The organism is Pseudomonas sp. D3 (assembly GCF_029320995.1).
GTDB classification, from domain to species: Bacteria; Pseudomonadota; Gammaproteobacteria; order Pseudomonadales; family Pseudomonadaceae; genus Aquipseudomonas; species Aquipseudomonas paraveronii.
The window spans coordinates 5,482,353-5,537,570 of the sequence record NZ_CP119772.1 but is presented as its reverse complement, the minus strand read 5'-3'; the positions used below and the strand labels follow the sequence as shown (position 1 = coordinate 5,537,570).

The following is a 55,218-nucleotide window of genomic DNA, read 5'->3' as shown; positions in this document are numbered from 1 at the left end:
CTCAGTGATCCGCAGGCGAGTTTCGTAATCGGCGTCTATGATTGCAGGCTTGCGGGTTGTAATCTCGAAGCGTCGCAATGCAAAGAACATGGGATATCTGGAGTTCGTCATGAGTGCTTTCCACGACCTGAAACTCAAAGCGTTGGACGGACAAGAGCTGCCACTGGCGCCCTTCAAGGGCAAAGTTGTGCTGGTGGTCAACGTGGCCTCCAAATGTGGCTTGACCCCGCAATACGCGGCGTTGGAAAACCTCTATCAGCACTACAAGGACCAGGGGTTTAGCGTACTCGGCCTGCCGTGCAACCAGTTTGCAGGCCAGGAACCGGGTAGCGAAAAGGAAATCCAGGCGTTCTGCAGCCTCAACTACGGCGTGACCTTTCCGTTGGGCAGCAAACTCGAGGTCAACGGCCCTGAGCGTCATCAGTTGTACCGCTTGTTGGCGGGCGAGGGCGCCGAGTTTCCTGGGGACATCACCTGGAATTTCGAGAAATTCCTGTTGGGTAAAGACGGCCGAGTACTGGCGCGCTTCTCGCCGCGTACCCCACCGGAAGATCCGTCGATCGTCCAGGCCATCGAAAAAGCCCTGAGCTGATTCCCTAACCTGTAGGCGCGAGCGAGCTCGCTCCTACAGGTGTCCGGCATTTCTAAGCCTTAATCACTCCGATCAATAGTGCTACTCAGCGCGCTGCACTCGCCATATTATCGGCATCATAAAAACCGTCTTTCGTGGAGTGTTGCCATGCCTGTTCAAGCCTTGTTCAAACCGTTCCACCTCGGAGCACTGCAACTGTCGAGTCGTGTGGTCATGGCGCCGATGACCCGTTCGTTTTCCCCGGGCGGTGTACCCAATTCCAAGGTCATCGAGTACTACCGCCGCCGTGCCGCTGCCGGCGTGGGCCTGATCATCACCGAAGGCACCGTGGTCGATCACCCGGCGTCCAACGGCTATCCCAACGTCCCGCACTTCTACGGTGAAGCGGCGTTGGCCGGTTGGAAGAAAGTGGTCGATGCAGTGCATGCCGAAGGCGGCAAGATCGTCCCGCAGCTGTGGCATGTGGGCAGCGTGCGCCGTATCGGCACTGAGCCGGATGCCAGCGTACCGGCCTACGGCCCGATGGAAAAACTCAAGGATGGCAACGTGGTCGTCCACGGCATGACCCATCAGGACATCAAGGACGTGATTGCCGCCTTCGCCCAAGCGGCCAAGGACGCCCAGCGCATCGGCATGGACGGCGTGGAGATCCATGGCGCCCATGGCTATCTGGTGGACCAGTTCTTCTGGGAGGGCAGCAACCAGCGCACCGACGAATATGGCGGCAGCCTGGCCAACCGTTCGCGCTTTGCCATCCAACTGATCCAGGCCACCCGCGCCGCTGTAGGCCCGGATTTTCCGATCATCTTGCGTTTTTCCCAGTGGAAGCAACAGGACTACACCGCGCGCCTGGTGCAAACCCCCGAGGCCTTGGGTGAGTTTCTTAAGCCGCTGTCCGACGCCGGTGTGGATATTTTCCACTGTTCCACTCGCCGTTTCTGGGAGCCGGAGTTCGAAGGTTCCGACCTCAACCTGGCCGGCTGGACCCGCCAGCTCACCGGTAAACCGACCATCACCGTCGGCAGCGTCGGCCTGGATGGCGAGTTCCTGCAGTTTATGGTCAACACTGACAAGGTTGCGCAACCGGCCAGCCTGGAGAAGCTGCTGGAGCGCTTGAACAACGATGAGTTCGACCTGGTCGCCGTGGGCCGTGCTCTGCTGGTGGACCCGGATTGGGCGCTGAAGGTGCGCGAAGGTCGCGAGGGCGACATCCTGCCGTTCAGCCGTGAGGCGTTGACGACCCTGGTGTAACGGGCTGGGCTCCCGGCGGTTGTCACCGGGAGCTGTTTAGCTGGAGCGTTCAATACTCTACTGATTTACGCAGCGCTTGGCTGTGATCGGTCTTGTGCCCATCTTGACGCGCAGAGTGGTCATAGGTGGGCGGTTCTGCTCGAGACTGATCCAGCCACTGTTGCTGACGCGTCCACTCTGCCTTTTGTGTGTGTGTCCACAAGCAGACACCCCTTCTATGGCAGGTGTCATGTAGGTGGCGATAAATCGCACGACGTTCCGGAAATATCCTGTTGTGGCGTGCCGACTCCGATGGCTTTAGGTAAAAAATCCTAATGTTGAAGCCGTTATTCAGGGGGAAGGCTGGCAGGAAGGCGAACGAACTGACGTTACTCGCAGAGCGTTCAACGAGCGTAAGGCAGCGTTGGAGCGGCCAAAGGTTCCCCGCACACATCGCGTAACTGGTTCTCGAATTGCTCGATAATCGCTGGCCAGCCCTGGCGACTGGCATGCTGGCGCGCATTGAGGCGGGCTCTGCGCAAATGCTCACGGTCTTCGAGCAGCCAATTGGCTGCATCGCAGAACGCGTCCTCATCGCCGGGCATCGCCAGCACGCCGTTGTAGCCATGGCGGATATGCTGGGTCGCGGCCGCCTGGTCGTATGCCACCACCGCGAGCCCGGAGGCCATCGCTTCCAACACCACATTGCCGAAGGTTTCGGTCAGGCTGGGGAACAGGAACAGGTCTCCCGAGGCGTAATATCGCGCCAGTTCTTCGCCGCGCAGGGTGCCGCAGAATATGGCGTTCGGCAGGTCGTGCTCCAACAGCGCACGCTGTGGCCCGTCGCCGACGACGATCAGTTGCAGGCGACGCTGTGGATAAGTACTGCGCAGGGCATCGAAGCAACGCTTGAGCACGCCCAGGTTCTTTTCCTGAGCCAGACGCCCGACGTGCAGCACCGCAATATCGTCATTGCCCAGGCCCCAGCTCTCGCGCAACGCGTTATCGCGCTTGGCCGGGTGGAATAGCTGACTGTCCACCCCGCGCGACAACATCCCCAGGCGCTCGAAATTCCGGCGCTCCAGTTCCAGGCGCTGGCTGGCGCTGGGCACCAGGGTCAAGGTGGAGCGGTTATGAAACCAGCGCAGGTAGTGCGTGACCACGCGGCTCAACAGGCTCATACCGTACTGGTTCGAGTACTGCTGGAAATTGGTGTGAAAGCCGCTGACCACGCTGATCCCCAGGCGACGCGCTGCGCGTAGCGCCGACAACCCGAGCGGCCCTTCTGTGGCGATGTACAGCACATCCGGGCGCTGGCGTGTCCAGCGGCGCAGCAGCTTGTGCATCGACGACTGGCCCCATTGCAGGCCCGGATAACCCGGCAACGGCCAGCCGCGACACAGCAGCAATTCGTTGTCGCTGGGCCGGCTCTGGTCAACGCCCTGGCGCGGGCGCACCAGTTCGACCTGATGGCCGCGCGCGCGCAGACCCTCGCACAGGCGAGCCAGTGTATTGGCCACCCCGTTGATCTCTGGCGGGAAGGTTTCGGTAATTAGGGTGATATGAAGCGAGGCTGTCGTCATGACCCACAGTGTCGCTGTGGGCTGTGTCGTCGATGTGTCATACAGATGATGGATTTATGACTTGACCCCTTTGGACACCACCATCGCCTCGGCGCCTTGCTCGCGCACCCAGAACAACGTCGCCCCGGCCACCGCTGCAGGCATCATCAGCAGGTTGACCACCGGCACCAGCAGCACCAGATAGACGATGCCGCCGAAGCTCATGCTCTGCCAGCGTTTCTGGCGCAGCCAGGCGAGCATTTCATTCCAGCCCAGTTTGTGGTTGTCGGCTGGGTAGTCGATGTATTGGATCGCCATCATCCACACGCCAAAGAGCAGCCACAACGGCGCGGCGATCAGGTTGACCACCGGAATGAACGACAGGATAAACAAGCCGATGGCCCGTGGCAGGAAGTAGCCTAGCTTGCGCATCTCCCGCGCCAGGGTGCGTGGGACCATGGCCACCAGCTCGGCCCAACTGAACGATGGGAAATCATCGGTGCCACGCACCACCACTTCAACTTTCTCCGCGAGAAAACCGTTGAACGGTGCGGCGATGATATTGGCGAGCATGGTAAAGGTGAAAAACACCATCAACACCACCAGCACCACGAACAGCGGCCACAGGATATAGCTGAGGAAACTCAGCCAGCCGGGCAGCGTCGGCATCAAGGTGTCGACCCACAGGCTGAACTGATGGCCGGCGAAATAGATCAGACCGACGAACAGCACCAGGTTGATCGCCAGCGGCAGCAGCACAAACAGGCGCAAGCCGGGGCTCAACACCAGTTTGAGGCCTTCGCGCAGGTATTGCGGACCGGAAAGAACAGGGGCGGGCATGGAGAACTCCGAGCAGGATGACGAACGCGCCGACCTTACCGGCTTTGCATTCCAGGCGAAAGAGCGGCCAGTGGGACGACATCAACGGTAACAAAGGCGTCGATTAATGGGGGCGACTGCATAGAGACCGCCTATGAGCTGGATTGTTATTCCGTATTTCCTTAATCTTGCCCCCCTCTATACGCTGCACCCATTATTTTCAGGATCTGCGAGTTCAAGCCTTCCCCAAGTGCTTCGCGGTCCTTTTTTATTCCAGCCGCCTTGTAGTCCGGGCGGTCGACAGGAGTGAGTCATGTCTGATACCCGTCATTCGCGAGTGATTATTCTCGGTTCCGGCCCTGCCGGTTACAGCGCTGCCGTCTACGCTGCCCGAGCCAACCTCAAGCCACTGCTGATCACCGGCATGCAGGCGGGCGGTCAGTTGACCACCACCACCGAAGTCGACAACTGGCCGGGCGACGTCCACGGCCTGACCGGCCCGGTGCTGATGGAGCGTATGAAAGAGCACGCCGAGCGCTTCGAAACCGAGATCGTGTTTGACCACATCAACCAGGTCGACTTCTCGAAAAAGCCTTACAGCCTGACCGGCGACAGCGGCGTCTACACCTGTGACGCGCTGATCATCGCTACCGGCGCCAGCGCCCGTTACCTGGGCCTGCCGTCGGAAGAAGCGTTCATGGGCAAGGGCGTATCCGCCTGCGCGACGTGCGACGGTTTCTTCTACCGCAACAAGCCGGTCGCGGTGGTCGGTGGTGGCAACACGGCCGTGGAAGAGGCGCTGTACCTGGCCAACATCGCCAGCACCGTGACCTTGATTCACCGCCGCGAGACCTTCCGCGCCGAGAAGATCCTGATCGACAAGCTGCACGCGCGTGTGGCTGAAGGCAAGATCATCCTCAAGCTCAACGCCACCCTGGATGAAGTCCTCGGCGACAACATGGGCGTGACCGGTGCGCGCCTGAAAAACAACGACGGCAGTTTCGACGAGTTGACAGTCGACGGCGTGTTCATCGCCATTGGCCACACCCCGAACACCTCGCTGTTCGAAGGCGTGCTGGATGCCAAGGACGGTTACCTGGTGGTGCAGGGCGGTCGTGAAGGCAATGCTACGGCGACCAACATCGAAGGCATCTTCGCTGCCGGTGACGTGGCTGACCACGTGTACCGCCAGGCCATCACCTCGGCCGGTGCCGGTTGCATGGCGGCCCTGGATGCCGAGCGTTACCTGGACGGTTTGAAGGACGCTGCGCTCTAAACCGTTGAAATAAAAAAACCGGCGAAAGCCGGTTTTTTTATGCGCGGGATTTGATGATCCATCGCTATCTCAATTTGGTAATCCAATCCCTGTGGGAGCTGGCTTGCCTGCGATAGCGGTGTGTCAGCCAACGTCTATGCAGGATTTACCGCCGCCATCGCAGGCAAGCCAGCGCCCACATTAAATCGGGTTTGCACGTTGGATCAGCGGCGAGTCAGAGGTTGCTGGTCAAACTTCACACCCGCCAAGCCGTGCTCGATCAACGCTCGAATATTGCCATGGTCACTGCCCTCAGGCGTGGCCACCACCGAACGGTAGTGTTCGCCAAACGCGAGCAGTGCGTGCTGATCGCTCAAACCTTCCAGCAATGCCAGGCCCAGGGTCTTGCACGACCCTTCGTTCTGCCCTACGGCGTTTTCCACGGTGCCGTTGGTGAAGGCTTGTGGCTTATACGCGTAACCTGCGGCAACGAAAGCCAGGGTGTCGGCGAAGAGATGTTCGCCGCTGTCGAGGCTGGCGCGCAGGGTGTTCAGGTCAGTCATGGGGTTTTCCTTTGGCGAACGCCGCGTGTTGTACGGCGCTGGCTTCTTGCTGGTATTGGGTTTTCCACTCGGCATACGGCATGCCGTACACCACTTCACGGGCGGCATCGAGGCTCAGCTCGATCTGGCGCTCGTCGGCTTCGGCCTTGTACCACTTGGACAGGCAGTTGCGGCAGAAGCCGGCGAGGTTCATCAGGTCGATATTCTGCACATCCTTGCGGCTGTCCAGGTGTGCGACCAGCCGCCTAAAGGCGGCGGCTTCGAGTTCGAGGCGTTGTTGATCGGTCATAGGTTTCACGCAAATCCAGGGGTTAGCGGCTGGCCGCCAGGGTAATCGAAACCGATTCGGCAAAGCGCAGCGCGTGGGGCTTGTCCACTTCGACTTCGGCGTACAGCACTGACTCGTTGCTCATCACCAGGTCCAGCAGTTCCTGGGTCAGGCGCTCCAGCAGGGCGAAGCGGTTGCCTTCGACGTGGGCGATGATCGCCTTGGTGATGGTGCGGTAATTCAAGGCGTGGTCGATATCGTTGTCGCGCACGGCGTCCTGGGCGGCATAAAGGATGGTCAGATTAATCAGCACATCCTGCTTGTTGAGGATTTCATCCTCGTTGATACCGATATAGGTGCGCAGGCACAGGTCCTTGACCCGGATGCGCGCCATGCCTGGTTGAAGTTGTGGCATTGCTACTTGCTCCGTCCAATCAGTTGCAGGAACTCCATGCGCGTGGTGTTCGACTCGCGGAACGCGCCGAGCATCACCGAGGTGTTCATGGTTGAATTCTGTTTTTCCACGCCGCGCATCATCATGCACATGTGCTTGGCTTCGATCACCACCGCCACACCGGAAGCCTGGGTCACGTCCTGGATGGCGTCGGCGATTTGCCGCGTGAGGTTTTCCTGGATCTGCAGGCGCCGCGCAAACATGTCGACGATGCGCGCCAGCTTCGACAGGCCCAGGACCTTGCCGGTCGGAATATAGGCCACATGGGCCTTGCCGATAAAGGGCAGCAGGTGATGCTCGCACAGCGAGTACAGCTCGATGTCCTTGAGGATCACCATCTCGTCATTGTCGGAGGCGAACAGCGCCCCGTTGACGATTTCTTCGAGGTTTTGCGCGTAGCCATGACACAGGTATTGCATGGCTTTGGCGGCACGCTTAGGGGTGTCGAGCAGGCCTTCGCGTTCCGGGTCTTCACCCAGGCCTTTAAGGATCTCGCGATAGTGCTGGGGCAGGGATAAGGTCATACAACATCCTCACAAACGGCTTACTTGATATGCCGCCCACCGTTGACGGTCAGGGTGGTACCGGTGACGTAGGGGTTGTCCAGCAGGTAACGCAGACTCTGGTAAATCACTTCGGGCCCGGGCTCGATGCCCAGTGCCGACTTGGCCAGCACCTGGGTACGGTAGGCCGCGTCGTCGCCTTCGTTGAACATCACCATCGCCGGGGCGATGCCGTTGACTTTGATCAGCGGTGCAAACTGCGCGGCAAACGACAGCGTGAGACTGTCGAGCCCGGCCTTGGTGGCGCAGTAGGCGATGTGCTGGCGGCTGCCCTTGCGCACCACGTCATCGCTGATATGCACGATGTCGGCGGGTGAAGAGCGGTGCAGCAAGGGTGAACAATGCAGGTTGATCAGGTACGGCGCAAGCATGTGCACGCGGAACATGTCGGTAAATGCACGGCTTTCGTCGCCCGGGGTTTCGGCGATCCAGGCCGAGGCGTTATGGATGATCGCGCGCAGGCTTTGGGTGTGGCGCTGCAGCTCGGTGATAAACGCGAGAATCCCGGCTTCGCTGGAGAAGTCGGCAAACACGCCGATCGCGCCCCGCTCGCGCAGTGCCTGCACGCCGGGGCGTTCGCTGCGATAGCTGAAAATCACCGAGTGGCCGTCGTCCAGCAGGCGTTCGGCACAATGCAGGCCGACGCGCTGGCCGGCGCCGGTGATCAGGATCGGGGCGTTCGTTGCAGTCATGGGAGGCTCAAGTCGCTGGCAGGTTCAAATCATACCAGCGACGAGCCGCCCTGTACTCACGCCGCGGCTTCGGTAGCCTTGGCCCGTGGCGGCGAAGGGTGCAGCCAGTTGGCCAGCAGGTGGGTCGAGAGTGGAATGAACAGGTAGACCATCAGCGGTGTGAGCGCCAGGGTGCTGACCAGCACGCGGCTGAACAGGTCCAGTTCGCTGAGCAGTGGCCCCAGGCCGAAGTTGAACAGCAACGACACCGGGAAAAACGCCAGCCAGATCGCCACCGCCTGTTTCCAGCGCGGCGGCCGTGTACCTGCGGCACCGAACCAACCATCGATGCCACGCACGCGATGCTCCGACGGGTCGGCAAACAGTTCGCTGCCACGGCCCAGCCACGCGCTGCGCGACGCGGAAAATTCCCAGGCATGCAGGGTTTTTTCGTCGGCGAAGCGGAAAATGATCTGGAATTCATCATCAAGCGGCGGCGGTGCGAGGACGCCGGAGCCCAGGTAGCCGGGGAAGTCAGTGGCCAGTTGCTCGCCTTCGCGCAGCCAGGCCATCAACTCTTCGTAGCGGCCCTTGGCTACGCGGCGCGCAACCATCAGGGTGACGGGTGAGGTAGACATTGTGTATCTCCAAATAGACGGGTGCGCTGAACCGGGTAGGTGGCGCACAGACGACGCTGCGGGGGTGTTGCAGCGACGCTTGGTTCGTTGTTGCCAATATCGGTAAGCAAGGATTATTCCTGTTTTGTAAAAATACACCAGCGGCATCGGTCCGATAGGTACACACCTTGATATACATCGCGGTAAAAGCGTTAAATGGAACTCACTTTCATACGGACGTTCTTGACCTCTGATGCCCGAAATCATTGCGCCTATTGGCGAATCTTCCTTCGCCAGCCTTGCCGACTCCGATGAGTTGCTTCCGATTCGTGAAGTGTCGAGATTGACGGGCATCAACCCGGTCACCCTGCGTGCCTGGGAGCGGCGTTACGGCCTGATTCAACCCACGCGCACCGAAAGTGGGCATCGTCTGTACTCCAAAGCCGATATTCAAACGGTTCATCGCATTGTCGATTGGATCGAGCGCGGCGTGGCCGTGAGCAAAGTGGGCAAGATCCTCGCGCGTGACGATCAGCAGGCCGCAGCCGTGCGCGTCGAGCACGACACGGTCGAGGAGGGCGAATGGCCGCAGTGGCAGGCGCGCTTGGTGCTGGCCGTCAACGCGTTTGATGACCGTCAACTGGAGCATCTGTACAACCAGGTGATTGCCACCTACCCGCTCAACGTGGCGTTCCAGGACATCCTGATGCCTCTTTGGAACGACCTGTTGCGTCATCAGGGCGGATTCGGCCAGGCCAGTGAGTGGCTGTTCTTCGACAATTTCCTGCGGGTGCGGGCGTTGCAGCGTCTGCAACTGGGGTGTGCGTCGGCGGCGCCACGGGTGTTGCTCGCGGCCATTCCTGGCGAGTGCCGTAAATTGGAGTTGCTGGTGGCGGGGCTGTTGATCTGTCGAGACGATCTGGCCGTGAAGGTGCTGGGGATGGGCCAGCCTTTCGATGAATTGACGCTGGTGTGTGAAAAGACGCAACCCGAGGCGCTGGTGCTCTTCTCCAATCACTCACACAATCAGGCGCTGATCGGGCGCTTGAATCGACTGGCGTTGACCCTGGATTGCCCGTTGTTTCTTGCCGGTGCGGCGTCGGACCTGGCCGAGGAAGACCTGGCAGGCTCCACCGTCGGTTGCCTGGGCAATGAAGGGCGCTTGATGCAACGCCGCTTGCAGCAATTTCTCCGCGGTAACCTGGATACCTGAGGTCAGGTGTGCATCTGTGGATGCATCAAGCGGTGCTGGTGCAGGATGAATTGGCGCAGGCGCTCGGTTTCATTCGCATCGCCTTGGCCCAGGCGATAGGCAAACAAGCCCCGCGCGGTTTCCCGCTCCAGCGTGCCGCGTATCGCGATGCGTTCATAACCGGAAGGGCTGAACCACAGGGCAAAGGTTTTCGGCGCCTTGATCCGGCCACGAATTTCCACCAGCACGCCCTTGAACGACACTTCATGCACCCACAGCGCACTGGGATTGCCCCTGACATTTTCCAGCGCCACCGGCGCTTCAAGTGCCAGGCGCCAAGGACGAATCATCGGCCCGTCTTCAAAAATACTCGGTACGCCCAGGCGTAAATGCACGGCATGAAACTCGTCTTCCTCCAAGTGCAGCGGGAAGGTGAGTTGCTGGTTATCGAAGTGCGCCTGGAGGGTGACGTGATCGTGGGCAGCCAGCCGCGTGAGCAAGTCGCGAAGCTGGGAACCGCCGTTGACGGTCAGGCTAGACGAGGTATCCCGCAGGTTGAGCTGGGGGTTGTGCTGCATGTTACGAATGAAATCCAACTCGTCCTGAGTCAGAAGCGCGTCGCGTTGCATTGATCTTGCTCAATCGGGAGGGTGTTAAAACGCCATTATCCGCTCTAATGAGCGCATTTTCTAAGTTTTGTTAGATCCGCTCGTCGCCTTGACCGCTGCCAGCTCGGCCTTGACCTGCGCCAACTCCGCCTCCAATTGCGCGACGCGCTGCTGGGCCTTGACCTGCAAGGTCACGTCCTTTTGCACACCGACGAAATAGGTCTGCTTGTCGGCATGGTTGTAAACCGTTGAAAGCGACAGCTCGTTCCAGAAATGGCTGCCGTCCTTGCGATAGTTGCGCAGGATTTCCCGGCAGGTACCGCCGCTGTCCAGTGCTTCACGAATGGCCATCAGCGCCGGTTGATCACGGTCGCCGGACTGCAGAAAGCGGCAGTCCTGATACAGGACGTCGTCCAGGGTGTAGCCGGTCAGTCGCTCGAATGCCGGGTTGACGTAGATCAGCGGTTTGTCCTTGCCTTCCCGTTCGGCGACAACAATACCGTCGTTGGAAGCGTTGACGACCATTTGCAGCAGCTTGGCGTTAATCATAGCGCGGTCCCGGGCGTGTTCTTGAACTGGCAGTTTATGGCAAGTCTTGAATGTTGCACGGTGTGTGCCGAAATATTTGCCCCAACTGGTAATATCCCAGGCTTTCGCTCAATGACAGGATCAGATTGATGAAAGTCGCCATCCTTTCCGGCTCGGTGTACGGCACGGCTGAAGAAGTCGCCCACCACGCTGCCGACATCCTTAACGCGGCCGGCTTCGAGGCCAGGCACAACTCGCGCGCGAGCCTGGCGGACATGCTGGCCTTCGCCCCGCAGGCTTTACTGGCGGTGACCTCCACCACCGGCATGGGAGAGCTGCCGGACAACCTGCAACCGCTGTATTCGAGCATTCGCGACCAGTTGCCTGCAGCCTGGCGCGGTTTGCCGGGCGCGGTCATCGGCCTGGGCGACGCCAGCTACGGCGATACGTTCTGCGCCGGCGGTGAGCACATGCGTGAGTTGTTCAGCGAGTTGGGCGTGCATGAAGTGCTGCCGATGCTGCGCCTGGACGCCAGCGAAAGCGTCAACCCGGAAACCGACGCCGAACCCTGGTTGGCCGAGCTGGTCACTGCACTGCGCGGCTGACCGGGAACTCCCGCAGCAACGCCAGCCAGGCCTGGGCGGCTTTCGACAGATAGGCGCCCTCACGCCAGATAAATGCAATGTCCCAGCGCAGGTAGTCGGGCGCCTTCAGCGTGAGGCGTACCACCCCGGGCCGCACCAGCCCACGAGCGACCACGCTGGGCAACAGCACCACGCCTTGACCGGCCGCGACCAGGGCCGCGAGAAAATCCGCCTGGCCGCTGCGGCCTCCTTCTTTCGGCGTAAAGCCCACCCGCTGACACGCCTGTAGTAAGCGGTCGTTCAAGACAAAGCTGCGCTGATACATCAGGAACGGAGTGTCCGCCAACTCCTCCAGGCGCACCTGGGCGTTCTGCGCCAAGGGATGGTTCATCGGCAGCAAGGCATCCAGCGGTTCATCGCAGAAGGCTTGCCAGGCGAATGCCGGGTCGCTGGGCTTCAAGCTGCCACCGACTTCCAGCTCGCCGCTCAAAATCGCCTGCTCGATGCTGCGACTGCCGCCTTCCAGCAACTGGATGGTGACGTTCGGATAGCGCCGGCGGTACTCGGCGAACAGCTCGGCAAACAGCGTATCGCCGCCCAATTGCGGCAAGCCCAGGCGCAACTCGCCACGGGTCAGGTGCTGCATATCATCCAGCTCACTGAGCAACTCGTTCTGCAGGCGCAGCATGGCTTCGGCACGTTGCAGGACGACCTGGCCGGCGGCGGTCAGGCGGATCTGCGAGCCGATGCGGTCGAGCAACGGTGTGCCCAGGCTGTGTTCCAGCTGTGCGACCTGTTTGCTCACGGCGGACTGGCTGATGTGCAGGGTTTTCCCGGCCTGGGTAAAACCGCCGCGGTGGATGACTTCGACAAAACTGCGCAGCTGTTTGAATTCCATGGGCTCGATTCCAGTTTGGAATAGTTGGCAGTCTAACAATTCGCTGTGGGGATGGAAGGGGGCTCTCTAAAATGGAGGCTTACGAGGACCCAAAGCCCATGAAACGTTTCAGCTTCAAACACGTCAGCCGTCTGCTGACTGAATTGGTCGTGCTGCTGGCCATCTACCAGCTCGGTACTCAACTGGTGGCCTGGTTGGCGTGGCCCATCCCCGGTGGCGTGATGGGCCTGGGCCTGTTGCTGGCGACATTCGCCACCGGCCTGGTCAAGCCGGCTGCCCTGCAATTGGGGGCGGGTGTGTTGATGGCGGAAATGTTGTTGTTCTTTATTCCGGCCTTGATGAGCCTGTTGGACTACGGCGGCCTGGTGCGCAATGACGGTTGGCGCATTCTGCTGGTGATCGGCGTGAGCACCCTGGCGGTCATGCTGGTGACGGCCTTCACCGTGGAAATAGTATGTCGTTGGAAGGTGCGCCATGAAGCTTGAGCTGATGCCGGTGTTCTGGCTGGCCCTGACCCTGGGCGCCTATATCTTCAGCCGCTGGATCTACCGTCGGACCGGGCGCTACCTGCTGTCGCCGCTGATCCTGGTGCCCGCGCTGCTGCTCGCGGTGGCCGTGCCGATGCACACCGCCTATGCCGAATACGCCTGCGACACCCATTGGCTGATGCGGGTGCTGGGCCCGGTGACCGTGGCGTTTGCGGTGCCGATCTGGCAGCAGCGACGTTTGCTGGCGCGGTATTGGTCGGCCTTGCTGCTGGGCATGGTGGCCGGCAGCGCGGCGTCCATCGGCACCTCGTTCGGTTTGGCCAAGGCGCTGGCGCTGGACAGTGCGGTGACGATGTCCCTGGTGCCGCGTTCAATCACCACACCGTTTGCCATGCCGATGTCTTCCGACCTGGGCGGTGTGCCGGAACTGACGGCCGTGTTCGTGATGTTCACCGGCGTGTTCGGCGCCTTGCTCGGCGGGGTGCTGCTCAAGTGGCTACCGCTGCGTACCCCCTTGGCGCGCGGGGCATTGTTTGGGGTGGGCGCGCACGGCGCAGGCGTGAGCCGGGCCCATGAAGTGGGCGGTGAAGAGGGCTCTGTCGCGGGCCTGGTGATGGTATTGACGGGGCTGCTCAACCTGTTTGCAGCGCCTTTATTGGCGACGCTTCTCTGACGCGAGGTGGCCAAATGTAAACTATTCTCTTGGCTGACTCGTGCGGCCATCAAGCTGGCTGCGAAGGCAACTCCCTGCGCCACGAGGTCTGACTACACTGACCTTTCACTCAAAAAATAATAATAAAGTGCGCCAAGGAGGTCATTGCCGTGAGCCTAGCCCCCGTTGTATCTCCACAGAATGTCAACGATCAGGTCAGCGCCGCCGAATGGCAGACCCGCGTCGACCTGGCTGCGTGCTATCGCCTGGTCGCCATGCATGGCTGGGATGATCTGATTTTCACGCATATATCGGCCAAGGTGCCGGGCACCGATGATTTCCTGATCAACCCTTATGGGCTGATGTTCCACGAGATCACGGCGTCGAGCCTGGTCAAGGTCGACCAGGCCGGCAACAAGCGGATGGACAGCCCTTACGACATCAACCCGGCCGGCTACACCATCCACAGTGCCATCCACGAAGTGCGCCACGATGTGGTGTGCGTGCTGCATACCCATACGGCGGCGGGGGTTGCCGTGTCTGCGCAGAAGCAGGGCGTATTGCCCATCAGCCAGCAGTCCTTGTTCGTGTTGTCCAGCCTGGCCTATCACGCGTATGAAGGCGTGGCGCTGAACCACGAAGAAAAAGCGCGCTTGCAGGCCGACCTTGGCGAAAACAACTTCCTGATGCTGCACAACCATGGCCTGCTGACCTGCGGTGGGACGATTGCTGACACCTTCCTGATGATGTTCACCTTTCAGCGCGCCTGTGATATCCAAGTGCTTGCGCAAAACGGCGCGGCTGAATTGATCACCATCGACCCGCAGGTTCTCGCTGGGGCCAGGGCGATGGTGGCGGCTGTCACAAAGAGCGCCCAGGGTATGGGAGGCGCGCTGGCCTGGCCGGCGTTGCTGCGTAAATTGGACCTGCAAGATCCGGGGTATAAAAATTGATGCCTCTCGCCGAGATTCCGCTCAGGGCCTGGCGCAAGTGCGGTCAGAGTTTCGTTTTTCGCGGGCGCACCATTCGGTATTGGGTGGCCGGGCAGGGCGAGCCGCTGCTGCTGATCCATGGCTTCCCGACCGCCAGTTGGGACTGGCATTACCTCTGGCAGCCCCTGGCCCAGCGCAATCTGGTAATCGCCTGCGACATGCTTGGGTTTGGCGATTCGGCCAAGCCGCTGGACCACGACTATTGCCTGTTGGAACAGGCCGATTTGCAACAGGCGCTGCTCGACCACCTGCGTGTGCGGCAACCGGTGCATGTGCTGGCCCATGATTATGGGGACAGCGTCGCCCAGGAATTATTGGCGCGGCATCACGAAGGCCGTTTCCAGATGGCCAGTTGTGTGTTTCTCAACGGCGGGCTGTTCCCCGAAACCCATCGTCTGGTGCTGGTGCAGAAACTACTGCTCAGCCCCTTGGGCTGGATGATCGGTCGCGCATTTGGGCGCAATGCCTTGTCCGACAGTTTCAGCCAGATTTTCGGCGCGCAGACCCGTCCCAGTGAGAGCGCCCTCGATGATTTCTGGAGCCTGATCGACTGCAATGACGGGCCCCGCATCCTGCATAAACTGATCAACTACATTCCCCAGCGCCGTCGCCTGCGTGAGCGCTGGGTGGGCGCCCTGCAGCGTGGCGACGTACCGCTGCGAGTCATCGATGGCGAGTTCGACCCGATTTCCGGCGCCCACATGGTCGAGCGTTACCGCCAGTTGGTGCCCCACGCCGACACGGTATTGCTGGCCAATATCGGCCACTACCCGCAGATCGAAGCGCCGGTGCAGGTGCTCAAGCATTACCTGGAGTTTCGACAGCGGATCGTGCAGGTCGCGCCGCGCATGGCCTATTCCTGAGACAGGCAATCATCCTTCAGCCTTATCGCGCACCATTCAGCCTTGGCCGTATTTATTGTGACCGAACGCCCTGTGCCTGACACTCGACCCATTCCCATTGTCGCCATTGGAGTTCGGTATGAGTGAGTCAGTGCAGTTCCAGGATAAGGTCGTGATCGTCACCGGTGCCGGCGGCGGGTTGGGCCGGGCCCATGCGCTGCTGTTCGCCAAGCACGGGGCCAAAGTGCTGGTCAACGATCTCGGCGGTTCCACCCAGGGCGAGGGCGCCAATGCGTCGGCGGCCGACCGTGTGGTCGCACAAATCCGCGAGGCCGGCGGCATTGCCGAAGCCAACCATGATTCCGTCACCGATGGCGAGAAAATCGTACAGAACGCCCTGGACGCTTTCGGCCGTATCGACGTGGTGGTGAACAACGCCGGCATCCTGCGCGACAAGACTTTCCACAAAATGGACGACAGCGACTGGGACTTGGTTTACCGGGTGCATGTCGAAGGTGCCTACAAAGTCACCCGCGCTGCCTGGCCCCATCTGCGTGAGCAAAGCTATGGTCGGGTGATCTTTACTGCGTCCACGTCGGGCATCTACGGCAACTTCGGGCAGTCCAACTACGGCATGGCCAAGCTCGGTCTGTATGGCTTGACCCGTACCCTGGCGCTGGAAGGGCGCAAGAACAACATCCTGGTCAACGCCATCGCCCCCACCGGCGGCACACGCATGACTGAAGGTCTGATCCCGCCGCAGGTATTCGAGCGCCTCAAGCCGGAACTGGTCAGCCCGCTGGTGGTGTACCTCGGCAGCGAGGCGTGCCAGGAAACCTCAGGCTTGTTTGAAGTGGGCGGCGGCTGGATCGGCAAGACCCGCTGGGAACGCAGCCTCGGCGTGGGCTTCGACCCGCAGGCCGGGTTCTCGCCGGATGACGTGGCCGCGCACTGGCAACAGATCTGTGACTTTGAAGGGGCGGTGCATCCCAAGGACACGATTGAGGCTTTGAAGGAGATGATGGCCAATTTGCAGAAGTTCAGCCTCTGATCATTGCCAGATGGACCATGAATACTGCGGGGCGCTGACGGCGCCCCGCTTTTTTTCAGGCATAAAAAAGGCCGCTGCAAGGCAGCGGCCGAAATAAGACGTTGGATCAAGGAGCGACAGATTCAACGTCAGTGAACACCGGTAACAGATTGAATACAGTAGCCAATCCGTAAAATTTCAGCTTTTCTCCCGAAGCTGGGAGCGGGCCATTTGCCCTGAAAGCCAGGCAAGAATAGAGGGTTGTAACCAAATGAGTAATAGCGGTTCATGACAAGGACTGTTACCGATATGGAAACAGTTCCCTCGGCGCTATCCACCGGCCTGATAACCCGCCATCCACAGGGTGCATGCCCGCGCGCAGAGCCGCGCCAGAGCGGCTGTTAATCCTTTCGAGCGACAACACGAATACCTCCTTGGTGCGCTTATCGCTCCCGAAGGGCGGCAGTAGGGTGGGGCCTTCTGTCACTCACCGGGGAAGACGCATGACAAAAACAACAATGCGCGCCATCTTCACGCCACAGGCGCTGGCCACTGCGGTTGCGTTGGGATGCTGTGCCCAGGCGCAGGCTGTTTCGTTCAACATCGGCGAGATCGAAGGGCAATTCGATTCCTCGCTGTCGGTCGGCGCCAGTTGGGGCATGCGCGATGCCGACAAGAAGCTGGTGGGCGTGTCCAATGGCGGCACGGGGCAGGCTTCGACCGGGGATGACGGGCGACTGAACTTCAAGAAGGGCGAGACCTTCTCCAAGATCTTCAAAGGCATCCACGACCTGGAACTCAAGTACGGCGACAGCGGCGTCTTCGTGCGCGGCAAGTACTGGTACGACTTCGAGCTGCAGGATGAAGACCGTGAGTTCAAGCAGATCAGCAATCACCATCGCGACGAAGGCGCGCGCTCTTCCGGCTACGAGCTGCTGGATGCGTTCGTCTATCACAACTATTCCATCGCCGACCTGCCGGGCAACGTGCGTGTCGGCAAGCAGGTGGTGAGTTGGGGCGAGAGTACGTTTATCGGTAACTCCATCAACAGCATCAACCCCATTGACGTATCGGCCTTCCGTCGCCCCGGCGCCGAGATCAAGGAAGGGCTGATACCGGTCAATATGCTGTTCGCCTCCCAGAGCCTCACCAACCAACTGACGGTGGAAGGCTTCTACCAGTTGAACTGGGAAAACACCGTGCTGGATAACTGCGGCACGTTTTTTGGTGGCGACGTGGCGGCCCATGGTTGCAACGGTAACTACACGGTCGGCAGCCCTGCGATTGCACCGTTGCAACCCGTGGCCGCAGCGTTCGGCCAGGGCTTCCAGGTGACCAGTGAAGGTGTGGTGGTGCAGCGCGCCAAGGACCGTGATGCCCGCGATGGCGGCCAGTTCGGTGCGGCCCTGCGCTGGCTGGGCGACGACACGGAGTACGGCCTGTACTTCATGAACTACCACAGCCGCACGCCGACCGTCGGCACCCTCACGGCCAACACCAACCTGGCCACCATCGGGCGCATCGTCAACACCGCCAACGCCATTGCGCCGGGCACCGGCTCGGCCCTGGCCCAAAGCACCATGCTTGGCCGTGGCCAGTACTATCTCGATTACCCGGAAGATATTCGCCTGTACGGTGCGAGCTTCTCCACCACCTTGCCCACCGGCACGGCCTGGACCGGGGAAATCAGCTACCGCCCGAATGCGCCGGTGCAACTCAATACCACTGACCTGACCCTGGCCCTGATCAACCCGATTGCCGGCAATACCGCGTCGCCGATCCACAGCTCGTTTGGCGCCGACAATAGCGGTTACCGTCGCAAGGAAATCACCCAGATCCAGAGCACCATGACGCAGTTCTTCGACCAGGTCCTGGGTGCCGAACGCCTGACCTTGGTGGGTGAGGCCGCCTTCGTCCACGTCGGCGGGCTGGAAGCGAAAAGCAAACTGCGCTACGGCCGCGATTCGGTATACGGCGCCTACGGTTTCGGTGGCGACACCGACGGTTTCGTCACGGCTAATTCCTGGGGTTATCGTGCCCGCGCCATCCTCGACTACAACAACGTGTTTGCCGGGGTGAACCTCAAGCCCAACCTGTCCTGGTCCCACGACGTCAACGGTTACGGCCCCAACGGCTTGTTCAACCAGGGTGCCAAGGCGATCAGCGTCGGCGTCGATGCGGACTACCGCAACACCTACACCGCCAGCCTGAACTACACCGACTTTTTTGGTGGCGACTACAACACCCTGACCGACCGCGACTTCCTCGCCCTCAGCGTCGGCGTGAACTTCTGATTTGGCTTAAAGAAGGACAAGACTCTATGCGTAAGTTGATTGCTGTGATGGCCCTGAGCGTGTTGGCCGCCAACGTCATGGCGGCCGTGTCGCCCGAAGAAGCCGCCAAGCTCGGCACCAGCCTGACCCCGGTCGGCGCGGAAAAAGCCGGCAACGCCGACGGCTCGATCCCGGCCTGGACCGGTGGCATTCCGAAAAATGCCGGTGCGGTGGACAGCAAGGGCTTCCTCGCCGACCCGTTCGCCAATGAAAAGCCGCTGTTCGTGATCACCGCCGCGACGGTCGACAAGTACAAGGACAAACTCTCCGACGGCCAGGTGGCAATGTTCAAACGCTACCCCGAAACCTACAAGATCCCGGTGTACCCGAGCCACCGCACGGTCAACCTGCCGCCGGATATCTACGAGTCGATCAAGCGCAGCGCGCTGAACGTGCATGCGATCAACGACGGTAACGGCCTGGAGAACTTCACCGGCAACCGCTACTACGCCTTCCCGATTCCCAAGAATGGCGTGGAGGTGTTGTGGAACCACATCACCCGTTACCACGGCGGTAACCTGCGGCGCATCATCACCCAGGCGACCCCGCAGACGAACGGCAGCTACACGCCGATCCGCTTTGAAGAGGAAGTCGCAGTACCGCAGGCGATCCCTGACATCGACGCGGCCAAGGCCGCCAACGTGCTGAGTTTCTTCAAGCAATCGGTAACGGCCCCGGCGCGGTTGGCGGGCAACGTGCTGCTGGTGCACGAGACTCTCGACCAGGTCAAAGAACCGCGCCTGGCCTGGATCTACAACGCCGGCCAGCGCCGCGTGCGTCGCGCGCCGCAAGTGTCCTACGACGGCCCGGGCACCGCGTCCGACGGCCTGCGTACCACGGATAACTTCGACATGTTCTCCGGCGCCCCCGATCGCTATGACTGGAAGCTGGTGGGCAAGAAAGAGATGTACATCCCCTACAACAGCTACAAACTCGATTCGCCGAGCCTCAAGTACGACGACATCATCAAGGCCGGGCACATCAACCAGGACCTGACCCGTTATGAGCTTCACCGCGTGTGGGAAGTGGTCGGCACCGTCAAACCGAGCGAACGGCACATTTATGCCAAGCGCCACATGTACATCGACGAAGACAGCTGGCAGGTCGCGCTGGTGGATCACTACGACGGCCGCGGCCAACTGTGGCGTGTCGCCGAAGGCCATGCGCAGTTCTACTATGACCACCAGGTGCCGGCCTACACCGTGGAAACCCTGTACGACCTCATCGCCGGACGCTACATCGCCCTGGGCATGAAGAACGAGGAGAAGAGCAGCTTCGTCTTCGGGTTTGCGGCCAAGGCGGCGGATTACACGCCGGCGGCGTTGAGGGCTTCGGGCGTGCGCTGATGCCTGTTTGAAATGCAATCCCAATGTGGGAGGGGGCTTGCCCCCGATAGCGGTGTGTCAGCTACAGATAGCTGACTGATCCACCGCCATCGGGGGCAAGCCCCCTCCCACATTGGGTTTTGTGCATGGCGATTAATCACTCTGCTGAATACTTCTTCAATAATCGCCGAGCACAGGGCTAGGGTAGGTGTCAGGTTGCATAACAATAAAAACGCAGGATGCAGCAATGACCGCCATGACACGTTGCCTGGACCGTCCTGGATTCATGCCCCGGCTGTCCGCCCATCATCTGTTGCGCCCGCGCCTGGCCGAGCCCTTGCTGGCGGCGCAGGCTCGCGTCAAGTTGCTCTGCGCCCCAGGCGGCAGTGGCAAGAGTGCGCTGCTCGCCGAGTGTGCCTTGCAGGCGCCGGCGGGTTGCCTGGTGTACTGGTTGCCGCTCAATGGCGTGGTGCTCAGCCCTGTGGATTTCTGCAGGCGCCTGGCGCACAACCTGGGCCTGGCGTTTACCGATGAAGCCACCTTGCTACAGGATCTCGGCCGCTGGCAGACGTCGGCGTGGCTGTTTCTCGATGATTTCAGCCGCCTGCCCGCGCCCGAACTCGACGCTTTGCTCGACCGCCTGCTCACCGCCAGTCACCCTTCGCTGACCTGGTGGCTGGGCGCGCGGCGGCGTCCTGCGTGTAACTGGCCGCGGCTGTTGCTCGACGATGAACTGCTGGAGTGCAGCGCGGCCGAGCTGATGTTCAGCGCCGAAGAAGTCCAGGCCCTGCTCGGCCAGGCGCCGGGTCACTGCGTCGAGCGCGTGATGCAGTTCAGCGCCGGCTGGTGCGCCGGGGTGCGCATCGCCTTGCTCGGCGACGGCCATCCTGACAAAACCTTGCTCGACTACCTGCAGCATGAGCTGTTCAGCACCCTGCCGGCAGAGCTGGTTGAAGCCTGGCGGGTGCTGGCGCATTTGCCGCGTTTTAATGTGGGCTTGTGTGAGCACCTGTTCGGTTTTGGCGATGGCGATCAGTACCTGCGGGACTTGCAGGCGCTCGGCGCATTTATCCAGCCCTGGGAAGATGACGCCGACTGGCTGCAAGTCTTCCCGCCGCTTGCGCAATTGATGCGTGATGAACCCTGGCCGGCCAAACGCTCCTGGCACCGACGGGCCTGTCAGTGGTTCAGCGCCGAGCGTGACTGGCAAGCCGCGTTCGAGCAGGCGCTGCTGGCCGAAGAATACGAAGTGGCCGTCAGCCTGTTGCAGCACTTCAGCTTCGAAGACCTGTTCCGCCAGCAGAACGCCGCTCTGCTGTTGCGCCTGCATGAGCAGCAGGGTGATGAGCTGATGCTCTGTTCCGCGCAGTTGGTGGGGCTGGTCACGGCCGCGTTGCTGTTCGCCGGGCGCTTCGAGCAGGCCGCGCTGTGCATCGGCCAACTGGCGCGTTTCGCCCCGCAACCGTCGGCGGCACAACAACGCCTTCTGTTGGCGCGCTGGCAGGCGCAGTGGGGGTGGTTGCTGCATCTGGCAGGCGATGCGCAAGGCGCTCGCGAGCATTTCTTCGAGGCGTTGCAGGCATTGCCCGACAGCGCGTGGACGTCACGTTTGATGTGCCTGTCGGGGTTGACCCAGCAGGCCTTGTTGCGCGGTGAGCTGGAGGCGGCCCAAGCCCTGAACCGTGAAGCGTTGTGCCTGGCGCGGGCCCACGGTTCGCTGCTGCTCGAGGCCCTGCTGGAGCTGGATCACGCTCAATTGCTCGAACAGCGTGGCGCACCGTATCGGGCGCAGAGCCTGTTGGAGCAGGTGCAGGCGATGTTGCTCAACCAGCGGCTGAAGGCCGAGCCGCTGGTCGGACGCATCGCCCTGCGGCGTGGGCATCTGGCTCTGCGCCAAGGCCAGGATGCCTTGGCTGCCGAGTGTTTCGACGCCGGTTTGACGATGTGTTTGCACAGCCAGGACAAGCGCGTGCTCTACGGTTTTCTCGGCCTGGCGTTGCTCGCGGCCAACCGTGGCGATTACGCCCAGGCCTTTATCCAATTGCGCGAGGCCGAGCGCCTGATGCAGCAACGCCAGGTGCCGGACACGGTATACCGCGCGGTGCTGTTGCTGGTCAGCGGGCACTTTTGGTTACAGCAGGGTCGCGCCGAATTGACGATGGAAGCAGTGCGCCGGGTACTCCGCCATTTCCGTGGGCCAGGCGCCAAGCAGGCACCGCCGGCCACGCTGGAATTGATCCCGCGCCTTGAATACCTGTTGGTGTTGGCCGAGGTCAAACTGGGCGTCGTCGATCAACCGCTGGCGCGGCTTGAAGCGCTGCTGGACGCCTCCCGCCAACGCGGCATGCTGTGCCTGGAAGCCGAATTGCACTTGGTGCTGGGGGAGGTGGCCTGGCAACTGGGCGAGCCGGCGGTGGCGCGTCGTGCCTTGCAAAATGGCCTGGAACTGGCGGGGCGCTGCCAGGTGCAGCAGGCCATTCGCGAACTGCGTTTACGCTCGCCCGGGCTGTTGAGTGAGCTGGGCCTGGAGCCGCAGGCCTCGCCGACAGGCACGGCAGACAACCCGCTGAGCCAGCGCGAGCTGGAAGTGCTGCAACTGATCGCCCTCGGTAACTCCAACCTGGAAATTGCCAACCGGTTGTTTATCTCGCTGCACACCGTCAAGACCCATGCGCGGCGCATCCATAGCAAACTCGGCGTGGAGCGGCGCACCCAGGCGGTGGCCAAGGCCAAGACGTTGGGCTTGATGGGTTAAGCGCAGAACGCCTGACGGTATTCGCCGGGCGTCGCGCCCATGGCCTGGCGAAAACGATGGGTGAAGTGGCTGGCGCTGGAGAAGCCGCACATCAACGCGATATCACCCACGGGCAGGCTGCCACTGCGCAGCAGGCTCTGCGCACGGGCCAGGCGTCGCGCCAACAGGTATTGATGGGGCGGCAGGCCGAAGCTCTGGCGGAACATCCGCGCAAAATGGTATTCCGACAGCGCGCACATCCCGGCCAATTGCCCGAGGCTGATGGGGTCGTCCAGGTGCTGCTCGATGTAGTCCACCAATAAGCGCCGTTGATGCGCCGCCAGCCCGCCTTTCAAGCGCAGCCCGTCGCGCGCGCCGACTTGGCTGAGCAGGGTGTGGCTGAGCATTTCATGGGCCAGACTACTGGTCAGCAGGCGTTCGGCGGGTTCGTGCCAGTTGAGGGCGATCAACTGGTGAAAGCGGCGCGCCTGGCTGGGGTCTTCGAGGAAGGTGCTTTCCTGCAACTGCAGCGCGCGCGGTTCGCGGTCGAGTAGGGTGATGCAGCCCAAGGCGAATTGCGCCTGGCTGAAATACACATGGGCCAGGCGGATGTCGCCGTTGATCACCCAGGCCGACTGATGCTCGGCCGGCAGGATGCACAACTTGTCGGGCCCGCCCTTGGTGCCCGGCTGGTCGCGCCGAAAAGTGCCGGTGCCGCCGCCGATGTAGCAGGACAAGGTGTGATGGCCGGGTGCCTGGTAATCCTGGGAATCGTGGTGGTTGCTCCACAGCGCCGCAGACAAGCCGTCACCGAGCTCGGCGCAGGCTTCGAGGCGAGCATGGGGCGAGCGGTTGAGGGCTTGAAAGACTTGCAGGGATTCCAGCGTTGACATGGTGTGTACTCTCCGACGCCTTGCATCCTACTCCGAGCCGCTGGTGCTGTGAGCCCGCCGCGCGACAAAAGCGCAAGAATCTGCAAGTGCCGGCCAGGGGTTGAAGGTGACACTGTGGCTCAACCAGCGGAGCCTGTTATGAACCTTTTCCTGTATTTACTCACCGTGCTGATTTGGGGCACCACCTGGATCGCCCTCAAGTGGCAACTGGGCGTGGTGGCGATTCCCGTGTCGATCGTCTATCGCTTCGGCCTGGCGGCGCTGGTGTTGTTTGCGCTGTTGCTGCTCAGTCGCAAGTTGCAGGTGATGAACCGGCGCGGGCATCTGATCTGCCTGGCCCAGGGCTTGTGCCTGTTTTGCGTGAATTTCATGTGTTTTCTCACGGCCAGCCAGTGGATTCCCAGCGGGCTGGTGGCGGTGGTGTTTTCCACGGCGACGCTGTGGAATGCCCTGAATGCGCGGGTGTTTTTTGGCCAGCGGGTCGCGCGCAATGTGTTGATGGGCGGCGGGCTTGGTTTGTTGGGGTTGGGCCTGTTGTTCTGGCCGGAGCTGGCGGGGCACACCGCCAGCCCGCAGACCTTGCTCGGGCTGGGCCTGGCGCTGCTGGGGACGATGTGTTTTTCGGCGGGCAATCTGCTTTCGAGTCTGCAGCAGAAGGCGGGGTTGCGGCCGTTGACGACCAATGCCTGGGGCATGGCGTATGGGGCCGTGATGTTGGCGACCTATTGTGTGGTGCGCGGTATTCCGTTCGAGATGGATTGGAGTGCGCGGTATATCGGGGCGTTGGGGTATTTGGTGATTCCGGGCTCGGTGATTGGGTTTACGGCGTATCTGACGTTGGTGGGGCGGATGGGGCCTGAGCGGGCGGCGTATTGCACGGTGTTGTTTCCGGTGGTGGCGCTGAATGTGTCGGCGTTTGTCGAGGGGTATCAGTGGACTGCGCCGGCGTTGGCGGGGTTGGTGTTGGTGATGGTGGGGAATGTGTTGGTGTTTCGTAGGGGGAAGGTGGTTTTGCCGGTGGACCCGGGGTTCAGGGCGAAGCAGGTCTGAGGTGGGGGGGTGGTATTTAAGCTGGGAGGGGGTTGCTTTAGGTGGGAGGGGGCTTGCCCCGATAGCGGTGGGTCAGTCACTTATTTGTAGCTGAGCCACCGCTATCGGGGGCAAGCCCCCTCCCACATTTTTTGCATTTTTTGCATTTTTTGCATTTTTGGGGTTTGGGTTTGGGTTTGGGTTGATCGGGTGATTTGGGTTATTTGAGGCCTAGGCGCTTGGCCATGCGGCCTAGGTTGGCGCGGTCCAGGCCGAGTTCACGGGCGGCGCTGGCCCAGTTGTGCTGGTGGCGTTCCAGGCAGGCGTTGATCACTTGGCGCTGGTAGTGCTCGGTGGCCTGGCGCAGGTCGCCGCTGGCGATGGCGGCTACTTCGGGTGGGGGGTCGATCAGTGCTGCGCTGACGTCGGGCAGGTCCAGGTCGTGGGCGCTCAGGCTGAGAATCTTCGGACGTTCGCGACAGTTTCCCAGGGCTTTCAGTGCGCTGCGTCCGATCAAATGTTCCAGCTCGCGCACATTGCCCGGCCAGTTGTAGGCCAGCAATGCCGTCTGGGCGTCGCTGGTCAGGCGCAGGCTGCCCAGGCCCATGCGTGAACGGTTCTGTTCGAGAAAGAACCCGGCCAGCAGCAACACATCGCGCCTGCGCTCGCGCAGCGCCGGCACTTGCAGCGGGTAGACGCTGAGGCGGTGGTAGAAGTCGGCACGGTAGCGGCCGTTGCGCACCTCTTCAGCCAGGTCGCGGTTGGTGGCGGCGATCAGGCGCACGTCCACCTGATGTTCCTTGTCCGAGCCCAGGCGTTGCAGTTGGCCGCTTTGCAGGACGCGCAGCAGCTTGGCCTGCACCGTCAACGACAACTCGCCGACTTCATCCAGAAACAGCGTGCCGCCATTGGCCAGTTCGAACTTGCCGCGGCGCTCGTTCGACGCGCCGGTGAAGGCGCCACGCACATGGCCGAACAGCTCGCTTTCCACCAGGGTTTCCGGCAGGGCGGCGCAGTTGAGGCTGATCAGCGGCTTGTCTGCACGGGACGACGCGGCGTGGATCGCCTGGGCCACCAACTCCTTGCCGACCCCGGTTTCGCCGGTGATCAGCACGGTGAGGTCGCTGCCGCCCACCAGGCTGATCTCTTCTACCAGGCGTTTGTGGGGCTTGCTCTGGCCGATCATCTCTTTGTGCTGCTGGCCGCTGGCCTGGCGGTAGATTTCGGCGCGCTGGTGCTCGTCTTCGGCACGCAACGCCAGGCGCTCGATGCGTTCGGCGACGTTGACCGTGGCGGCGGCGAGGCTGGCGAAGGCCTGCAGCGCATCCAGTTCGACCCGTTCGAAACGCTCGGGGTCGAGGGCGTCCAGGGTCAGCAGGCCCCACGGTTGGTCATCGACAAACAGCGGGCAGCCCATGCAGTCATGAATTTCGAGGTGCCCGTGCAGGCCGTCCACCAAGCCGTCGTAGGGATCGGGCAATTCACTGTCGCTGTCGAAACGCGTCGGGCTGGGGCTGCTGAGCAGTATGGCGAAACGCGGGTGTTCGCTGACCTTGAAGCGTCTGCCCAGGGTATCGGCGCTCAAGCCGTCCACGGCCAGCGGCACCAGCGACTCGCCGTCCAGGCGCAACAGTGCGGCGGCATCGCACGGCAGCAGGGCGCGCATGGCGTGCAGCAGGCGGCGGTAACGCTCGCCTTCGGGCAGTTCACGGGACAGGTCGGCGACCAGGGGGAGCAGGGTGGTGAGCAGCGATTGCGCAGTCATAATGACTCCTTGTAGTCCTTATGACTATATTGCGTAGGAGTCATACTGACTATGTTTAATTTAACTGGTTGAAATTTAACGATTTATTAGTTGGCATGAATGCTGATTACCTCAAGGCAATCAGTAAAGAAGCCCAGGAGGCTCCATGCTTAGTGCCCAAGACCGTGCCATCGTCAAATCCACCGTGCCCCTGCTGGAAAGCGGCGGCGAAGCGCTGATCACCCATTTCTACCGCATGATGCTCTCCGAATACCCGGAGGTCCGCCCGCTGTTCAACCAGGCGCACCAGGCCAGCGGCGACCAGCCCCGCGCCCTGGCGAATGGCGTGTTGATGTATGCGCGGCATATCGACCAGTTGGATCAACTGGGTGACCTGGTGGCGAAGATCATCAACAAACACGTGGCCTTGCAGATCCTGCCGGAACATTACCCGATCGTGGGTGCCTGCCTGTTGCGTGCGATTTCCGAAGTGCTGGGCAGCGAGATTGCCACCCCCGAGGTGATGAGCGCCTGGGGAGCGGCCTACGGCCAGTTAGCGGATATCCTGATCGGCGCCGAAGCTGCGATCTATGACGAGAAGGCCCAGGCGCCCGGTGGCTGGCGTGGTGCGCGGTCGTTCAAGCTGTTCAAGCGCGTGAAAGAAAGTGCCGAAATCACTTCCTTCTATTTCGCCCCGGTGGACAGCGCCCCGATCCTCGCTGCTGCGCCCGGTCAGTACATGGGTATGACGCTGCTGCTCGATGGCGAAGAAGTGCGCCGCAACTATTCCTTGTCGGCCCTCAGCGATGCCGGCCAATACCGCATCAGCGTCAAGCGCGAAGCCGGTGGGCGGGTGTCCAACTACCTGCATGATCAACTGCAGGTCGGCGCGACGATCGACCTGTTTCCGCCAGCGGGCGAGTTCACCCTGGTGGCCAGCGATAAACCGCTGGTGCTGATCAGCGGCGGGGTGGGCATTACGCCAACGCTGCCGATGCTCGAAGCGGCCCTGGCCACCCAGCGCCCGGTGCATTTTATCCACTGTGCGCGTAACGGCGGGGTGCATGCGTTTCGGGAGTGGGTGGACGCCTTGGCGGTCCAGCATCCGCAGCTCAAGCGCTTCTACTGCTACGCCGAGGACGATGGCGTGAGCCCTGCGGCGGACACGCTCGGCCTGCTGAGCCAGGAACAACTCGCGGCGTGGTTGCCCGAGCAGCGCGACCTGGATGCGTACTTCCTCGGCCCTAAAGGCTTCATGGCCGCGATCAAGCGCCACCTCAAAGCCTTGGGCGTACCCGAAAAACAAAGCCGCTACGAATTCTTCGGCCCGGCCGCCGCCCTGGAATAACCACCTAAAGGTTCACACTGTTCACACTGTGGGAGGGGGCTTGCCCCCGATAGCGTTGGATCAGTCAGCTTATCTGTAGCTGACACACTGCTATCGGGAGCAAGCCCCCTCCCACATTTAGTGCTCCATTCCCTCCGATTAATCCCCTGTTAACCCCCTGTTAACCCCTCTCTGTTTAAACCACTCTCTGTGTGTAAACTTGCGGCCATTGGCACAATCAAACAAAGGGATACGGAGATGAGTGACGAATTGCGTTTGGGCAGGGAACGGCGCTTTCTGGCGTTGCTGGGCATCATCTGCCTGGCGCTGATCGGCGGTGCGCTGTACATGCAGGTGGTGTTGGGCGAGGCGCCGTGCCCGCTGTGTATCCTGCAACGCTACGCCTTGCTGTTGATTGCGGTCTTTGCGTTTATCGGTGCGGCCATGCGCAGCAAAGGCGCGATCACGCTGTTTGAAGGCTTGGTGGTCCTCAGTGCCCTGGGCGGCGTGGCCGCTGCCGGCCACCATGTGTACACCCAGTTCTTCCCCGAGGTCAGTTGCGGCGTGGATGTGCTGCAACCGATCGTTGACGGCCTGCCCCTGGCGAAGGTGTTTCCACTGGTCTTCCAGGTCGATGGCTTCTGCAGCACGCCTTACCCGCCGGTGCTCGGCCTGTCACTGGCGCAATGGGCGCTGGTGGCGTTCGTGCTGACGGTGATCCTGGTGCCCCTGGGTATCTATCGCAATCGCCAACGCAAAGCCTGAGTCGTTCACTGAAACGCCCCGGTCCTTCTCAAGGGAACGCCGGGGCGTTTTTGTTTGTAGGGATTAATGAAGGGACAGTGACGCGGGACAATTTTGACGGTGTGCAGCGTGCGACATGTTGTCACACAGACGCCGTTGCAGGACGTTTCTGAGCCGCTGAACCGCCGCTTGAATTTGCCCCGGGTCGTGAATGTGTGCTGTCAGTTCATCGTTTGATCGACACCGCGAATGGCGCGCGGTTCGAGGCTTTCGGTGATCTGTTAATGCCTTGTTTTATGGGGGCTTGGATCGGTTTTTTAGGCCCTTACAGGGGGTAAGGGGTGTGGCAGTTTGCCCTATAACACGGCATTTTTTGTGGTTTTTGTTGAGAATCTAACGCGATAAGATCGCGAACTTTTGCAAAATAGGTGAAGGATTATTGCTGGAATCGATAAAAATTATTTCTTTATAAGACATGGTTTATACATCGCTAGCTAACTACAATCGCCCGCACTGAATGTCCGGTGCTGTTCAATCTTTTGAGCATTGGAGCGGTCGAGGGGCAGATGGATGGCTCTGTGCGACCCCAGGTTCCGGCAGCCTTTCAACTATCCGCACCAAATGGAATTGGTCTGTAACAAGGCCTTTAACCACGAAATCGAATAAGAACTCACCGCAGGTCCGTTAACCGTCCAATCAGGGCGCACGGGCAGGCTCTTATTCAATCGAAGAGAAATGCCAACCCTTGGCAGGGTGAAGTGTTGGCGATCAAAACCCAACTGCATTGCGCAAGCTGCTTTAGAGGTCGTGAGATGAGTAAAAACAGGTACCCCCGATTACTAGGCTTTTTGCCGCTGCTTGGCATGATGTTAATGCTGGGAGGCTGCAAGTGGGCCTTGCTCGACCCCAAAGGACAGGTCGGTCTGGATGAACGCAACCTGATCATCACCGCCACCCTGCTGATGTTGCTGGTAGTGGTTCCTGTGATCATCATGACCTTCGCCTTCGCCTGGAAATACCGCGCGTCGAACACCAACGCGACTTACGCGCCGAAGTGGTCGCACTCCACCAAGATTGAAATCGCGGTGTGGCTGGTTCCGATCCTCATCATCATTGCCCTGGGTTATGTGACCTACAAGTCCACCCACGCACTGGACCCGTACCGTCCGCTGGAATCCGACGCCAAGCCGATCAATATCGAAGTGGTCGCGCTGGACTGGAAGTGGCTGTTCATCTACCCGGACCTGGGTATCGCCACCGTCAACAAGATCGTGTTCCCGGAACATACCCCGGTTAACTTCAAGATCACCTCCGACACTGTGATGAACTCGTTCTTCATTCCAGGCCTGGGTGGCCAGATCTATGCGATGGCCGGCATGCAGACCAAGCTGCACCTGATGGCCAACCAGAAAGCTGAAATGGACGGCATCTCCGCCAACTATAGCGGCGCTGGCTTCACCGGCATGAAATTCAAAGCGATCTCGACGAGCCAGGAAGAATTCGACGCCTGGGTAGCCGAAGTCAAGGCCGCACCTAAACAGCTTGATCAAGCTGAATACGAAGCCCTTGCCAAACCAAGCCAGAACAACCCTGCCGCTTCGTACTCCGCGTACACGCCGGACCTGTTTCAGAAGATCGTCGACAAGTACGAAGGCATGAAACCAGGCAAGCCGGTCAAGCACGAGAAGAAAGAAGTGGCTGCGGTTGAAGGTTCTGACACGGGCTCGCATTCAACTGCTGGGGCAGAGGAGTAAACGATGTTTGGTAAATTAAGTTGGGATGCGGTCCCGTTCCACGAGCCGATCGTGATGGTGACCATCGCCATGATCGCGCTGGGTGGTCTGGCACTGTTTGCAGGTATCACTTACTTCAAGAAGTGGACCTACCTGTGGACCGAGTGGCTGACGTCGGTCGACCACAAGAAAATCGGTGTGATGTACATCATCGTTGCCATGGTCATGCTGCTGCGTGGTTTTGCCGACGCCATCATGATGCGTACCCAGTTGGCCATGGCCACCGAGGGTTCGCCGGGCTACCTGCCGCCTGAACACTATGACCAGATCTTCACCGCTCACGGTGTGATCATGATCATCTTCATGGCGATGCCTTTCTTCACCGGCCTGATGAACCTTGCAGTGCCGCTGCAGATTGGTGCCCGTGACGTTGCCTACCCGTTCCTGAACTCCCTGAGCTTCTGGCTGCTGGTATCCGGCGTTGTGCTGGTCAACCTGTCCCTGGGCGTCGGCGAATTCGCCAAGACCGGTTGGGTTGCGTATCCGCCGCTGTCGGGCCTGGCGTACAGTCCGGGCGTGGGTGTGGACTACTACATTTGGGCGCTACAGCTATCAGGGCTCGGGACGACGCTGACGGGGGTCAACTTCCTGGCCACCGTGCTGAAAATGCGCGCCCCCGGCATGAAGATGATGGACATGCCGATCTTCACCTGGACCTGCACCTGGGCCAACGTGCTGATCGTGGCTTCGTTCCCGATCCTCACCGCTACCCTGGCACTGCTGTCGCTTGACCGTTACCTGGATTTCCACATTTTCACCAATGAACTTGGTGGCAATCCAATGATGTACGTGAACCTGTTCTGGGCGTGGGGTCACCCTGAGGTGTACATCCTGATCCTGCCAGCGTTCGGTATCTTCTCCGAAGTGATCTCGACCTTTACCGGCAAGCGCCTGTTCGGTCACCACTCGATGGTCTACGCTTCCGGCGCGATCTCGGTACTGGGCTTCATGGTTTGGCTGCACCACTTCTTCACCATGGGTTCGGGGGCCAGCGTCAACGCCTTCTTCGGCCTGGCGACGATGCTGATTTCGATCCCGACGGGGGTGAAGCTATTCAACTGGCTGTTCACCATCTATCACGGTCGTTTGCGTATGACCAGCCAGGTTCTGTGGACCCTGGGCTTTATGGTGACCTTCGCCATCGGCGGCATGACCGGCGTACTGCTGGCCATCCCGGGTGCTGACTTCGTGCTGCACAACAGCCTGTTTGTGATCGCTCACTTCCACAACGTGATCATCGGCGGTGCGGTATTCGGTTACATCGCTGGTTTCAGCTACTTCTTCCCGAAAGCGTTCGGCTTCAAGCTGCACGAAGGCTGGGGCAAGGCAGCATTCTGGTTCTGGATCTCGGGCTTCTTCGTCGCGTTCATGCCGCTCTATGCACTGGGCTTCATGGGCATGACCCGTCGTCTGAACGCTACTACCAACCCTGAGTGGGTGCCGTACCTGTACGTCGCCATGGTCGGTGCGTTGATGATCGCTGTGGGTATCGCCTGCCAGTTGATCCAGCTGTATGTCAGCGTGCGTGATCGCAAGCAGAACATGTGCGAGTCGGGCGATCCATGGAACGGCCACACCCTGGAATGGTCGACTTCGTCGCCACCACCGTTCTACAACTTCGCCGTGATTCCTACTGCGAACACCATCGATGCGTTCACCGAAGCCAAGGAAGACGGTACTGCGTACCAGCAGCCTAAGCACTACGAACCGATCCACATGCCAAACAACACCGCCACTGGCGTGGTGATGGGTGCGCTGTTGACCGTGTTCGGTTTCGCGATGATCTGGCACATCTGGTGGCTGGCAATCGTGAGCCTGGTGGGCACCATCGGCTACTTCATTGTCCACGCTGCACGTGATGATCAAGGCTACATGGTGCCGGTCGAAACGATCGAGCGCATCGAAGCCGAGCAGCACGCTCGCCTGGTGGCCGAGAAGAAGATCCCGGCCAACCGTGTAGAAACCTCGTTGGAACAGGCTTAAACCATGTCGAACTTAGTGACCAATGCTGGACACGCCCATGTCGATGATCATGGGCACGATGACCATCACCACGACTCGGGCCCGGTAACCGTTTACGGTTTCTGGCTCTACCTGATGACCGACTGCATCTTGTTTGCGTCGATCTTCGCGGTGTACGCGGTACTGGTAAACAACGTAGCGGGTGGCCCGGCGGGCCACGACATCTTCGAACTGCCTTACGTGCTCGGCGAAACCGCCTTGCTGTTGTTCAGTTCGATCACCTACGGCTTCGCCATGTTGTCCTTCTACAAGGGCAACAAGCAGGGCGTACTGACCTGGTTGGGTCTGACCTTCCTGTTCGGCCTGGGCTTCATCGGCATGGAGATCAACGAGTTCCACCTGCTGATCTCCGAAGGCTTCGGCCCGCACCGCAGCGGCTTCCTGTCGGGGTTCTTCACACTGGTGGGGACCCACGGTCTGCACGTGACGGCTGGCCTGATCTGGATGGCGGTGATGATGTATCAGGTCAATAAACACGGCCTGACCAACACCAACAAGACTCGCCTGAACTGCCTGAGCCTGTTCTGGCACTTCCTGGACGTGGTCTGGATCTGCGTATTCACCGTCGTCTACTTGATGGGGACTCTGTAATGGCTAATGCACACTCCCATGACAGCCATGATGCGAGCCACGGCAGCGTAAAGACTTACGCTATCGGCTTCATCCTGTCGGTCATCCTGACCCTGATCCCGTTCGGCCTGGTGATGTACCCAACCTTGCCGAAGTCGATCACCTTGATGATCGTCCTGGCGTTTGCGGTGATTCAGGTCCTGGTTCACCTGGTGTACTTCCTGCACCTGGACCGCTCCGAGGCTCAGCGCGAGAACGTGATTGCGTTTGTGTTCGCAGGCCTGGTGATCGTTCTGCTGGTTGGTCTGTCGCTGTGGATCATGTTCAGCATCCACACCTTCATGATGGCGAAGTGAGGTAAGACCCGATGTCGCTTAAGCACTTTATCCAAATCACCAAACCGGGGATCATTTTCGGTAACGTGCTTTCTGTGGCAGGCGGCTTCTTCCTGGCCTCCAAGGGACATGTCGATCTGGCCATCTTCCTGGCAGCAATGATCGGCACGTCCCTGGTGGTAGCTTCCGGTTGTGTCTTCAACAACTGCATTGACCGCGACATCGATATCAAGATGGAACGCACCAAGAATCGCGTGCTGGTCCAGGGCCTTATCTCCCTGAAACTGGCCCTGCTGTTCGCGACCGTCCTGGGTGTTGCCGGCGTGGTGTTGTTGTACAAGGTGGCCAATCCGTTGGCGGCACTGTTTGCCGTGATCGGTTTTGTCATCTACGTCGGCCTCTACAGCCTGTACCTCAAGCGCAAGTCGGTTCACGGCACGCTGGTGGGCAGTCTGTCGGGGGCGATGCCGCCGGTGATTGGTTATGTGGCTGTGACCAATAGCTTCGACATGGCCGCGCTGGTGCTGCTGGTGATGTTCAGCCTGTGGCAGATGCCGCATTCCTATGCCATCGCGATCTTCCGTTTCAACGACTACCTGGCTGCGTCGATTCCGGTTCTGCCGGTCAAGCGTGGCATCCAGGTGGCCAAGAAACACATCCTGCTGTACATCCTGGCCTTCCTCGTGGCGACCTTGATGTTGACCTTCAGTGGCTACGCCGGCATGAGCTACCTTGCCGTCGCCGCCGCCATGGGCATGTACTGGTTGTACATGGCCTGGACCGGCTACAAGGCGGTGGACGACACCGTCTGGGCGCGCAAGCTGTTCGTGTTCTCGATCTTCACCATCACCGCGCTCAGCGTGATGATGTCCCTGGATTTCCAAGTGCCCAAAGAGCTGTTGCTGACCTACGCGCCCTGAGTGGTTCCAAGCAGTGAACAAGCCCCGCCTTCGTGAGAAGCGCGGGGCTTTTTCTTGGGCGCGGGGTTAAATCGGCCGGGGCCTTTCTCGTCATACCCCTGTGTATGAACTGTGCGAATCCATCACCCGCCTACAAGGAGTTGTCACCATGGTCAGCGTTAGTCGTCGCTCCCTTCTCGCCCTGGGCGCGGCCTTGCCCCTGCTGGGGCGCCTGGACTGGGCGGTCGCCAGCCCGCCGCCGGCAAAGGCTGACAAGGTGCGGCTCAACTACAACGAAAGCCCTTACGGCCCCTCGGGCGCCGCCCGTGAGGCGATGCAGGGCGCGATTGCCACGGCCGGACGTTATCCCTACGGCCACATGTACGCCTTGGCCGCGCTGTTTGCCCAGCAGCAGGGGATTGCCGAGGACCAGGTGGCGGTGTTCTCCGGCTCCATGGCGGCGCTGCGCTATGCCGTGTTGGCGTTTACCGGCGAAAGCCGCGGCCTGGTGATGGCCGCGCCGTCCTACGAAGTGCCGCGCCAGGCGGCCGAGTCGAACCGGGCGTCGGTACATGAAGTGAGCCTCACAGCCGAGCACGCCCACGACATCCCCGCGATGCTTGCCGCCGATCCCCAGGCGGGCATGCTCTACCTGTGTAACCCGAATAACCCCACCGGTACCCTGACCCCCACCGAGGCCATCCGCCACGCACTGGCGAACAAACCCCAAGGCAGCGTGCTGGTGGTGGACGAGGCGTACATCGACTTCGCCGACGCCCCCAGCTGTGTCAGTTGGGTCAAGGAACACGACGACCTGCTGGTGCTGCGCACCTTCTCGAAAATCTACGGCATGGCTGGCGCGCGCGTGGGCCTGGCGATTGGCGCCCCGGCGTTGCTGGCACGCCTCGCGGTGTTCGGTGGTGACAACGTCCCCGCCGGTAGCGGCTTGCTCGGCGCGCGGGCCAGCCTCGAAGACATCAAGCTATTGCCGCAACGCAAGGCCCTGAACGCGCAACTGCGCGAGGAAACCGTCGCCTGGCTCAAGGCCCGTGGGTTCACCTGCACGGTGTCGCAAAGCAACTGCTTCATGATCGATGTGAACCAACCAGCGGAGCAGGTGATAGAGAAGCTGGCCGCGCAAGGGGTGATGATTGGCCGCGTGTGGAAGAGCTGGCCGCAGTGGGTGCGGGTGACAGTAGGGAACAAGCGCGAGATGGAGCGGTTTCGTGAGGTGTTTGCGGCGCAGGTCCAGCGCAGCGTTTAACCCGACACAAACCCAATGTGGGAGGGGCGGTGCGACGATTCCACATTGGGTTCAGCGATACAGCGGTACTACTGCTGCGCGATGCTATACCCATCAAATGCGGTCTGCTGCTGCAACGCCGTGATCACGCTCTTGCGGCTCAGTGGCTGTTCAGCGCCTGCGTTATCCACAAAGCTCTCAACCTCCAGCTCGGCGTCATCGCCTTCACCCACGAAGCTGAAACCCAGGAACTCGAACGCTTCACGGTCGACGTTGAGCTTCGAGCGCGGCGTGCGCAGCGGCAGGGTGACGCTGATGCCGTCCTTGCTGATCACAAACACTTCGGCTTCTTTCTTCGGTCGAGCGACCTTGCCCTTGCCGGCGCTTGGGTTGCTGATGGCCTGGTGGGACTGGTTCAGCACCTTGAGGGCCAGGCCATAGACCAGCTCCTGAAACTGCGGGTCGTCCTTGAAGCTGGACAGGATGCGGCTGATGGAAAACTGGCTGCTGAGGTCTTCCAGTGCGATGTTGTCGGCGGCTTCGGCGTCCTTGAGCTGCTTGAGCTGGCCCATCAGGTCGTAGGCCTTGTCGTCATCGAAGGCGTCTTGGGCCTCGCGGATGGCCACACGCAGTTCGCGGATCTGGTCGCTTTCCTTGGAGGTATGGAATGCGTCCAGCACCATCTCGCTGATGATCTTGGCCGCTGGCACATGCTGTGAAAGATTGATGGCGTTTTCGTATTCAGCTTTGGATTGCAAGGCGACTACGGATTCTGCGGCGGATTCTGCGGTGTAGGAATCGGACATTGAAATTTCACTACTTCAGTAAACAGGGACAAAAAAGCGTCGGGCATTTTCGGCGGGGAGGGGGATCAGGTCAAGGCAGCACAATGCCCTTATTGCGACGCAAGGCAGCCAGCGCCCGCTGCAGCGTGATTGCCCTCCCGCAAAACAGACCTACGGTCAAACCGGATGCGCCACCGACTGCGGCCAGCATCGATGGCGTGCTCAGCAACAGCGGATGCACGGCCTGCTGGTAACCGAAGTAATACTTCACCGCGAAGAACAGCTGCGAGATCAACAGGGTTTTCCACGTGCCCGGCAGCACCAGCGTGTCGCCATCGGTTTCCAGTCGGGCGCCGTTGGCATTAAACAACAGCATGCCCAGCAGACTGCCGATGACCGCGCCGCCCACCCAGGCACCGCTCGACAGCATCGACGGTGCCAGCGATATCAGCGACCACACCACCAGCACCGCCGACAGGATCATCAATGACCGCCGATTCTCGCGGCCACCCAGGCAGGCCTTGATCCCGTAGTAACAAATCCACAGGTAAACGGCGTATACCCAAACGGGCGTGCCTTGGAGGATGTCGAGCATGGTGTGCTTCCGTGCAGAAAAACGTCGGATATTTTCAGGCGCGGATCAGGGCAGTCGGCTTCAACAGGTATTCCCCGTTAATAGTGATAACGACACATCAAGATCTGAACCTCATCATCCTCTATGCCATAGACCAATCGATGTTCGGCGGTGATTCGCCGAGACCAGAAGCCACTGAGGTTGTGTTTGAGTGGTTCGGGTTTGCCCACGCCGTCAAATGGGTCTCTTTGTATCGCCTTGATCAGCAAATTGATACGTTTGAGTCCGGCTTTGTCGTTTTGCTCAAACCAGAGATAGTCGTCCCAGCCCTCAGGGGTGAAGAGTATTTTCATTCCTCAATCAGCCGCCTCGCTTTGGCTTTGCCCGCTCTCAAGCTGTTGACCGAGTTGATCAGGCGTTCAGCATTTTTTGGCGAGCGCAGCAGGTAGGCCGTCTCTTCAAGGGCATTGAATTCCGAGAGCGAGATCATCACCACGGGCTCACCTTTTTGCCGGGTGAGCAGCAACGGGATGTGATCGTCATTAACCCGATCCATTGTCTCGGAGAGATGGGCACGGGCATTGGTGTAGTTGATTGTTTCCATGGGTATGTCCTCGCTTGATGGTACGAAACGTACAGAAATACGTACATGTGTTCAAGGATTTCCTTATCAACGGTCAGTTGGCGGCACCCTTACGGTTTGAGCCTGACCCACATCAAAAGCCCACAGCGGTAAACCCGTTACAACACAGAGGTCTGATGAACCTATAAAAACGAACACAGACCTGCGCCGGGGGGACATCCCCACGCCAGGCTATTAAAGGACAAATGCAATGGCGCTTTCTTTGTCACGCGTGGCCATGCTGGGAGCGATGCTCTGCCTGACGCTACCCCTGCACGCAAATTCCGCTGATACCCTGCTGATCGAACACGGCAAATATGTCGCGCAATTGGGCGACTGCATCGCCTGCCACACCGCCAAGCAAGGCAAGGCGATGGCCGGCGGGCTGGAGCTGAGCACGCCGATGGGCACGATCTATTCGAGCAATATCACGCCGGACCGCGAGACGGGCATTGGCGCCTACAGCTTCGAGCAGTTCGACCGGGTCATGCGTGAAGGCGTCACACCTGCGGGTATGAACCTGTACCCGGCGATGCCGTATCCGTCCTACGCCAAGATGAGCGAGGAGGACATGCGCGCCTTGTATGCCTACCTGATGCAAGGCGTAGAGCCCGTGCGAGAGGCCAACCTCGAGGCGGACATGGGCTTCCCGTTCAACCAGCGCTGGGGCCTGGCCCTGTGGAACTTCGCCTTCCTCGACACGCAAGCGTTCCAGCCGGCCCCGGGCCGTGACGCGCAGCTCAACCGTGGCGCCTACCTGGTCCAGGGCTTGGGCCACTGCGGCTCCTGTCACACCCCACGCGGCATCGCTTTCCAGGAAAAAGCCATGAGCGATGACGGGCGCAGCGGCCAGCATTACCTGGCCGGCGAAACCGTCGAGCATTGGCGCGCCCTGAGCCTGCGCAACCTGTGGACCGTGGAAGACACCGTGCAACTGCTCAAAACCGGGCAGAACCGCTTTGCCACCGTCGCCGGCAACATGGCCGATGTGATTCACCACAGCACCCAGCATTTCAGTGACGACGACCTGACCGCGATTGCCCGCTATTTGAAATCCCTGCCGCCAGGCGAGGACGATCTGCCGATGCCGTCGCTGGCCCGCGCACCGGCGGTGCCGCCCGCCGACCTGTTCACCAGCCGTGGCGGCCTGGGTTATATGCAGTTCTGCAGCGACTGCCACCGCAGCGACGGCGGGGGTGTGAAAGGTCTGTTCCCGCCTTTGGCCGGCAACCCGAGCATCGCCTCGAACGACCCGACATCGCTGCTGCACATTACCCTCACCGGTTGGCAGACCGCACAAACAGCCACCTACCCACGGGTCTACACCATGCCCGGGTTTGCCCGGCTGGCGGACCAGGAAGTCGCCGACATTCTCAGTTTTGTGCGCACACGCTGGGGTAACCAGGGCACGCCGATCAGTGCCGCGCAGGTCAAGACGTTGCGTGACCAGCTCAACCCGACCACGACCGACTCAACTGCCTTCGTAACCCCGCGCCTGGCCGACCTGCTCGCCGCGCCGAACGCCGACCAGGTGGTCCGCGGCATGCGCCTGCACCTGCAAACCAAGGAATTGCTGCCCGCCAACGTGGGCAATTCGCTCAATTGCACCAGTTGCCACCTCAACGCCGGCACGGTGGCGGACGGCTCGCCCTTCGTTGGCGTGTCGGCCTTCTTCCCCAGTTATGCACCGCGCGCGGGCAAGGTGGTGAGCCTGGAAGAGCGCATCAACGGCTGCTTCCGCCGCTCGATGAACGGCAAACCGTTGCCGCCGCAATCAGCCGATATGCAGGCGATGGTCGCGTACTTCGACTGGATGAAGAACAACACCCGCCCCGAAGACAAGGTGGCCGGGCGCGGCGTAGGAAAAGTCGACGCGGCGATCAAACCCGACCTGGCCAACGGCAACGCGGTCTACGCCAAGCAATGCGCGGTGTGCCATGGCGACAATGGCGAGGGCCTGGCGCGTGCCGACGGCGAGCGGGTGTACCCGCCGCTGTGGGGCGACCAATCGTTCAATATCGGTGCCGGCATGGCGCGCACCTACACGGCGGCGGCGTTCGTCAAACGCAACATGCCGATCGGCTTCCACGAGCAATTTCCGTTGGGCCAGGGTGGTTTGTCCGACCAGGAAGCGGTGGACGTCGCGGCGTATTTCTCGGGGCAACCTCGCCCGGATTTCCCGGACAAGGTCAAAGACTGGCCCAACGGCGGCAAGCCGCAGGATGCGCGTTACTAGCCCAGTTGCTTGAGGCACGCCTGGAGGATGTCCAGGCCTTCCTCCAACACCGCTGGCTCAGTGGTCAGCGGCGCCAGTAAACGGATGATGTGCCGCGACTTGCCGCTGGGCATCAGCAGCAAACCGGCGTCCCGCGCCAGGCTCAGTAATTGGCTCAGTTGCTGGGGCGCGGGCGTGCCGTCGGCGTGGGCCAGCTCTATGCCTCGCATGGCGCCGACGCCGGTCAGTCGGCCCAGGTAAGGCGACAGGCCTTGCGCGCGCCAGGTTTCGTAGCGGCGCAGGATGGCCTCTTCCTGCTGCGATCCCCAGGCCTGCAAGTGTGCATCCGTCATCACCTCAAGGGTGGCCAACGCCGCCGCGCAGGCGATGGGATTGCCGGAGTAAGTGCCGCCCAGCCCGCCTTTGGGCAGGTTGTCGAGTAATGCCTTGCGCCCCACCACGGCGCCCAACGGCACACCGCCGGCGATGCTTTTGCCGAGCAGGATCAGGTCCGGCGCTATGCCCAGGCGCGAGAAGGCAAAACGCTGGCCGGTGCGGCCGAAACCGGACTGGATTTCATCGACGATCAGCAGGATATTTTTCTCATCGCAGAAACGGCGCAGGGCCTGGGCAAACTCGATATCCAGCGCGAGGAAACCGCCTTCGCCCTGCACCGGCTCAATGATGAAGCAGGCTACATCGTTGACGTCGATTTCCACACTGAACAAGCGGTCCATGGCCTTCAGCGCTTCGGCGCAGGTCACGCCGTTGTCTGCGCTCGGGTAGGGCAGGTGATACACAGGGCCCGGCAGGACACCGACTTTTTGCTTGTAGGGCGCCACCTTGCCATTCAGGTTGAGGGTGGCAAGCGTTCGGCCGTGGAACGCGCCGTCGAACGCAATCACCGCAGTGCGGCCGGTGGCGCCGCGCACGATCTTCAAGGCGTTTTCCGCGGCTTCCGCGCCGCTGTTGGTGAGCATGCCGCTGACCGGGTAGTCCACCGGGATAAACGTACTCAGACGATCCATCAGCTCGATGTAAGGCCTATGCGGTGCGGCGTTGAAGGCATAGTGGGTCAGTTGGGTTGCCTGCTGGCGAATTGCCTCGACCACCGCCGGGTGGCAATGCCCGAGGTTGAGCACGCCGATGCCGCCGACAAAGTCGATGTAGCGCTTGCCCGTGGTGTCCCAGACCTCGGCGTTCTTGCCGTGGCTAAGGCTGATGGGGTGAACGATGGAAATCGACTGGCTGATGGTTTCGCGGCTCATGAATCTCGGACTCGGCAGTGGCGGGCTTGTTTTTATCTAAGCCGCGAGCCAGGCCGTGCCGCAAACGAAATAAAGTCGCCGGGTCATTCCAAATCGGAAGGAGCGGTTGCCAGCAGGTTGTTCGGGGCAACAAACCCCGCGCACTCAATGTAGGAACCGGGCAAGCCCAGCGCCCACATGTGAACGTGCATTTATTCCGAGACGACGTCCTTCCCCGCTGCCTTGGACCGATACAGCGCCTGGTCGGCCCGCGCCATCAGCGCGGCGGGGGCTTCACCCGCAAGACGCTCTACCACCCCCAGGCTCAGGGTCACTTTGAAGTCACCCACGGCGGGCATCTCGGTCATTTTTTGGCGAATGCGCTCGGCCAGGGCTTTCGCTGTATTCAGGGTGCTTTTGGGCAGCACCACCACAAACTCATCGCCACCCCAGCGCGCCAGCAAGTCACCGGGGCGCACGCAGGATTCCAGGCTCTCCACGACGCTCACCAAGGTCTTGTCGCCGACGCCGTGGCCGTGTCGATCATTGATCGGCTTGAAATCATCGATATCCATGGCGAGCAGCGCCAACGGCAGGCGGAAACGTTCGGCGCGGTCGCATTCTTCCAGCAGCACTTTCTCCAGGCGATAACGGTTGGCCACGCGGGTCAGGGCGTCGCGCTCGGCCAGTGAGCGGTTTTCGTCCAGTTGCAATTGCAGTTGCTGATTGACCCGTGACAACTCGCGTGTGCGTTCGGCAACCAAGGCTTCAAGCGATTGGTTACGCCGTTCGAGCTGTTCGATGGAGCATTTGCGCGTATTAATGTCGCGGTGGGCGCCGACCATGCGCGCCACCGAGCCGTCGAGGTTACGCGCAACCACATAGCCGCGGTCTTCGATCCACAGGTAGCTGCCGTCTTTTTTGCGGCAGCGGTATTCGGTCTGGTAATGGGGCGAGCGACGGTTGATGTAGTCATCGAACAGCGTCATCACCCGGAGGTAGTCGTCGGGGTGGAGGATGTTCTCCCAAGTGAACACGCTGTTCTCCAGGGAGTGGCTGGGGTAACCGAGCATTTCGTACCAGCCCGGGTTACGGTAAACGAACCCGGTATTCGCGTTCCAGTCCCAGACTCCGTCGCTGACCAGTTCCATGACCGCATGCAGAATGTCGGCATTGAGGTCAGTTGAGGGTTTGTTGCCGGATGTATCGTCCATGTGTGTGCTTCCTGCGTGGGCAGGCCCAGAAGGCCATTCAAATTCCCGCCGATACTCCGTGGCTGGCGCTACTGTACAACGGGGCTTGCACGCGTTGAATAGAGAGGCTTTGCGGCTTCAGGACGTGTGGCGATAGGCTATTACCTAGGCGCCAGCATCCTCGTCCGTGCCTTTCCATCGGCGTTGTGCTGGTAAATCGCTTCAGGCTGGCCTTGCTCGTTGAAAAACACCTGGCCGATCCCCGCCGAGTTCCACAAGCGCTCACCGGCTTGCGCGTGTTCCGGGATATGCGGCACCACCTGCATGTTGCGGCGGCGGGTGAACCCGTTGAGCGGAGAGCGCGGCGAGTAGAGCCAGCGGTTGAGGCGGTCGAACCATTCCAGCAGGCGCGGTGGGAATTCGTTCTTGATGCCGCTGCTGGTGATCTGCCAGAGCTTGGGGCCTGCGTTGCGATGACGGATCAGCACTTCGTAGACGAACGAATAGTGTACGTCGCCCGAGAGGATGACGTAGTTACCCGGCGTGCGGGAGTGGCGGAAGATATTCAGGATCACCTCGGCGGCGCCGCGATGCGCCATCCAGTTTTCGGCGTCCACCAGCAGCGGGTAGCCGCACCCACTGAAGACTTTTTGCACGGTCTCGATCAGCTTGACGCCAAAGATCGGCGCGGGGGAGACGATGATCGCGCACGGGTGGTCCAGCAGTTCCTGTTGCAGTTCGCTCAAGGCTTCCCAGTCCAGCAGGCCGGATGGTTGTTTGAGGTTGAATTCGCTGCGCCAGCGTCGGGTGCGGGTGTCGAGCACGACCAGCGCGGGGGTGGTCGGCAGGACGTAATGCCACTGTTGGAAGGCCAGTAGTGTTTCGAGCAGTTCATCCTGCGCGCTCGGGTTCAGATGATTGTCGTGTGCCTGGGCGGCAAGCGCTTGTGTCTGGCTGATCAGCTTGGCAAACACATCCGGCTGGTTGCCCCAGCCCTGGCACAGCAGGTACGCCAGCAACGCGTTACCGATGATGCGTTTGGAGAACGGATGGCCGTAGGCAGTTTCTTCCCACTGGGCACTGAGGTTCCAGTCGTCGGTGATGTCGTGATCGTCGAAGATCATCAGCGTGGGCAGATGGGCGAGCACCCGCGCGACGCCGGGCAGGCCGTTGCGGAATCGATCGATCTGCACCTGTTCACGGGCATAACGCTGTTGCGCGTCGGCGCTCAGTTGCGGCGGTTGTGGCGTGATCAGCGTCCAGGGTGTGGGGGACCAGACCAGTAAATACATGGCCATCACTTCGGCGAAGGTCACCAGGTGATTGTCGGCGGTGCTGCTGGTGAAAATCGGCTTCTTCACACCGCCGAAAAAGCGCTCGCGCAGGGTCTCGTTGCTGTCCAGCGCGGGCAGCAGTTCGGCCCGATGGTAATAACTGGCGCGATGCCCGTAGAGGCTGGCGCTGTTGTCCACCACGGCGCCTTCCAGGTATTCGTCGAATAGCCCCAGGCGCGCGATCAGCCCATGAATCGCCCGCAGCATCGGCCCGGCGACATCGTCGGCGTACACCTGGTCGCCGCTCATCATCAACAACGCCGGGCGTTGCGCTGGGCTTTGGGCGTCGGCCAGCAGGCGGTCGACGCACAGCAAGCCTTCGTCCGCCGGGTGATGGGGCTTGCGGCAGGAGCCGTGGACCAATTGATGAATACGGCTATGCAGCACGAAACTCGGCGATTGCGCGTCGCAATAGAGCAGGTGCGGTGCCCATTGGCCGATGCCGCGCCCGTCGATCAGCAGGTCATAGCCGATCACCGCGTCCTGGGGCAGAGCCTCGTCCAACGCAACGTCGATCAAGTGGATAAAGGCCCGGCGCCCCACCGGCACGATTTGGCACTGGCCTTGGTCCAGCGAGATATCGCGGGTCTGCTCGGCGACGTACAGCCTGAGGGTCAACGGCAGTTCCCTGGTCCCCACCAGCCACATCACCAGGCGCTGGGGTTCAAGGCGCCGCAGCAGCGGGCCGGCGAGGACGTCGGGCAAGGTGCCGGCGTGAGGCATAGGGTTGAAAGCTCTGTGCAGGGTGGTTGCGAAGGTTAACCCGGGGGATGTCAGTATTTTGTTAAGGTCGGGTGGATCGAAAGGTGGAAGAGACTGCAGGGTTGCAGCCTCTCTGTTTGACGACTTAGATGATGTTTCCACCGCCCAGGCTGTCCAGGCCGCTCGAACGGTTGTCCTTCTTTGGCAGCCGCTCGCCACTGAAATCAATGGTCGACCCCTGGGAGGGCGTTTTCGGGCGAGGAGGGTTTTCTTCTGGTGTGTTCAAGTAGGTCTGCAAAAGGCTGTTTTCGAAACTCAGATTACTGGAAAAAATATCCATCACGGTACCCTCTGTAAGTTCAGTTCGCGTCGAAGGATGTCGACGCGGACCGAAACTACAGAGCGTGGGAAGCCTGAGCTATAAACAAATCGCGTCAAAACGAGACGACACAGGTGTGGGAATCGTCATTCACCTTGGGCACCCTAAATCGGAACTCACGGCTGCGGCCCAGCTCACTTTTCGCAACGATTTTTCCGACACCTAACCGCCGCCGAGCCTTCTGCAATGTTCGGCAAAGTGATGTCGCGAAGCTATTAATGCACCTGCTGGGTCAGTGCGGTTTGTACGCATTCGAGCAGATTGCCGGTGCTCCACGGCTTGGGCAGGAACCGTACCGATCCCCCCAACTGCGCCGCCAGCCTGGTGTTGCCGGACGTCAGCACCACCGGCACCGCTGGCCAACGATGGGCCACCACTCGACTCAGGTCATAGCCGTTGAGCAATCCAGGCATCTGGATATCACTCACAATCAGGTCCACCGGTTCATCGGCCCGCTCCAGGTAAATCATGCCTTCATCCGCCGAAGGAAACGAGGTGACATGCGCACCGAAATCCTCCAGTACGTCGACCATTAACGCGCGAATGATTTCGTCGTCTTCCAGCACTAAAATCGATGGCTGAGCCATGATCCTTACTCCACCATCAGGGTTCAGTAGGGTGGAGTGGGGCGCAGCGCATTAGGTTCGATCAGATATGCCTGGAACGATGGATGGTCGTTCTGAGGGACCCGGTTGCGTATTGACCGGGTGCTGCTGCACGATACCGGCGCTTTTCCACCTACCACCGGCCTGCTTCCCACAGGCCGTGACATAAGGCCGTCAACCGTGACCACTCGGCCGCGCAGATCGACCGGGATGACCCGTGGTTCAGGGCGCTGGCATCGGTGGTGACGGCATGGACCGAAGCGGTGATCTGGATGGGCATGCGCTCCTGACAAACCGGCATAATCACCCGTATCACCCGATGTGGAGCCCTTATGAAATACCGCGCCTTACTGACCTTCGCCCTGATCCTCAACACCGGCGCGGCCTGCGCCGCCGGCGATGCCGAAGCGGGCGGCAAGCTCTTCGCCAAAACCTGCGGCGGCTGCCATAACATCGGCGAAGGCGCGCGCGGCGGCTTTGGCCCAGAACTCAACGGCATCATCGGCAGGCCTGCCGGCACTACCGCCGACTATCAGTATTCGGATGCGATGAAAAACTCCGGGGTGGTCTGGACCCGCGAAAAACTCGCGGCCTATATCGAGGCGCCGAAGAAGGTAGTGAGCGGCACGCGCATGATCTTCTGGGGCATCAGCGATCAGGAAAAAATCGACAACATCCTGGCGTATCTGGAGATGTTTCAACCCCAGTGATTCTGACCTCGTGTGGGAGTTGTCGAGCCCCACATGAAACCTGCGTCGTTCTGAAGTTCCTATACTTAACCGCCCAGCTGCCTATTCTGCTGCGGAACATTCCGTACAAACACCGGCCCAGTTAGCACTTACTTTCACACCAATAAGAACATCCCCTGTGAGGGCATGTGAGTTATACCCTGCAGCCAAAACTGACAGGCAAGTAGGACCGTTCTGATTTCTATCTGATCCCCTCTTAAGCAGCAGAGCGTTTGCTACGGTCGCGAAAAAACGCGATGGAAATGCTAAATGCTGACGTTCCATACGCTATGGAAAAACCATCCGGAAATCTTCGGAGACGCCGCCCCGTGCCGAATCCACTTCTTCAAGGTTTTTTTGGCACCGGGGCAATGAAACGTTCGGTAACCGTAGTGGTGACCACATTGATTTATGGAATGGGCGGCGATTGACGGATTGGCTGAGCTATCCGCGAATTCAGTTGGCGTTCTCGATCAAAGGGATCGTTCTCGGATTATCACCAGTCAAGGGAGATTTGGTGTTGGAGCGTTATATGAAGGTCTGTAAGGGGGGCGTGTTCGTGTTTTTGGTGGTTGCCGTGGCGGTTGCGGTGTTCAACGGGGTGGTGGTCGCGGTGTCGGCGTACTTTGGGCCGTTCTATGAGGGGGATGCGGAGCAGGCTCGGAATTTTGGGATTTGGTTGGTGGGGAATGGCATCACTGTTGTAGGGGCGGTTGTGGGTGGGGTGGTTTGGTATTGCAGGTGTTTGGGGAGGGAGCGGGGCTGATGGCCTGCGCCCATATTTGACGGTGTGCATCCATTGAATCAGGCATGCCTGCAGTAAAAAAGACCTTGGGACGCCAAGGTCTTTTTTTGCCCGCTGATCAGGTCAGTAGGTGCTTGGAAATCCGGAGCGAAAGTCCCGGACGATTCCACGGAATAGGCCACGCTGTTTTTGTACGGCAGCGAGGGCGAAGTCGACCATGGGCCTGTCCTGTGTATGACGTTTTGCTCGCAGATCTGTATCTAACGCGCGCTTGTCGCACGCCCTACCATGGCGCTCGACACGACAACGTTGGCCAAGGGGCTTTCGCCGACAACACCCTCATTCAGGAGCTGCACGATGCCCGAACTGTCCAACTGGCTTGCCTATGGCCTGATCTCACTGGGCATGGTGCTGACGCCCGGGCCGAACATGATTTACCTCATTTCCCGCTCGATTTGCCAGGGGCGCACGGCCGGTTTGATTTCCCTGGGCGGGGTTGCGTTGGGTTTTATCGTTTACATGCTGTGCGCGGCGTTGGGTATCACCGCATTGGTCATGGCGGTTCCCTTGGCCTACGACGCGCTGCGACTCGGCGGTGCGTTGTATCTGGTCTACCTGGCCTGGCAGGCGGTCAAGCCGGGTGGTCGTTCGCCTTTTCAGGTGCGGGATTTGCCTCAGGATAGCCCGCGCAAGCTGTTCATGATGGGCTTTGTGACCAACCTGCTGAACCCTAAAGTCGCGGTGATGTACCTGTCGCTACTGCCACAGTTCATCGACCCGAACGGCCACGGCAGCGTGCTGACGCAATCGTTGGTGCTGGGTTTTACGCAGATTTTCATTAGCGTGGGCGTCAACGCAATGATTGCCATGATGGCGGGCTCCATCGCGGTGTTCTTCGTCACCCGGCCCGGTTGGCAGGTGGCGCAGCGCTGGCTGATGGGCTCGGTGCTGATGGGCTTGGCCGTGCGTATGGCAGTTGAAGGGCGGCGGTAATCGGGCATGCGCTATTGACGCTGGCCGGCACGCTGATCACCGAGTCACTGGATGTCTTTCAAATAGTCCTTGAGGGTGGTTAGCGGCGCGGGCAGTGCATCGAGTTGACGGACGTTTTGCACGTCAGTCGCCAACCGCCGCAATTCCCGCCCCAGCACCGTCTGGGCGCCGCCCACTGTATCCAGCGCCTGCACCGCGCACTCCTCGATCTTGAGTTGAATCGCAGGCAGATCCCCCCGTCGCACCAATAACCCAAACACTTCCCGCTCGTACCCGTCCATCACCAGATCGTCACGCAAAACCGGGCTGCCGCCGTCGGTCTCGTGCACCAGTTTCAGTGCGAAGAGCGCAACCGCTTCCAGCGTCAATTCCATGGTCTCGCTTCCTCAGGCTTTGGTGGGGAGGGCGATGATCACTGTTCTGCGCCGGAAAAAAAAGACCCACGCGTCAGCGCTCCAGGATCAGTTCCACGCGGCGGTTGCGGGCGCGGCCTTCGGCGAGGGCGTTGTCGGCCAGGGGACGGGTGTCGGCATAGCCGATGGCGGCGAGGCGGTTGGGCTGGATGCCGTTGCTTTGCAAGTAGCGGACTACGCTGCCGGCGCGGGCGCCGGAGAGCTCCCAGTTGGAGGGGAAACGCGAGTTGCGAATGTCTTGGGGGTCGGTATGGCCGGCGACGATGATTTTGTGCGGCACGCTGTCGAGTAAAGGGATCAGCTTGCGCAGCACGGCGAGGCCGCCCAGGCTGAGGTCGGACTGGCCGGAAGGGAACAGGATTTCGCTGCTGATCCGAAAGCTCACACTGCTGTCGTTGGTGACCACTTCGATGTCATTGCCCAGCTTGTCCAGTGGCAGTTCGTTGAGCAGGTCTTGCGTCGTGGGCTTGGGCGGCTCGGGCTCAACCACAGTCACGGGCTCGGGCTCAACGGCGACGATGGGGGCGGGCTCGGCTTCCACCACGGGTGCCGGCGCCTGATGTACCCGCAACAACGCGCCCGGCGGGTCTATCGAGGTCAGGCTTTTTGCACTAAAAACGGGGGCTACAGTGAGCTTGGCACTGTGCCGCGCAAGCTCATGGCTCTTGCCGGCCAACGCCAGCATGGCCATGGTCATCACCAGCAGCAGGGTCATCATGTCCAGGTAGGTCATCATCCAGGTTTCGCCACCTGGATCTTCTACGGGCAGCGTGCCGCTGGCGATCGCGGCAGCCTGGTTGCGGGTGATGGCTGTCATGCCCGGGTTTTCCACTTCAGCGCAATCAGGGGGCGTGCCGGGCGCAAGGGTTCGTCGCGCAAGTCGTTCTGGTAGTGGGCCACGAACGACTTCAAGGTTTCACGCATCAGCCCTGGGCTGCGTTTGTTGGCCATCATCGCCACGCCTTGCAGCACCATGTTCATCACCACCACGCGCTGTTCGGTGCGGCGTTCCAGTTTCACCGCCACCGGTTTGCACAGCAGGTTGGCCAGCAACACGCCGTAGAGCGTGGTCATCAGGCCCACGGCCATTTGTCGGCCGATAGTCACCATGTCGCCGTCGCCCAGCACGAACATCAGGTTCACCAGCCCCACCAGGGTACCGAGCATGCCGAAGGCCGGCGCATAGCTGGCCATGACCCGGAACAGCTGGGCCTCGGCGTGTTCCTTGGCACGCAGCCGCGCGATGCGCCACTGCAGCAGGTCGAGGATGTCGTCCAGTGGTGTCTTGTCGATCACCAGTTGCACGCCGGAACGCAGGAAGGGGTTCTTCACCCGGTCGAGGACTTCCTCCACCGCGCGCAGGTCGCCGTCGATCCACAGGCGCGACAGGCTCACCAGTTCGTCGATGTCTTCCTGGGTGTATTCGCGCTCGTGACGCACCACGGTCTTGATCAGGCTGAAGATGTGCAGCACTTCGCGCAGCGGGTAGCTGATGAAGGTCGCGGCAAAGGTGCCGACCACCACAATGCCCAGGGCCGGCAGGTCAATGAACAAGCCGGGTTGTTGCGCGCTGAACATGAGCAGCACCGCCAGCAGTAGCAGGCTGGCGAGCATGCCGATCAGGGTTGAGGGGTTCATGCAGCACTCCTGTTGTGGGCCAAGGCAGGCTTTATAACGCGGTGGGTGCTGATTCAAATCGGCTAATACAGGCACTTTGCGTGGCGAAATCGGACGGCTGCGCAAATTTTTTTGGGGGTTGCCTAAAGACGGCTGATCGGATCGCCGATGTTCGGTTTGTCTGTACGGCAACGGCGGTGATTGCATCGACGCCGGGCCCTGAATCTGTCCCAAGCGGCTCACCCACGAAAAGGAACTGCACCATGTCAGTTATCAATACCAACATCACGTCCATGATCGCTCAACAAAACCTGAACTCCTCGGAGAACAGCCTGAGCACCTCGATCGAACGCCTGTCGTCGGGCCTGAAAATCAACAGCGCATCCGATGACGCCGCAGGCCAGGCGATTGCCAACCGCATGACCTCGCAGATCACCGGCCTGTCGCAGGCGAGCAGTAACGCCAGCGACGGCATCTCCCTGGCGCAGACCACCGAAGGCGCGCTGGACCAGGTGAACGACAACCTGCAGCGCATCCGTGAGCTGTCGGTGCAAGCGTCCAACGGCACCAACTCCCAGTCCGACCTGCAATCGATCCAGGACGAGATCACCCAGCGTCTGGACGAGATCGACCGTATCTCCTCGCAAACCGCGTTCAACGGCGTGGACGTGCTGTCCAAAGACCAGACCATCACCATCCAGGTCGGCGCCAACGATGGCGAAACCATCGACATCAAGCTCAGCGAAATCAATGCCAAGACCCTGGGCTTGGAGAGCTTCAACGTGAACGGCTACGACACCACCCTGACCGCCAGCACTCTGTCGGATTCCTCGGGCACCGCGATCACGTCGACCAACACCAGCTATGTCGACAAGTCCGGTACCACGGTCACCGGCGGCACGCTGTCCGCCGACGCCGACGGCGACTACTTCCTGACCGTGGGCGGCAAGACCTACGCGGCGGAAGTGACTCTGACCACCAGCGGCACTACCACCTCGGCCAGCGTCAGCATCGATACCGAGAATGCGGTGACCAAGAAGTCCACCAGCACCCTGACCACCCTCGACAACGCCCTGAACACGGTGGACTCGATGCGTTCGGACCTGGGTGCGGTGCAAAACCGTTTCGACTCGGCGATCACCAACATTTCCACCACGACCACTAACCTGACCTCCGCGCGTTCGGGCATTCAGGACGTGGACTACGCTACGGAAGTGTCGTCCATGACCAGCGCCCAGATCCTGCAACAGGCAGGTACGTCGGTATTGGCCCAAGCCAACTCCATGCCGGAGCAAATGCTGTCGCTGCTGCAATAATCGCAACCGCGCGGTACGAAGGGGCCAGCTCACGCTGAGCCCCTTTTTTGTGCGCGTTCGCAGCACAATCTTTGGTAATTGCGGCATTGAGGTGGGTTTATCCGGGCTTTGGCGGGGAGGGTGGCGCGATAGCATTTCGCCCAGAATCTCTTTGCACAAGGCTGCTCCTGAATGCCCAGATCCCCGCGCCCCGGCTCTCCCAGCCATCCTGCTGCCCCTACGCTTGCCCAGGCGCGACGGCGCAGCGAGCAACGCCCCCATGACCCAAAGGTGTGGAAAGACTTGGGCCATCAGCAACTGCACAGTGATCCCGAGCAAGCGCTGAGCAGTTTCGAGCACGCCTTGCAGTTGCTGCCCAATGAACCTCAGGCATTGGAGTTGGTGGCCAAGGCCGCGCAAAAGCTCGGCCAGGCGGATCGCGCCCTTGAACTTGTCCTCAAGGCGCTGGGCATCAACCCGGATTTCGCCGCCGGGCATCACCGCCTGGCCACGCTGTATTTCGAAAAAGGCCAGTTCGCCAAAGCCCTGTCGCATATCGATCAGGCACTGGCGTTGACGCCCCATGACTGTCATATGCTCTCGCGCAAAGGCCTGATCCTCAATCGCCTGGAACGCCACGGCGAAGCCATCGTCGTGTTCGACAAGCTGATCGAACGCGAACCTGGCGATTACAGCCACTGGAACAATGCGGCCAACCTGTACAAGGACATCGGTCAACTGGCCACGGCCGACACCTATTACCAAAAGGCCGTGACGCTGGCCAAGCGCAAGGACGTGCTGCCGTACTCCAACCGCCTGACCTCGCTGCACTACGACCCCGAGCGCAGCCGCGATTTTATCTTCGAGGTGTGCAAGGAATGGCAATCGCGCTTCGGCCCCAAAGCCGTGCCGCCGCGCCCCGAAGTGCTCGACCGCGCCCCCGACCGTTGCTTGCGTATCGGCCTGGTATCCGACGGCCTGCGCCAGCACCCGGTGGGCAATATGATCGTGGGCGTGCTGGAAAAACTGCCGCGTCATCAGTTCCAGTTGTTCGCCTACAGCACCAGTCAGGTGTGCGACCACCTGACCCGGCGCATCCAGGCGTCGGTGCAGCAATGGCTGGCGATCAAACATATGGACGACCTCACGCTGGCCCAGCGCATCCGCGATGACCGCATCGATATCCTGATTGACCTCTGTGGTCATAACGCCGGCAACCGCATGCGCACCATGGCGCTGCAGCCGGCGCCCTTGCTGGTGAAATGGGTCGGTGGCCTGATCAACACCACAGGCGTTAGCGCGATCGACTACCTGTTGACCGACCGCATCGAGTCACCGGAGGGGGAGGACGCGTTCTACACCGAAAAGCTCATCCGCTTGCCCGACGACTACATTTGCTACGACCCGCCGCCCTACACGCCGGACATCAAGCCCCTGCCGGCGTTGACCAACGGTTTTGTCACCTATGGCTGCTTCAATAACCCGACCAAGGTCAACGATGTACTGTTGGCACGTTGGGCCGAGTTGATGCGCGCTACGCCCGGTTCGCGGCTGTTGCTCAAGGGGGGCGCCTTCGGCAACGCCGAATTGCGTGCCCATGTGCACGGCGTTATGGCTGCCCACGGCATCGCCCAGGAGCGGGTGCTGATCGAAGGTCCGGTGGGGCACAAGACCCTGCTGGAAACCTACAGCCGCATCGATATCGCGCTTGATCCCTGGCCCTATTCCGGCGGCCTTACCACCTGCGAAGCCTTATTGATGGGCGTACCGGTGGTCACCTTCCCCGGGCCGACCTTCGCCGGGCGCCACTCGGCCACCCATTTGGTCAACACCGGCCTGCCGGAGTTGGTGGTGCATAGTTGGGCGCAATACCAGCAGCGCGTCATCGAGTTGGGCAGTGACCTGGACAGCCTGGCGCGCATCCGCAGCCATCTGCGCGAGGTGCTGATGGGCTCGCCGGTGTGTGACAGCCAGGGTTTCGCCAACCACTTCGGCACCGCCATGCGTGCCATCTGGCAGCGCTACTGCGAGGGCAAGCCGGCTGCCGCGCTGACGTTGAGCCCGCAAGGGCTGGCCAGGTTTGAGGGGGAGGCCGCAAGCGTGGTGCTTCAGCACCCGGTGGCGCCGGCCAGGGACGAGGGCTTTGGCTTCAAGTTCCAGGGCAAAGTGGTGACCCTGGACCACGGCAGCACGCTGATCGCATCGGCGCAGTTTGTCGCGCTGCAAAAAATGGCGGCGTTTTCCACGGTGGCCTTTGACCCCGCCAGCCGCATCGACAACGCCCGACAACTGGCGCAACTGGGTGAGTTGCATTACTACCCCCATGCGGCGCTGGGCAATGGTCAGCCCGCCACGCTCTACGCCTGCCTCGATCCGGCCATGAGCGCCACGCTGGCACCGCTGGCGGCGTCCGCAGTCCTGGCCAAACTGGCGGTGCCCACGCTCAAACTGGATGCGATCAACGGCTTGCCGTCGGTGGACTGGCTGTTGCTCGACAACCTCAACGACAGCCTGGCCGTGATCGAACATGGCCAACGCACCCTCGCCGATACGCTGTTGGTGCAAGCGCGGGTCAACTTTGCGCCGACGCATGATCAGCAGGCCGATGTGGGCTTGATCAGCCGGTGCCTGGCCCGGCGCGGGTTCAGTTTTTACCGGCTCAATAACCTGCAGCACATCAGCCATCCGAGCGAAGGGCAAAGCCTGGATCAATTGCGCGCTTCCCACCTGGTGTGCGCCGATGCGCTGTTTTTGCCGGATGCGACACGCATGGCAGCACTGTCCGATAACCAGCGCCTGAAGCTGGCCTTTGTGCTGCACACGGTCTACGCCGCCTTTGATATGGCGACGCAACTGCTCAACGCAATCGATAGCGACCTGGCCACGCAGTACCTCAAGCACTGCCAGAGCCCGAGCGCCATGCCGCAACCGCTCGAACTTCCCCGAGCACCGATGCAGGCGCCCCAAGTGACCTTTCCGGCAGAAGTGGCCGCCTATGTGAAGACGCTCTATACCCAGGCCTCAGTGATCCTCGAATACGGCAGCGGCGGTTCCACCCTACTGGCCGCCAGCATGCCGGACAAAACCGTGATCTCGGTAGAGAACGACGCCCGCTGGGCCGAGGACATGCAAGCCTGGATTGCCAATGCCACGCTGCCCTCGCGGCCACGGATTTACGCGGTGGATGTAGGCGAGACCGGTAAGTGGGCGCGGCCGAAGAACGCCCGACACTGGAAGAAGTTCCACACCTACCCGCTGAAGGTCTGGGATGAACCGTTCTTCGAGCAGCCCGATGTGATTCTGATCGATGGGCGTTTCCGCATCGCCTGCTTTGTCACGGCTTACTTGCGGGCGACCAAGCCGATCATCGTGTTGTTCGACGACTACCTGGACCGCCCGCACTACCATGTGATCGAGCGGCTGTTGGCGCCTACCGAGTTTGTCGGGCGTATGGCGCGGTTCGATCTGCAGCCGATGATGCACCTGCCGCGTGAGCAGTTGACCTGGCTGATCGCAAGCTATAACGAGGTGGCGTACGCCGAGGGGTGAGGAACTGTGTGGCGAGGGCGCGTGCTCCCTCGCCACCACCGCAGGCGCGGTTTATTCCTTCATTCTGGCCTGCAGCCGGGCAATGGCCTGGGCATGCAATTGGCACACACGCGATTCGCTCACTTCCAGCACCACGCCAATCTCGCGCAGGTTGAGTTTCTCGTGGTGACACAGCGCGAGCAGCAGGCGTTCGCGCGCAGGCAGGGCGTCAATGGCCCGAGTGAGGTTGGCACGGTTGCGGTCGTTGATCAGTTCGGCAAAGGGCGTGCGCAGCCGCGAACTGGCGTCTTCGCTGTGCTCTTCATCCACGTCGTCAAAGGGCAGCATCTGGCTGCCGTTCGTGTCATCGAGCACCTTCTGGTATTGCTCCAGCGTGAGTCCCATGGCCGACGCCACTTCCCGTTCCCGGGCCGGACGCCCCAGGTTCTGTTCCACGCGATGCATGGCGTCTTCCACGGCCCGCGCGTTGCGGCGCACGCTGCGGGGCACCCAGTCGCGGGTGCGCAGTTCGTCAATCATCGCCCCGCGAATACGTTGCGAAGCGAAGGTGGCGAACGTCGCGCCGACGCTCAAGTCATACCGCGTCATGGCATCGAGCAGACCGATGCTGCCGGCTTGAATCAAGTCGTCCAGTTCAATATTGGAAGGCAGCCGGGTCTTCAACCCCAGTGCCTGGCGCCGGACCATCGGGAGGTACTGCTGGAGGACTTCCTGCTGGTTAATCTTGCCCTGTGCCGTATACATCGTGCGCGCCTGCGAAAGACAGAAAATCCACGGGATTATTACCGCTGGTCCTGGCCGCTTAAGCGCGGAACAGGTGTGT

55 protein-coding genes and 1 pseudogene (1 of these 56 cut by a window edge) are annotated in these 55,218 nt (G+C 60.8%); 29 read left to right on the top strand and 27 right to left on the bottom strand.

Annotated elements, in window-relative coordinates; genetic code table 11:
• The 3 genes from P3S72_RS25615 to P3S72_RS25605 all read left to right on the top strand — a co-directional run.
• Positions 1-8, top strand: partial view of a CreA family protein gene (locus P3S72_RS25615; protein WP_017847751.1) — the end only. It extends 457 nt beyond the left edge of the window; the window shows 8 of its 465 coding nt (coding positions 458-465); its start codon lies off the left edge, out of view; it ends in the stop codon at positions 6-8.
• A gap of 101 nt (positions 9-109) precedes the next feature.
• Positions 110-592 carry a glutathione peroxidase gene (locus tag P3S72_RS25610; RefSeq protein WP_276194832.1) on the top strand — a complete coding sequence of 161 codons (483 nt, stop codon included), beginning with the start codon at positions 110-112 and terminating at the stop codon, positions 590-592.
• A 147-nt stretch (positions 593-739) separates the two neighbouring features.
• Positions 740-1,843, top strand: a complete 1,104-nt coding sequence (locus tag P3S72_RS25605; protein ID WP_276194831.1) for an NADH:flavin oxidoreductase — start codon at positions 740-742, stop codon at positions 1,841-1,843.
• A gap of 383 nt (positions 1,844-2,226) precedes the next feature.
• Here the strand turns inward: P3S72_RS25605 and P3S72_RS25600 are convergent, their stop codons facing one another.
• Together P3S72_RS25600 and cysZ are read right to left on the bottom strand one after the other, a co-directional pair.
• Positions 2,227-3,405, bottom strand: coding sequence for a glycosyltransferase family 1 protein (locus tag P3S72_RS25600; RefSeq protein ID WP_276194829.1), 1,179 nt, complete (start codon positions 3,403-3,405; stop codon positions 2,227-2,229).
• A 54-nt stretch (positions 3,406-3,459) separates the two neighbouring features.
• On the bottom strand, positions 3,460-4,224 hold the full coding sequence (cysZ, locus tag P3S72_RS25595) for a sulfate transporter CysZ (RefSeq protein WP_276194827.1): 765 nt from the start codon (positions 4,222-4,224) through the stop codon (positions 3,460-3,462).
• Between the two features lie 292 nt (positions 4,225-4,516).
• On the opposite strand from cysZ, the gene trxB reads away from it, so the two are divergent.
• The gene (trxB, locus tag P3S72_RS25590; RefSeq protein ID WP_276194825.1) at positions 4,517-5,479 is read left to right on the top strand and encodes a thioredoxin-disulfide reductase; all 963 of its coding nucleotides are present in this window, start codon (positions 4,517-4,519) and stop codon (positions 5,477-5,479) included.
• A 203-nt stretch (positions 5,480-5,682) separates the two neighbouring features.
• On the opposite strand, the gene P3S72_RS25585 is transcribed toward trxB, so the two are convergent.
• The 6 genes from P3S72_RS25585 to P3S72_RS25560 are packed head-to-tail and all read right to left on the bottom strand — an operon-like array spanning position 5,683 to position 8,615.
• A complete protein-coding gene (locus P3S72_RS25585) occupies positions 5,683-6,021 on the bottom strand; it encodes a HopJ type III effector protein (protein ID WP_276194823.1) in 339 nt (112 codons plus the stop codon).
• Positions 6,014-6,310 carry a DUF1244 domain-containing protein gene (locus P3S72_RS25580; RefSeq protein ID WP_276194822.1) on the bottom strand — a complete coding sequence of 99 codons (297 nt, stop codon included), beginning with the start codon at positions 6,308-6,310 and terminating at the stop codon, positions 6,014-6,016. Before P3S72_RS25580 ends, P3S72_RS25585 begins: the two co-directional genes overlap by 8 nt.
• Before the next feature lie 22 nt (positions 6,311-6,332).
• Entirely contained in the window at positions 6,333-6,704 is a 372-nt protein-coding gene (gene folX, locus P3S72_RS25575; protein WP_026140129.1) for a dihydroneopterin triphosphate 2'-epimerase, read from the bottom strand.
• Between the two features lie 2 nt (positions 6,705-6,706).
• Positions 6,707-7,267: a GTP cyclohydrolase I FolE gene (gene folE, locus P3S72_RS25570; protein ID WP_247398018.1), complete on the bottom strand. Its 561-nt coding sequence runs from the start codon at positions 7,265-7,267 to the stop codon at positions 6,707-6,709.
• A 20-nt stretch (positions 7,268-7,287) separates the two neighbouring features.
• Entirely contained in the window at positions 7,288-7,998 is a 711-nt protein-coding gene (gene folM, locus P3S72_RS25565) for a dihydromonapterin reductase (RefSeq protein WP_276194821.1), read from the bottom strand.
• A gap of 56 nt (positions 7,999-8,054) precedes the next feature.
• Entirely contained in the window at positions 8,055-8,615 is a 561-nt protein-coding gene (locus P3S72_RS25560) for an antibiotic biosynthesis monooxygenase (RefSeq protein WP_247398013.1), read from the bottom strand.
• Between the two features lie 232 nt (positions 8,616-8,847).
• Between P3S72_RS25560 and P3S72_RS25555 the strand changes: the two genes are divergently transcribed.
• Positions 8,848-9,807 (top strand): MerR family transcriptional regulator, encoded by a 960-nt coding sequence (locus P3S72_RS25555; protein WP_276194820.1) that lies wholly within the window; start codon positions 8,848-8,850, stop codon positions 9,805-9,807.
• 2 nt (positions 9,808-9,809) lie between these two features.
• Here the strand turns inward: P3S72_RS25555 and P3S72_RS25550 are convergent, their stop codons facing one another.
• Entirely contained in the window at positions 9,810-10,415 is a 606-nt protein-coding gene (locus P3S72_RS25550) for a hypothetical protein (protein WP_276194818.1), read from the bottom strand.
• Positions 10,416-10,475: 60 nt separating this feature from the next.
• The gene (locus P3S72_RS25545; RefSeq protein WP_276194817.1) at positions 10,476-10,943 is read right to left on the bottom strand and encodes a PAS domain S-box protein; all 468 of its coding nucleotides are present in this window, start codon (positions 10,941-10,943) and stop codon (positions 10,476-10,478) included.
• A 128-nt stretch (positions 10,944-11,071) separates the two neighbouring features.
• Here P3S72_RS25545 and P3S72_RS25540 point away from each other — a divergent pair, with 128 nt between their 5' ends.
• Entirely contained in the window at positions 11,072-11,527 is a 456-nt protein-coding gene (locus P3S72_RS25540; protein ID WP_276194816.1) for a flavodoxin, read from the top strand.
• Here P3S72_RS25540 and P3S72_RS25535 read toward each other — a convergent pair.
• The gene (locus P3S72_RS25535) at positions 11,508-12,404 is read right to left on the bottom strand and encodes a LysR family transcriptional regulator (protein ID WP_276194815.1); all 897 of its coding nucleotides are present in this window, start codon (positions 12,402-12,404) and stop codon (positions 11,508-11,510) included. The two genes, P3S72_RS25540 and P3S72_RS25535, sit on opposite strands and share 20 nt — an antisense overlap.
• 98 nt (positions 12,405-12,502) lie before the next feature.
• On the opposite strand from P3S72_RS25535, the gene P3S72_RS25530 reads away from it, so the two are divergent.
• The 8 genes from P3S72_RS25530 to P3S72_RS25495 all read left to right on the top strand — a co-directional run bounded on the left by P3S72_RS25530 (position 12,503) and on the right by P3S72_RS25495 (position 22,821).
• Positions 12,503-12,889 carry a CidA/LrgA family protein gene (locus tag P3S72_RS25530; RefSeq protein ID WP_276194814.1) on the top strand — a complete coding sequence of 129 codons (387 nt, stop codon included), beginning with the start codon at positions 12,503-12,505 and terminating at the stop codon, positions 12,887-12,889.
• Positions 12,879-13,565 carry an LrgB family protein gene (locus tag P3S72_RS25525; protein WP_276194813.1) on the top strand — a complete coding sequence of 229 codons (687 nt, stop codon included), beginning with the start codon at positions 12,879-12,881 and terminating at the stop codon, positions 13,563-13,565. The genes P3S72_RS25530 and P3S72_RS25525 overlap by 11 nt, the downstream gene beginning before the upstream one ends.
• A 149-nt stretch (positions 13,566-13,714) precedes the next feature.
• Positions 13,715-14,497: a class II aldolase/adducin family protein gene (locus P3S72_RS25520; protein WP_276194811.1), complete on the top strand. Its 783-nt coding sequence runs from the start codon at positions 13,715-13,717 to the stop codon at positions 14,495-14,497.
• Positions 14,497-15,399, top strand: coding sequence for an alpha/beta hydrolase (locus P3S72_RS25515; RefSeq protein WP_276194810.1), 903 nt, complete (start codon positions 14,497-14,499; stop codon positions 15,397-15,399). The genes P3S72_RS25520 and P3S72_RS25515 overlap by 1 nt, the downstream gene beginning before the upstream one ends.
• 118 nt (positions 15,400-15,517) lie before the next feature.
• Complete coding sequence (locus tag P3S72_RS25510; protein ID WP_276194809.1) at positions 15,518-16,429, top strand: SDR family oxidoreductase; 912 nt, start codon at positions 15,518-15,520, stop codon at positions 16,427-16,429.
• A 482-nt stretch (positions 16,430-16,911) separates the two neighbouring features.
• Complete coding sequence (locus P3S72_RS25505; RefSeq protein WP_276194807.1) at positions 16,912-18,702, top strand: DUF1302 domain-containing protein; 1,791 nt, start codon at positions 16,912-16,914, stop codon at positions 18,700-18,702.
• Between the two features lie 26 nt (positions 18,703-18,728).
• Positions 18,729-20,087, top strand: coding sequence for a DUF1329 domain-containing protein (locus tag P3S72_RS25500; protein WP_276194806.1), 1,359 nt, complete (start codon positions 18,729-18,731; stop codon positions 20,085-20,087).
• Positions 20,088-20,313: 226 nt separating this feature from the next.
• Positions 20,314-22,821 (top strand): LuxR C-terminal-related transcriptional regulator, encoded by a 2,508-nt coding sequence (locus P3S72_RS25495; protein WP_276194805.1) that lies wholly within the window; start codon positions 20,314-20,316, stop codon positions 22,819-22,821.
• Here P3S72_RS25495 and P3S72_RS25490 read toward each other — a convergent pair.
• Positions 22,818-23,693, bottom strand: coding sequence for an AraC family transcriptional regulator (locus P3S72_RS25490; protein ID WP_247405561.1), 876 nt, complete (start codon positions 23,691-23,693; stop codon positions 22,818-22,820). The genes P3S72_RS25495 and P3S72_RS25490 overlap by 4 nt on opposite strands.
• A gap of 138 nt (positions 23,694-23,831) precedes the next feature.
• Between P3S72_RS25490 and P3S72_RS25485 the strand changes: the two genes are divergently transcribed.
• The gene (locus tag P3S72_RS25485; protein ID WP_276194804.1) at positions 23,832-24,743 is read left to right on the top strand and encodes a DMT family transporter; all 912 of its coding nucleotides are present in this window, start codon (positions 23,832-23,834) and stop codon (positions 24,741-24,743) included.
• 199 nt (positions 24,744-24,942) lie between these two features.
• On the opposite strand, the gene norR is transcribed toward P3S72_RS25485, so the two are convergent.
• Positions 24,943-26,487 carry a nitric oxide reductase transcriptional regulator NorR gene (norR, locus tag P3S72_RS25480; RefSeq protein ID WP_276194803.1) on the bottom strand — a complete coding sequence of 515 codons (1,545 nt, stop codon included), beginning with the start codon at positions 26,485-26,487 and terminating at the stop codon, positions 24,943-24,945.
• Positions 26,488-26,632: 145 nt separating this feature from the next.
• Between norR and hmpA the strand changes: the two genes are divergently transcribed.
• Together hmpA and P3S72_RS25470 are read left to right on the top strand one after the other, a co-directional pair.
• The gene (gene hmpA / locus P3S72_RS25475; protein WP_276194802.1) at positions 26,633-27,814 is read left to right on the top strand and encodes an NO-inducible flavohemoprotein; all 1,182 of its coding nucleotides are present in this window, start codon (positions 26,633-26,635) and stop codon (positions 27,812-27,814) included.
• Between the two features lie 237 nt (positions 27,815-28,051).
• Positions 28,052-28,558, top strand: a complete 507-nt coding sequence (locus P3S72_RS25470) for a disulfide bond formation protein B (protein ID WP_276194801.1) — start codon at positions 28,052-28,054, stop codon at positions 28,556-28,558.
• Positions 28,559-29,068: 510 nt separating this feature from the next.
• Here the strand turns inward: P3S72_RS25470 and P3S72_RS29600 are convergent.
• A pseudogene (locus P3S72_RS29600) lies at positions 29,069-29,322 on the bottom strand (hypothetical protein).
• Between the two features lie 27 nt (positions 29,323-29,349).
• On the opposite strand from P3S72_RS29600, the gene cyoA reads away from it, so the two are divergent.
• The 6 genes from cyoA to P3S72_RS25440 all read left to right on the top strand — a co-directional run bounded on the left by cyoA (position 29,350) and on the right by P3S72_RS25440 (position 35,420).
• Entirely contained in the window at positions 29,350-30,291 is a 942-nt protein-coding gene (cyoA, locus tag P3S72_RS25465; protein WP_276194800.1) for a ubiquinol oxidase subunit II, read from the top strand.
• Between the two features lie 3 nt (positions 30,292-30,294).
• Entirely contained in the window at positions 30,295-32,313 is a 2,019-nt protein-coding gene (gene cyoB, locus P3S72_RS25460; protein ID WP_276194799.1) for a cytochrome o ubiquinol oxidase subunit I, read from the top strand.
• A gap of 3 nt (positions 32,314-32,316) precedes the next feature.
• Positions 32,317-32,943 carry a cytochrome o ubiquinol oxidase subunit III gene (locus tag P3S72_RS25455; RefSeq protein ID WP_276194798.1) on the top strand — a complete coding sequence of 209 codons (627 nt, stop codon included), beginning with the start codon at positions 32,317-32,319 and terminating at the stop codon, positions 32,941-32,943.
• The gene (gene cyoD, locus P3S72_RS25450; protein ID WP_276194797.1) at positions 32,943-33,278 is read left to right on the top strand and encodes a cytochrome o ubiquinol oxidase subunit IV; all 336 of its coding nucleotides are present in this window, start codon (positions 32,943-32,945) and stop codon (positions 33,276-33,278) included. Before P3S72_RS25455 ends, cyoD begins: the two co-directional genes overlap by 1 nt.
• Positions 33,279-33,289: 11 nt before the next feature.
• Complete coding sequence (cyoE, locus tag P3S72_RS25445; RefSeq protein ID WP_276194796.1) at positions 33,290-34,177, top strand: heme o synthase; 888 nt, start codon at positions 33,290-33,292, stop codon at positions 34,175-34,177.
• Between the two features lie 148 nt (positions 34,178-34,325).
• The gene (locus P3S72_RS25440) at positions 34,326-35,420 is read left to right on the top strand and encodes a pyridoxal phosphate-dependent aminotransferase (RefSeq protein ID WP_276194795.1); all 1,095 of its coding nucleotides are present in this window, start codon (positions 34,326-34,328) and stop codon (positions 35,418-35,420) included.
• Positions 35,421-35,488: 68 nt separating this feature from the next.
• On the opposite strand, the gene P3S72_RS25435 is transcribed toward P3S72_RS25440, so the two are convergent.
• From P3S72_RS25435 to P3S72_RS25420, 4 genes are all read right to left on the bottom strand, one after another.
• The gene (locus P3S72_RS25435) at positions 35,489-36,205 is read right to left on the bottom strand and encodes a hypothetical protein (RefSeq protein ID WP_276194794.1); all 717 of its coding nucleotides are present in this window, start codon (positions 36,203-36,205) and stop codon (positions 35,489-35,491) included.
• Between the two features lie 70 nt (positions 36,206-36,275).
• Positions 36,276-36,779 (bottom strand): hypothetical protein, encoded by a 504-nt coding sequence (locus P3S72_RS25430; protein WP_276194793.1) that lies wholly within the window; start codon positions 36,777-36,779, stop codon positions 36,276-36,278.
• A gap of 77 nt (positions 36,780-36,856) precedes the next feature.
• Positions 36,857-37,111, bottom strand: coding sequence for a Txe/YoeB family addiction module toxin (locus P3S72_RS25425; RefSeq protein ID WP_276194792.1), 255 nt, complete (start codon positions 37,109-37,111; stop codon positions 36,857-36,859).
• Positions 37,108-37,362, bottom strand: coding sequence for a type II toxin-antitoxin system prevent-host-death family antitoxin (locus P3S72_RS25420; protein ID WP_276194791.1), 255 nt, complete (start codon positions 37,360-37,362; stop codon positions 37,108-37,110). The genes P3S72_RS25425 and P3S72_RS25420 overlap by 4 nt, the downstream gene beginning before the upstream one ends.
• A gap of 229 nt (positions 37,363-37,591) precedes the next feature.
• Between P3S72_RS25420 and P3S72_RS25415 the strand changes: the two genes are divergently transcribed.
• The gene (locus P3S72_RS25415) at positions 37,592-39,616 is read left to right on the top strand and encodes a c-type cytochrome (protein ID WP_276194790.1); all 2,025 of its coding nucleotides are present in this window, start codon (positions 37,592-37,594) and stop codon (positions 39,614-39,616) included.
• On the opposite strand, the gene P3S72_RS25410 is transcribed toward P3S72_RS25415, so the two are convergent.
• The 5 genes from P3S72_RS25410 to P3S72_RS25390 form a co-directional block, all read right to left on the bottom strand.
• Positions 39,613-40,863 (bottom strand): aspartate aminotransferase family protein, encoded by a 1,251-nt coding sequence (locus tag P3S72_RS25410; protein ID WP_276194789.1) that lies wholly within the window; start codon positions 40,861-40,863, stop codon positions 39,613-39,615. The two genes, P3S72_RS25415 and P3S72_RS25410, sit on opposite strands and share 4 nt — an antisense overlap.
• A 191-nt stretch (positions 40,864-41,054) precedes the next feature.
• Complete coding sequence (locus P3S72_RS25405; RefSeq protein WP_276194788.1) at positions 41,055-42,056, bottom strand: diguanylate cyclase; 1,002 nt, start codon at positions 42,054-42,056, stop codon at positions 41,055-41,057.
• Positions 42,057-42,196: 140 nt separating this feature from the next.
• Positions 42,197-44,092 carry an alkaline phosphatase D family protein gene (locus P3S72_RS25400; RefSeq protein ID WP_276194787.1) on the bottom strand — a complete coding sequence of 632 codons (1,896 nt, stop codon included), beginning with the start codon at positions 44,090-44,092 and terminating at the stop codon, positions 42,197-42,199.
• A gap of 124 nt (positions 44,093-44,216) precedes the next feature.
• Complete coding sequence (locus P3S72_RS25395) at positions 44,217-44,411, bottom strand: hypothetical protein (RefSeq protein ID WP_247396113.1); 195 nt, start codon at positions 44,409-44,411, stop codon at positions 44,217-44,219.
• A 254-nt stretch (positions 44,412-44,665) separates the two neighbouring features.
• Positions 44,666-45,037, bottom strand: coding sequence for a response regulator (locus tag P3S72_RS25390; RefSeq protein ID WP_276194786.1), 372 nt, complete (start codon positions 45,035-45,037; stop codon positions 44,666-44,668).
• A 350-nt stretch (positions 45,038-45,387) separates the two neighbouring features.
• Here P3S72_RS25390 and P3S72_RS25385 point away from each other — a divergent pair, with 350 nt between their 5' ends.
• The 3 genes from P3S72_RS25385 to P3S72_RS25375 all read left to right on the top strand — a co-directional run bounded on the left by P3S72_RS25385 (position 45,388) and on the right by P3S72_RS25375 (position 47,521).
• A complete protein-coding gene (locus P3S72_RS25385) occupies positions 45,388-45,765 on the top strand; it encodes a cytochrome c family protein (RefSeq protein WP_276194785.1) in 378 nt (125 codons plus the stop codon).
• A gap of 550 nt (positions 45,766-46,315) precedes the next feature.
• Positions 46,316-46,549: a hypothetical protein gene (locus tag P3S72_RS25380; protein ID WP_276197996.1), complete on the top strand. Its 234-nt coding sequence runs from the start codon at positions 46,316-46,318 to the stop codon at positions 46,547-46,549.
• A gap of 336 nt (positions 46,550-46,885) precedes the next feature.
• The gene (locus P3S72_RS25375) at positions 46,886-47,521 is read left to right on the top strand and encodes a LysE family translocator (RefSeq protein ID WP_247396103.1); all 636 of its coding nucleotides are present in this window, start codon (positions 46,886-46,888) and stop codon (positions 47,519-47,521) included.
• Between the two features lie 44 nt (positions 47,522-47,565).
• On the opposite strand, the gene P3S72_RS25370 is transcribed toward P3S72_RS25375, so the two are convergent.
• The 3 genes from P3S72_RS25370 to P3S72_RS25360 all read right to left on the bottom strand — a co-directional run bounded on the left by P3S72_RS25370 (position 47,566) and on the right by P3S72_RS25360 (position 49,572).
• Entirely contained in the window at positions 47,566-47,895 is a 330-nt protein-coding gene (locus P3S72_RS25370) for a hypothetical protein (RefSeq protein ID WP_247396101.1), read from the bottom strand.
• A 73-nt stretch (positions 47,896-47,968) separates the two neighbouring features.
• Positions 47,969-48,751, bottom strand: a complete 783-nt coding sequence (locus tag P3S72_RS25365) for an OmpA family protein (RefSeq protein ID WP_276194784.1) — start codon at positions 48,749-48,751, stop codon at positions 47,969-47,971.
• On the bottom strand, positions 48,748-49,572 hold the full coding sequence (locus tag P3S72_RS25360; RefSeq protein WP_247396097.1) for a MotA/TolQ/ExbB proton channel family protein: 825 nt from the start codon (positions 49,570-49,572) through the stop codon (positions 48,748-48,750). The genes P3S72_RS25365 and P3S72_RS25360 overlap by 4 nt, the downstream gene beginning before the upstream one ends.
• A 242-nt stretch (positions 49,573-49,814) precedes the next feature.
• On the opposite strand from P3S72_RS25360, the gene P3S72_RS25355 reads away from it, so the two are divergent.
• Positions 49,815-50,867, top strand: a complete 1,053-nt coding sequence (locus P3S72_RS25355) for a FliC/FljB family flagellin (RefSeq protein WP_247396094.1) — start codon at positions 49,815-49,817, stop codon at positions 50,865-50,867.
• A 171-nt stretch (positions 50,868-51,038) separates the two neighbouring features.
• On the top strand, positions 51,039-54,395 hold the full coding sequence (locus P3S72_RS25350) for a tetratricopeptide repeat protein (RefSeq protein ID WP_276194783.1): 3,357 nt from the start codon (positions 51,039-51,041) through the stop codon (positions 54,393-54,395).
• 51 nt (positions 54,396-54,446) lie between these two features.
• On the opposite strand, the gene P3S72_RS25345 is transcribed toward P3S72_RS25350, so the two are convergent.
• A complete protein-coding gene (locus P3S72_RS25345; protein WP_247396090.1) occupies positions 54,447-55,139 on the bottom strand; it encodes an RNA polymerase sigma factor FliA in 693 nt (230 codons plus the stop codon).
• Positions 55,140-55,218: the final 79 nt, after the last annotated feature.

Bases quoted from the DNA above. Each gene is read 5' to 3' on its own strand.
- hmpA (WP_276194802.1), top strand. From the start codon at position 26,633: ATGCTTAGTGCCCAAGACCGTGCCATCGTCAAATCCACCGTGCCCCTG.
- P3S72_RS25395 (WP_247396113.1), bottom strand. From the start codon at position 44,411: ATGGATATTTTTTCCAGTAATCTGAGTTTCGAAAACAGCCTTTTGCAG.
- trxB (WP_276194825.1), top strand. From the start codon at position 4,517: ATGTCTGATACCCGTCATTCGCGAGTGATTATTCTCGGTTCCGGCCCT.
- folM (WP_276194821.1), bottom strand. From the start codon at position 7,998: ATGACTGCAACGAACGCCCCGATCCTGATCACCGGCGCCGGCCAGCGC.
- P3S72_RS25420 (WP_276194791.1), bottom strand. From the start codon at position 37,362: ATGGAAACAATCAACTACACCAATGCCCGTGCCCATCTCTCCGAGACA.
- P3S72_RS25600 (WP_276194829.1), bottom strand. From the start codon at position 3,405: ATGACGACAGCCTCGCTTCATATCACCCTAATTACCGAAACCTTCCCG.
- P3S72_RS25490 (WP_247405561.1), bottom strand. From the start codon at position 23,693: ATGTCAACGCTGGAATCCCTGCAAGTCTTTCAAGCCCTCAACCGCTCG.
- P3S72_RS25365 (WP_276194784.1), bottom strand. From the start codon at position 48,751: ATGACAGCCATCACCCGCAACCAGGCTGCCGCGATCGCCAGCGGCACG.
- P3S72_RS25515 (WP_276194810.1), top strand. From the start codon at position 14,497: ATGCCTCTCGCCGAGATTCCGCTCAGGGCCTGGCGCAAGTGCGGTCAG.
- P3S72_RS25385 (WP_276194785.1), top strand. From the start codon at position 45,388: ATGAAATACCGCGCCTTACTGACCTTCGCCCTGATCCTCAACACCGGC.
- P3S72_RS25500 (WP_276194806.1), top strand. From the start codon at position 18,729: ATGCGTAAGTTGATTGCTGTGATGGCCCTGAGCGTGTTGGCCGCCAAC.
- P3S72_RS25380 (WP_276197996.1), top strand. From the start codon at position 46,316: ATGAAGGTCTGTAAGGGGGGCGTGTTCGTGTTTTTGGTGGTTGCCGTG.
- P3S72_RS25370 (WP_247396101.1), bottom strand. From the start codon at position 47,895: ATGGAATTGACGCTGGAAGCGGTTGCGCTCTTCGCACTGAAACTGGTG.
- P3S72_RS25550 (WP_276194818.1), bottom strand. From the start codon at position 10,415: ATGCAACGCGACGCGCTTCTGACTCAGGACGAGTTGGATTTCATTCGT.
- cyoA (WP_276194800.1), top strand. From the start codon at position 29,350: ATGAGTAAAAACAGGTACCCCCGATTACTAGGCTTTTTGCCGCTGCTT.
- P3S72_RS25400 (WP_276194787.1), bottom strand. From the start codon at position 44,092: ATGCCTCACGCCGGCACCTTGCCCGACGTCCTCGCCGGCCCGCTGCTG.
- P3S72_RS25390 (WP_276194786.1), bottom strand. From the start codon at position 45,037: ATGGCTCAGCCATCGATTTTAGTGCTGGAAGACGACGAAATCATTCGC.
- folE (WP_247398018.1), bottom strand. From the start codon at position 7,267: ATGACCTTATCCCTGCCCCAGCACTATCGCGAGATCCTTAAAGGCCTG.
- folX (WP_026140129.1), bottom strand. From the start codon at position 6,704: ATGCCACAACTTCAACCAGGCATGGCGCGCATCCGGGTCAAGGACCTG.
- P3S72_RS25505 (WP_276194807.1), top strand. From the start codon at position 16,912: ATGACAAAAACAACAATGCGCGCCATCTTCACGCCACAGGCGCTGGCC.
- P3S72_RS25440 (WP_276194795.1), top strand. From the start codon at position 34,326: ATGGTCAGCGTTAGTCGTCGCTCCCTTCTCGCCCTGGGCGCGGCCTTG.
- P3S72_RS25355 (WP_247396094.1), top strand. From the start codon at position 49,815: ATGTCAGTTATCAATACCAACATCACGTCCATGATCGCTCAACAAAAC.
- P3S72_RS25535 (WP_276194815.1), bottom strand. From the start codon at position 12,404: ATGGAATTCAAACAGCTGCGCAGTTTTGTCGAAGTCATCCACCGCGGC.
- P3S72_RS25485 (WP_276194804.1), top strand. From the start codon at position 23,832: ATGAACCTTTTCCTGTATTTACTCACCGTGCTGATTTGGGGCACCACC.
- P3S72_RS25405 (WP_276194788.1), bottom strand. From the start codon at position 42,056: ATGGACGATACATCCGGCAACAAACCCTCAACTGACCTCAATGCCGAC.
- P3S72_RS25610 (WP_276194832.1), top strand. From the start codon at position 110: ATGAGTGCTTTCCACGACCTGAAACTCAAAGCGTTGGACGGACAAGAG.
- P3S72_RS25350 (WP_276194783.1), top strand. From the start codon at position 51,039: ATGCCCAGATCCCCGCGCCCCGGCTCTCCCAGCCATCCTGCTGCCCCT.
- P3S72_RS25530 (WP_276194814.1), top strand. From the start codon at position 12,503: ATGAAACGTTTCAGCTTCAAACACGTCAGCCGTCTGCTGACTGAATTG.
- P3S72_RS25555 (WP_276194820.1), top strand. From the start codon at position 8,848: ATGCCCGAAATCATTGCGCCTATTGGCGAATCTTCCTTCGCCAGCCTT.
- cyoB (WP_276194799.1), top strand. From the start codon at position 30,295: ATGTTTGGTAAATTAAGTTGGGATGCGGTCCCGTTCCACGAGCCGATC.
- P3S72_RS25410 (WP_276194789.1), bottom strand. From the start codon at position 40,863: ATGAGCCGCGAAACCATCAGCCAGTCGATTTCCATCGTTCACCCCATC.
- cyoE (WP_276194796.1), top strand. From the start codon at position 33,290: ATGTCGCTTAAGCACTTTATCCAAATCACCAAACCGGGGATCATTTTC.
- P3S72_RS25495 (WP_276194805.1), top strand. From the start codon at position 20,314: ATGACCGCCATGACACGTTGCCTGGACCGTCCTGGATTCATGCCCCGG.
- P3S72_RS25360 (WP_247396097.1), bottom strand. From the start codon at position 49,572: ATGAACCCCTCAACCCTGATCGGCATGCTCGCCAGCCTGCTACTGCTG.
- P3S72_RS25425 (WP_276194792.1), bottom strand. From the start codon at position 37,111: ATGAAAATACTCTTCACCCCTGAGGGCTGGGACGACTATCTCTGGTTT.
- P3S72_RS25375 (WP_247396103.1), top strand. From the start codon at position 46,886: ATGCCCGAACTGTCCAACTGGCTTGCCTATGGCCTGATCTCACTGGGC.
- norR (WP_276194803.1), bottom strand. From the start codon at position 26,487: ATGACTGCGCAATCGCTGCTCACCACCCTGCTCCCCCTGGTCGCCGAC.
- P3S72_RS25470 (WP_276194801.1), top strand. From the start codon at position 28,052: ATGAGTGACGAATTGCGTTTGGGCAGGGAACGGCGCTTTCTGGCGTTG.
- P3S72_RS25435 (WP_276194794.1), bottom strand. From the start codon at position 36,205: ATGTCCGATTCCTACACCGCAGAATCCGCCGCAGAATCCGTAGTCGCC.
- P3S72_RS25545 (WP_276194817.1), bottom strand. From the start codon at position 10,943: ATGATTAACGCCAAGCTGCTGCAAATGGTCGTCAACGCTTCCAACGAC.
- cyoD (WP_276194797.1), top strand. From the start codon at position 32,943: ATGGCTAATGCACACTCCCATGACAGCCATGATGCGAGCCACGGCAGC.
- cysZ (WP_276194827.1), bottom strand. From the start codon at position 4,224: ATGCCCGCCCCTGTTCTTTCCGGTCCGCAATACCTGCGCGAAGGCCTC.
- P3S72_RS25345 (WP_247396090.1), bottom strand. From the start codon at position 55,139: ATGTATACGGCACAGGGCAAGATTAACCAGCAGGAAGTCCTCCAGCAG.
- P3S72_RS25415 (WP_276194790.1), top strand. From the start codon at position 37,592: ATGGCGCTTTCTTTGTCACGCGTGGCCATGCTGGGAGCGATGCTCTGC.
- P3S72_RS25455 (WP_276194798.1), top strand. From the start codon at position 32,317: ATGTCGAACTTAGTGACCAATGCTGGACACGCCCATGTCGATGATCAT.
- P3S72_RS25540 (WP_276194816.1), top strand. From the start codon at position 11,072: ATGAAAGTCGCCATCCTTTCCGGCTCGGTGTACGGCACGGCTGAAGAA.
- P3S72_RS25430 (WP_276194793.1), bottom strand. From the start codon at position 36,779: ATGCTCGACATCCTCCAAGGCACGCCCGTTTGGGTATACGCCGTTTAC.
- P3S72_RS25525 (WP_276194813.1), top strand. From the start codon at position 12,879: ATGAAGCTTGAGCTGATGCCGGTGTTCTGGCTGGCCCTGACCCTGGGC.
- P3S72_RS25585 (WP_276194823.1), bottom strand. From the start codon at position 6,021: ATGACTGACCTGAACACCCTGCGCGCCAGCCTCGACAGCGGCGAACAT.
- P3S72_RS25510 (WP_276194809.1), top strand. From the start codon at position 15,518: ATGAGTGAGTCAGTGCAGTTCCAGGATAAGGTCGTGATCGTCACCGGT.
- P3S72_RS25580 (WP_276194822.1), bottom strand. From the start codon at position 6,310: ATGACCGATCAACAACGCCTCGAACTCGAAGCCGCCGCCTTTAGGCGG.
- P3S72_RS25560 (WP_247398013.1), bottom strand. From the start codon at position 8,615: ATGTCTACCTCACCCGTCACCCTGATGGTTGCGCGCCGCGTAGCCAAG.
- P3S72_RS25605 (WP_276194831.1), top strand. From the start codon at position 740: ATGCCTGTTCAAGCCTTGTTCAAACCGTTCCACCTCGGAGCACTGCAA.